At 60.5% G+C, this 57,671-nt stretch carries 37 protein-coding genes and 2 riboswitches (1 of these 39 running past the window's edge); of the genes, 22 read left to right on the forward strand and 15 right to left on the reverse strand.

Annotated elements, in window-relative coordinates; translation table 11 throughout:
* Positions 1-135 precede the first annotated feature (135 nt).
* The 4 genes from CER19_RS20395 to cobW are packed head-to-tail and all read right to left on the reverse strand — an operon-like array spanning position 136 to position 6,621.
* Positions 136-738 (reverse strand): VWA domain-containing protein, encoded by a 603-nt coding sequence (locus tag CER19_RS20395; RefSeq protein ID WP_116667745.1) that lies wholly within the window; start codon positions 736-738, stop codon positions 136-138.
* A gap of 53 nt (positions 739-791) precedes the next feature.
* Complete coding sequence (locus CER19_RS20400) at positions 792-1,796, reverse strand: ATP-binding protein (RefSeq protein ID WP_116667746.1); 1,005 nt, start codon at positions 1,794-1,796, stop codon at positions 792-794.
* A complete protein-coding gene (cobN, locus tag CER19_RS20405) occupies positions 1,796-5,557 on the reverse strand; it encodes a cobaltochelatase subunit CobN (protein ID WP_116667747.1) in 3,762 nt (1,253 codons plus the stop codon). Before cobN ends, CER19_RS20400 begins: the two co-directional genes overlap by 1 nt.
* 2 nt (positions 5,558-5,559) lie before the next feature.
* Positions 5,560-6,621 (reverse strand): cobalamin biosynthesis protein CobW, encoded by a 1,062-nt coding sequence (cobW, locus tag CER19_RS20410; protein ID WP_047710668.1) that lies wholly within the window; start codon positions 6,619-6,621, stop codon positions 5,560-5,562.
* Between the two features lie 92 nt (positions 6,622-6,713).
* Positions 6,714-6,914: riboswitch (cobalamin riboswitch) on the reverse strand.
* Between the two features lie 42 nt (positions 6,915-6,956).
* Positions 6,957-7,170: riboswitch (cobalamin riboswitch) on the forward strand.
* A gap of 95 nt (positions 7,171-7,265) precedes the next feature.
* Between cobW and CER19_RS20415 the strand changes: the two genes are divergently transcribed.
* The 4 genes from CER19_RS20415 to cobM all read left to right on the forward strand — a co-directional run bounded on the left by CER19_RS20415 (position 7,266) and on the right by cobM (position 9,376).
* A complete protein-coding gene (locus CER19_RS20415; RefSeq protein WP_003190735.1) occupies positions 7,266-7,454 on the forward strand; it encodes a CbtB-domain containing protein in 189 nt (62 codons plus the stop codon).
* 11 nt (positions 7,455-7,465) lie between these two features.
* Positions 7,466-8,170 carry a CbtA family protein gene (locus CER19_RS20420; protein WP_116667748.1) on the forward strand — a complete coding sequence of 235 codons (705 nt, stop codon included), beginning with the start codon at positions 7,466-7,468 and terminating at the stop codon, positions 8,168-8,170.
* On the forward strand, positions 8,167-8,559 hold the full coding sequence (locus CER19_RS20425) for a cobalamin biosynthesis protein (RefSeq protein ID WP_116667749.1): 393 nt from the start codon (positions 8,167-8,169) through the stop codon (positions 8,557-8,559). The genes CER19_RS20420 and CER19_RS20425 overlap by 4 nt, the downstream gene beginning before the upstream one ends.
* Positions 8,560-8,629: 70 nt before the next feature.
* Complete coding sequence (gene cobM, locus CER19_RS20430; protein WP_116667750.1) at positions 8,630-9,376, forward strand: precorrin-4 C(11)-methyltransferase; 747 nt, start codon at positions 8,630-8,632, stop codon at positions 9,374-9,376.
* 275 nt (positions 9,377-9,651) lie between these two features.
* Here the strand turns inward: cobM and nfuA are convergent, their stop codons facing one another.
* Positions 9,652-10,236, reverse strand: coding sequence for a Fe-S biogenesis protein NfuA (gene nfuA, locus CER19_RS20440; RefSeq protein WP_003190728.1), 585 nt, complete (start codon positions 10,234-10,236; stop codon positions 9,652-9,654).
* Between the two features lie 214 nt (positions 10,237-10,450).
* Here nfuA and CER19_RS20445 point away from each other — a divergent pair, with 214 nt between their 5' ends.
* Positions 10,451-14,803: an SET domain-containing protein gene (locus CER19_RS20445; RefSeq protein WP_116667752.1), complete on the forward strand. Its 4,353-nt coding sequence runs from the start codon at positions 10,451-10,453 to the stop codon at positions 14,801-14,803.
* A 17-nt stretch (positions 14,804-14,820) separates the two neighbouring features.
* Here CER19_RS20445 and CER19_RS20450 read toward each other — a convergent pair whose 3' ends face one another.
* Both CER19_RS20450 and CER19_RS20455 read right to left on the reverse strand, forming a co-directional pair.
* Positions 14,821-15,846 (reverse strand): acyltransferase, encoded by a 1,026-nt coding sequence (locus tag CER19_RS20450; protein WP_116667780.1) that lies wholly within the window; start codon positions 15,844-15,846, stop codon positions 14,821-14,823.
* A gap of 82 nt (positions 15,847-15,928) precedes the next feature.
* Positions 15,929-18,220, reverse strand: a complete 2,292-nt coding sequence (locus tag CER19_RS20455) for a fatty acid cis/trans isomerase (protein WP_116667753.1) — start codon at positions 18,218-18,220, stop codon at positions 15,929-15,931.
* Between the two features lie 166 nt (positions 18,221-18,386).
* Between CER19_RS20455 and metH the strand changes: the two genes are divergently transcribed.
* Positions 18,387-22,097, forward strand: coding sequence for a methionine synthase (gene metH / locus CER19_RS20465; protein ID WP_116667755.1), 3,711 nt, complete (start codon positions 18,387-18,389; stop codon positions 22,095-22,097).
* A gap of 41 nt (positions 22,098-22,138) precedes the next feature.
* On the opposite strand, the gene CER19_RS20470 is transcribed toward metH, so the two are convergent.
* The gene (locus tag CER19_RS20470; RefSeq protein ID WP_116667756.1) at positions 22,139-29,395 is read right to left on the reverse strand and encodes an NEL-type E3 ubiquitin ligase domain-containing protein; all 7,257 of its coding nucleotides are present in this window, start codon (positions 29,393-29,395) and stop codon (positions 22,139-22,141) included.
* 219 nt (positions 29,396-29,614) lie between these two features.
* On the opposite strand from CER19_RS20470, the gene CER19_RS20475 reads away from it, so the two are divergent.
* The 6 genes from CER19_RS20475 to poxB all read left to right on the forward strand — a co-directional run bounded on the left by CER19_RS20475 (position 29,615) and on the right by poxB (position 40,633).
* Positions 29,615-34,441 carry a dermonecrotic toxin domain-containing protein gene (locus CER19_RS20475; protein WP_116667757.1) on the forward strand — a complete coding sequence of 1,609 codons (4,827 nt, stop codon included), beginning with the start codon at positions 29,615-29,617 and terminating at the stop codon, positions 34,439-34,441.
* A gap of 76 nt (positions 34,442-34,517) precedes the next feature.
* On the forward strand, positions 34,518-34,736 hold the full coding sequence (locus tag CER19_RS20480) for a DUF2970 domain-containing protein (RefSeq protein WP_116667758.1): 219 nt from the start codon (positions 34,518-34,520) through the stop codon (positions 34,734-34,736).
* Between the two features lie 496 nt (positions 34,737-35,232).
* A complete protein-coding gene (locus CER19_RS20485; RefSeq protein ID WP_116667759.1) occupies positions 35,233-36,891 on the forward strand; it encodes a nitrite/sulfite reductase in 1,659 nt (552 codons plus the stop codon).
* On the forward strand, positions 36,875-37,369 hold the full coding sequence (locus CER19_RS20490; protein WP_003190711.1) for a DUF934 domain-containing protein: 495 nt from the start codon (positions 36,875-36,877) through the stop codon (positions 37,367-37,369). Before CER19_RS20485 ends, CER19_RS20490 begins: the two co-directional genes overlap by 17 nt.
* A 228-nt stretch (positions 37,370-37,597) precedes the next feature.
* On the forward strand, positions 37,598-38,830 hold the full coding sequence (locus tag CER19_RS20495; RefSeq protein WP_116667760.1) for an NADH:flavin oxidoreductase/NADH oxidase family protein: 1,233 nt from the start codon (positions 37,598-37,600) through the stop codon (positions 38,828-38,830).
* Between the two features lie 78 nt (positions 38,831-38,908).
* Positions 38,909-40,633 (forward strand): ubiquinone-dependent pyruvate dehydrogenase, encoded by a 1,725-nt coding sequence (poxB, locus tag CER19_RS20500; RefSeq protein ID WP_116667761.1) that lies wholly within the window; start codon positions 38,909-38,911, stop codon positions 40,631-40,633.
* Positions 40,634-40,756: 123 nt separating this feature from the next.
* Here poxB and CER19_RS20505 read toward each other — a convergent pair whose 3' ends face one another.
* Positions 40,757-41,314, reverse strand: coding sequence for an NADPH-dependent FMN reductase (locus tag CER19_RS20505; RefSeq protein ID WP_003190705.1), 558 nt, complete (start codon positions 41,312-41,314; stop codon positions 40,757-40,759).
* 227 nt (positions 41,315-41,541) lie between these two features.
* On the opposite strand from CER19_RS20505, the gene CER19_RS20510 reads away from it, so the two are divergent.
* Positions 41,542-41,778, forward strand: a complete 237-nt coding sequence (locus tag CER19_RS20510; RefSeq protein WP_032875971.1) for a hypothetical protein — start codon at positions 41,542-41,544, stop codon at positions 41,776-41,778.
* 49 nt (positions 41,779-41,827) lie between these two features.
* Here the strand turns inward: CER19_RS20510 and CER19_RS20515 are convergent, their stop codons facing one another.
* On the reverse strand, positions 41,828-42,166 hold the full coding sequence (locus CER19_RS20515; RefSeq protein ID WP_116667762.1) for a hypothetical protein: 339 nt from the start codon (positions 42,164-42,166) through the stop codon (positions 41,828-41,830).
* A 183-nt stretch (positions 42,167-42,349) separates the two neighbouring features.
* Here CER19_RS20515 and CER19_RS20520 point away from each other — a divergent pair, with 183 nt between their 5' ends.
* Positions 42,350-43,258 carry a LysR substrate-binding domain-containing protein gene (locus tag CER19_RS20520; protein ID WP_116667763.1) on the forward strand — a complete coding sequence of 303 codons (909 nt, stop codon included), beginning with the start codon at positions 42,350-42,352 and terminating at the stop codon, positions 43,256-43,258.
* 99 nt (positions 43,259-43,357) lie between these two features.
* On the opposite strand, the gene CER19_RS20525 is transcribed toward CER19_RS20520, so the two are convergent.
* The 3 genes from CER19_RS20525 to dnaQ form a co-directional block, all read right to left on the reverse strand.
* Positions 43,358-43,927 carry a GNAT family N-acetyltransferase gene (locus CER19_RS20525; RefSeq protein WP_116667781.1) on the reverse strand — a complete coding sequence of 190 codons (570 nt, stop codon included), beginning with the start codon at positions 43,925-43,927 and terminating at the stop codon, positions 43,358-43,360.
* 20 nt (positions 43,928-43,947) lie between these two features.
* Positions 43,948-46,203, reverse strand: a complete 2,256-nt coding sequence (locus CER19_RS20530; RefSeq protein ID WP_116667764.1) for an Orn/Lys/Arg decarboxylase N-terminal domain-containing protein — start codon at positions 46,201-46,203, stop codon at positions 43,948-43,950.
* 234 nt (positions 46,204-46,437) lie between these two features.
* The gene (dnaQ, locus tag CER19_RS20540) at positions 46,438-47,178 is read right to left on the reverse strand and encodes a DNA polymerase III subunit epsilon (protein ID WP_164692278.1); all 741 of its coding nucleotides are present in this window, start codon (positions 47,176-47,178) and stop codon (positions 46,438-46,440) included.
* A 204-nt stretch (positions 47,179-47,382) separates the two neighbouring features.
* Here dnaQ and CER19_RS20545 point away from each other — a divergent pair, with 204 nt between their 5' ends.
* Positions 47,383-47,688: a DUF2388 domain-containing protein gene (locus CER19_RS20545; RefSeq protein ID WP_116667766.1), complete on the forward strand. Its 306-nt coding sequence runs from the start codon at positions 47,383-47,385 to the stop codon at positions 47,686-47,688.
* A gap of 135 nt (positions 47,689-47,823) precedes the next feature.
* Here the strand turns inward: CER19_RS20545 and rnhA are convergent, their stop codons facing one another.
* Positions 47,824-48,276, reverse strand: a complete 453-nt coding sequence (gene rnhA, locus CER19_RS20555) for a ribonuclease HI (RefSeq protein ID WP_003173571.1) — start codon at positions 48,274-48,276, stop codon at positions 47,824-47,826.
* 31 nt (positions 48,277-48,307) lie between these two features.
* Positions 48,308-49,066, reverse strand: coding sequence for a class I SAM-dependent methyltransferase (locus tag CER19_RS20560; protein WP_116667767.1), 759 nt, complete (start codon positions 49,064-49,066; stop codon positions 48,308-48,310).
* A gap of 65 nt (positions 49,067-49,131) precedes the next feature.
* On the opposite strand from CER19_RS20560, the gene gloB reads away from it, so the two are divergent.
* From gloB to CER19_RS20595, 7 genes are all read left to right on the forward strand, one after another.
* Entirely contained in the window at positions 49,132-49,899 is a 768-nt protein-coding gene (gloB, locus tag CER19_RS20565) for a hydroxyacylglutathione hydrolase (RefSeq protein ID WP_116667768.1), read from the forward strand.
* A 98-nt stretch (positions 49,900-49,997) separates the two neighbouring features.
* Complete coding sequence (locus tag CER19_RS20570; protein ID WP_003190692.1) at positions 49,998-51,398, forward strand: transglycosylase SLT domain-containing protein; 1,401 nt, start codon at positions 49,998-50,000, stop codon at positions 51,396-51,398.
* Between the two features lie 210 nt (positions 51,399-51,608).
* Positions 51,609-53,438 (forward strand): extracellular solute-binding protein, encoded by a 1,830-nt coding sequence (locus CER19_RS20575; protein ID WP_116667769.1) that lies wholly within the window; start codon positions 51,609-51,611, stop codon positions 53,436-53,438.
* Positions 53,435-55,267 (forward strand): extracellular solute-binding protein, encoded by a 1,833-nt coding sequence (locus tag CER19_RS20580; RefSeq protein ID WP_116667770.1) that lies wholly within the window; start codon positions 53,435-53,437, stop codon positions 55,265-55,267. Before CER19_RS20575 ends, CER19_RS20580 begins: the two co-directional genes overlap by 4 nt.
* Entirely contained in the window at positions 55,268-56,341 is a 1,074-nt protein-coding gene (locus CER19_RS20585; protein WP_056784415.1) for a microcin C ABC transporter permease YejB, read from the forward strand. It begins immediately after the preceding gene.
* 1 nt (position 56,342) lies between these two features.
* Positions 56,343-57,362 (forward strand): ABC transporter permease, encoded by a 1,020-nt coding sequence (locus CER19_RS20590; protein ID WP_003190688.1) that lies wholly within the window; start codon positions 56,343-56,345, stop codon positions 57,360-57,362.
* A 1-nt stretch (position 57,363) separates the two neighbouring features.
* Positions 57,364-57,671, forward strand: the beginning of a protein-coding gene (locus CER19_RS20595) for an ABC transporter ATP-binding protein (RefSeq protein ID WP_116667771.1). It continues 1,294 nt past the right edge of the window; only the first 308 of its 1,602 coding nucleotides appear in the window; it begins with the start codon at positions 57,364-57,366; its stop codon lies beyond the right edge, outside the window.

Here is a 57,671-nt window from a genome sequence, read left to right on the forward strand (position 1 = left end):
GAAGTACCGGGGATAGGCTGATGAGTGTGCGGTGTAATTGAGGGCCTCATCGCAGGCAAGCCAGCCGCCACCTGGAATCGGCGGCGCGGCCAAAATGTGGGAGCTGGCTTGCCTGCGAAAGCGATAGCCCAGGCGCTACAGCTTATCGATATGCTGATACGCCAACTGCAATCCGACCGCCAATTCCTCAGCCCGCCCCAACCTGATCGGCCCGCGCTCGATGTCAATCAACATGCCTGGGCACTCCAAGCGCGGCAGCGCGCCCATCGCCTTGAGCCGCCCATCGGTCACCACCAGCAACTTCTGTTGCTCGGCGGGATAACGCTTACGCCGTGCCGCCAACCAATGCCCCGCCTCCGTCAGCGCAGCCAGCAACGGCGTCCCCCCGCCCGCTCCCAACGGCTCCAACCAGTCGCCCAAACCTTTAGCTGCCTTCAGGCCTTGCACCTGCCATTTCGGCGATTGCCCGCTGGCCGTCAACAACGCCATGCGCGCCCGTTGGCGATAAGCATCGTCAAACAGCTGGGCCAGCAGCCCCTTGGCATCAGTCAGTGCCTGGTGGCGCCGAGTGGATGCCGAGGCATCGACAATCACCAACCACAGTTCAGGAGCCGACCGGCTACGCAGGTGGAACAGCAGGTCCGCACGGCATTGCGGCCGCCCACCCAGCAACGTGCCCGGCCAGTTGATCGCCCCGCGCTGTGCGCTGCGGGCCTTGCCCTGCCGGCCGGTGTTCAACCGCCCCGCCTGGGGCCGGGCATCCGCCCCCGCGTCAGATCGGGGGCGGATGCCTAGGGCTTTTTTGGCCAGGTGGGTACATCGCGGCGTGCGCCCGTGGGCAAGGCGGGTGCGGGCATATCGCCCCACTGGCCTTGGCCGGGCGAGGTGTCAGAGGGTGACGATGACGGCCCGTCATTCGGCTGGGGCGGCGCACCTGCCGGGGTCTGCTGCTGACGTCGATGGCGCAAGGCGAACTCCGCCACCGCGTCGATATCGTCCTGCTCGATAGCTACGGCGCCACGCCACGCCGCATGGGCACGGGCGCCTCGCAACCAGACCAGGTCAGCACGCAAGCCGTCGACCCCGGCAGCAAAGCAGCGCTCGGTGATGCGGGCCAACGTCTGGTCATCCAGGGCGATGCTGTCGAGCCGTGCCCGCGCCTGGGTGCAGCGTTCGCGCAAGGCGGCTTGCGCTGGCGCCCACTGCGCGCAGAACGCCGCCGGGTCAGTGTCGAAATCCAGCCGACGACGGATGATCTGCCCGCGCTCGGCGGGCAGAGTCTGCCCACTCAAGGCCACGTTGAAGCCGAAGCGGTCGAGCAACTGCGGGCGCAGCTCGCCCTCCTCCGGGTTCATGGTGCCGATCAGCACAAAGCGCGCCGCATGGCGATGGGAAATCCCATCGCGTTCGATCAGGTTGGTGCCGCTGGCGGCTACGTCCAGCAGCAGGTCTACCAAGTGGTCCGCCAACAGGTTGACTTCATCCACGTACAACACGCCGCCGTCGGCCTTGGCCAACACGCCGGGGGAGAATTGCGCCCGGCCTTCGCCCAGCGCGGCGTCCAGGTCCAAGGTACCGACCAGTCGCTCTTCGGTCGCGCCCAGGGGCAAGGTGACAAACTGCCCGCTGGCCAACAGGTCTGCCAGCCCACGGGCCAGGGTGGACTTGGCCATGCCCCGTGGCCCTTCGATCAGCACGCCGCCGATCTTCGGGTCGATGGCGGCCAGGCACAGTGCCAGTTTCAAGTCATCGGCGCCGACCACGGCGGACAGCGGAAAATGGGGGGTTTCAGTCATCAGCTGTCTTCTTCTATGTCCAGCAACAGGTTTTCCAAGGCTTCGCGGTACGCCCCCGGTGCCTGCCACAAGCCACGTTGCTGGGCTTCGAGCATGCGCTCGGTCATGTCGCGCAGGGCATCGGGGTTGTGCTGTTGCACAAAGGCACGGGTGTCAGGGTCCAGCAGGTAGGCATCGGCGAGCAAGGCGTATTGGTGATCGTCAATCAGCGCAGTGGTGGCGTCGAAGGCGAACAGGTTGTCCACGGTCGCAGCCATTTCAAACGCGCCTTTATAGCCATGGCGCTTCACGCCTTCGATCCACTTGGGGTTGGCCGCGCGGGAACGGATCACCCGGTTGAGCTCTTCCTTCAAGGTGCGAATTTTCGGCAAATCCGGCTGGCTGTGGTCGCCATGGTAGCTGGCGGCCTTTTCGCCGCTCAGGGTTTCCACGGCGGCCAGCATGCCGCCCTGGAATTGGTAGTAGTCGTTGGAGTCGAGCAAGTCGTGCTCGCGATTGTCCTGGTTCTGCAACACCGCCTGCACCTGACTCAACCGCTGGGCAAATTGCTCGCGGGCCGCAGTGCCTTCGTCAGCGCCACCGTAGGCATAACCACCCCAGTTCAGGTAGACCTCGGCCAAGTCCTCGCGGCTCTGCCATAGGCGCCCGTCAATCGCGCCCTGCACGCCTGCGCCATAGGCACCCGGCTTGGCACCAAAAATGCGCCAGCCGGCCTGCTTGGCCGCAGCACCTTCATCCAGGCCCGACTCAAGCAATGCTTGGCGTTCACTGCGCACTTTGGCGGCCAGCGGGTTCATGTCGTCGGGTTCATCCAGGGCCGCCACCGCCTGTACCGCCGCATCGAACAGGCGGATCAGGTTGGCAAACGCATCGCGGAAGAACCCGGACACGCGCAAGGTCACGTCCACACGCGGGCGGTCCAGCAAGCTGATCGGCAATATTTCAAAATCGTCCACCCGCTGACTGCCGGTGGCCCACACCGGGCGCACGCCCATCAGTGCCATGGCCTGGGCGATATCGTCCCCGCCGGTGCGCATGGTGGCAGTGCCCCACACCGACAGGCCGAGCTGACGCAGGTGGTCGCCGTGGTCTTGCAGGTGCCGCTCAAGAATCAGGTTGGCCGACTGGAAACCGAGGCGCCAGGCCGTGGTGGTCGGCAGGTTGCGTACGTCCACGGTAAAGAAGTTACGCCCCGTGGGCAGCACATCCAGCCGCCCGCGACTCGGCGCACCGCTGGGCCCCGCCGGGACAAAACGCCCACTCAAGGCATCGAGCAAGCCACGCATCTCTGCGGGGCCGCAGGCATCCAGGCGTGGCGCGACGACAATGCGCAGGCTTTCGATCACCGACTTCACCTCCTGCCAGCCGGGCTCTTCCAACTGTTCGATGGGGCCTTCCAATGCCTGCTCGATCAAGCGCGCCGCGTACAACTCCAGACGTTCGCGGGTATCCCCGGCCGTACGCCACAGCTGATCGTCAATCTTCTGCAACACCAACGGGCGCCGCCCCGTCCAGGGCTCGGCCAATGCGCAATCGAGCGGATCAAACCCCAGGTCGAATGCCTTGGCCAACACTCGCAGCAGGCTCGACTGCGGGCCCCGGCCATCGCCGCGGGGAATGCGCAATAGCGCCAGCAAGGTGTCGATACGCAAGCGGCCCTCGGGCGACTCGCCAAAGATATGCAGGCCATCGCGGATCTGCGATTCCTTCAAGTCGCACAGGTAGGTATCCAGGCGCGGCAGCCACACCGCCGCGTCCGCCTCACTGCCCAGTTCAAGCTCCTGGTCGATACGGGTTTCGCGCACCAGCTTGAGGATGTCTTTTTGCAGCTCCAGCGCACGGCGCGGGTCGAGCAATTGCGCCTCGTAATATTCGTCGGCCAACAATTCAAGGTCACGCAGCGGGCCGTAGGTTTCGGCGCGGGTCAGCGGTGGCATCAGGTGGTCGATGATCACCGCCTGGGTGCGCCGCTTGGCCTGGGCGCCCTCACCCGGGTCGTTGACGATAAACGGGTAGATATTCGGCAGCGGCCCCAGCAATGCATCCGGCCAGCAGTGCTCCGACAGGCCCACGCCTTTGCCGGGTAGCCACTCCAAGTTGCCATGCTTGCCCACATGGATCACGCCGTGGGCGCCGTAGGTATGGCGCAGCCAGAAATAGAACGCCAGGTAGCCATGGGGCGGTACCAGGTCCGGGTCGTGGTACACGGCGCTGGCATCCACCTGGTAACCCCGGGCCGGCTGGATGCCGACGAAGGTCAGGCCCAGGCGCAGGCCGGCGATCATCATGCGGCCATCGCGGCACATCGGATCGTTTTGCGGCGCGCCCCAACGCTCCAGCACGGCCTGGCGATTGGACGCCGGCAAACGATCAAACATCGCCTGGTATTCCACAAGGCTCAGGCTTTGATGGCAGGGGCGCAGGTCGAGGCTGTCGGGGTCGTTGGTGACGCCGCCGAGCAGTTCATGGATCAGCGCGGTGCCGCTGTCGGGCAGCCGCTCCGCCACCGGGTAGCCTTCAGTTTGCAAGGCGCGCAGGATATTCAGCGCCGCCGCCGGGGTGTCCAGGCCCACGCCGTTGCCGATACGACCGTCGCGGGTCGGGTAGTTGGCCAGGATCAACGCAATCCGTTTCTGGGCATTCGGCACCCGCGCCAACTCGACCCAACGGCGTGCCAGCTCAGCGACAAAATCCATGCGTTCGGGCGCTGCGCGGTAGCACACCACGTCCGATTGGCTGCGCTCGCTGCGCCAGGCCAGGTCCTGGAAACTGATGGGCCGGCTGATGATGCGCCCGTCCAGCTCCGGCAAGGCAATATGCATCGCCAGGTCGCGGGGCCCCAGGCCTTGTTCGCTGGCCTGCCAGCCGGGTTGGTTGTCCTGGGCGCAGATCGCCTGGATCACCGGGATATTGCGGCGAAACGGGCGCAAATGCGGCGCTTCCGGGCTCGATTGGGCAAAGCCGGTGGTGTTCAGAATTACCGCGGCTTGCACGTCATCCAGCAGGTCCTCGACCACCGTGAGGCAGCCGGGCTCTTTCAAACTGGCCACCGCGATAGGCAACGGGTTGAGGCCCGCCGCCTGTAAGCGCTGGCAGAACACATCGATAAAACCGGTATTGGCCGCCTGCAAATGCGAGCGGTAGAACAGCACCGCGGCCACAGGCCAATCGGCATGCCAATCGGCCTGCCAGTCATTGAGACGAGCATTGGCGTTGTGCGGGTGATAGATCGCCGTGCGCGGCAATGTTTGCGGCTCGGCCCAGGGATAGTCACGGCCCAGGTGGGCACTGGCCAGGCAGTGGTAAAAATCCAGGGCATTGCCCAGGCCACCTTGGCGCAGGAAGTGCCACAGGCGCTCGCGGTGTTCGGCAGCAACGGTGCTCAGGCCGCTGAGCTCCGGGTCCGGGCGGTCGTCACCCGGCACCAGGATCAGGGTGACGCCGCGCTCGGCCAACTCCACCAGGCGCTCGATGCCGTAGCGCCAATACCCGATGCCGCCGTGCAATGACAGCAGGATGACCTTGGCGTGGCGCAACACCTCATCGACGTACAAGTCGACCGAGGCATGGTTCTGCACCTGCATCGGGTTGGCCAGGCGCAGGCTGGGGTAATCCTCGGGCAATTGCTGGGCGGCTTCGGCGAGCAGCGCCAGGCTGGAATCACCGCTGCACAGGATCACCAGTTCAGCGGGGGTCTGGCCAAGATCGGCAATATTGTCGTCCGCGACGAAACCACCGGGTTGGGTCCTGAGCAGGTGCATGGTTAAACGCTGAGGGCGGCGCGCAATTGCGCTTCGAGGCCGGCGGCGTCCAGTTCCTGGCCGATCAGCACCAGGCGCGTGGTGCGTGCTTCGTCAGCGCCCCAGGCACGGTCGAAGTGCTTGTCAAAGCGCGTGCCCACGCCCTGGATCAGCAGGCGCATCGGTTTGTTGGGGATCGCCGCGAAACCTTTCACACGCAGGATGCCGTGCTGCACCACCAATTGGGTCAGGGCGTCGAGCAGCAGTGCTTCATCGGCTTGGGGTAAGTCGATGGAGATGGAGTCGAAGGCATCGTGGTCGTGGTCGTCTTCACCTTCGTGGTGATGGTCGTGATGGCTGTGACGCCCGTCGATATGTTCCTCGGAACCGGCGCCCAGCCCGATCAGCACGTCCAGGGGCAGGCGACCGCTGCTGGCTTCGATGATCTTCACCGCGGGCGGCAGTTCTTCGGCGACTTCCAGGCGCACGCGGGCCAGGTCTTCGGCGCTGATCAGGTCGGTTTTGTTGAGGATCACCAGGTCGGCGCTGGCCAGTTGGTCGGCGAACAGCTCATGCAACGGTGACTCGTGGTCCAGGTTCGGGTCAAGCTTGCGCTGGGCGTCGACCTGGTCCGGGAAGGCGGCAAAGGTGCCGGCGGCCACGGCTGGGCTGTCGACCACGGTGATCACCGCATCAACGGTGCAGGCGCTGCGGATTTCCGGCCACTGGAAGGCTTGCACCAACGGCTTGGGCAGGGCCAGGCCCGAGGTTTCGATGAGGATATGGTCCAGGTCACCGCGACGGGCGACCAGTTCGCGCATCACCGGGAAGAACTCTTCCTGCACGGTGCAGCACAGGCAACCGTTGGCCAGCTCGTAGACGCGGCCATTGGCTTCTTCTTCGGTGCAACCGATAGAACACTGCTTGAGGATTTCACCGTCGATGCCCAGCTCGCCGAACTCGTTGACGATCACCGCAATGCGACGGCCCTGGGCGTTGTCGAGCATATGGCGCAACAGCGTGGTTTTGCCCGAGCCAAGGAAGCCGGTAACGATGGTGACGGGAAGTTTGGCCAGTGTTTTCATCGGATGCCCTTTGGGGCGGGCATACGGGACGACAGGCCCTGCGACAGCGCGCAGCAGCGGATTTCGTCACCGGATCACCCCGCCCGGTTGAAGTGGAAAATCAGTGGCGAGGCAGGTCTCCTGGCTTGGGGTGTGCAGGTCTTGCGACCAACGCTGACTGCGCCTTCCCGCCCTATCGGCAGTGGCGTGGCAGTCAACTGAACCCTTCACAGTTGCGGGGGCAGCCGCGGCTTGAACCGCGTTCCCTTCTTAGCTTCGGCCTGGGCCGAAGAACCTCGAGGGTGCAAGGCTACAGGGGCTTGCGGCATTTGACTACCGTCCCCGGCCCATGCTCTCCTACACCTCTTGTTTCGGGTGCCCTTCACAGGGTGAAACGGGAAACCGGTGCGTCATAGACCTATGACCAGTCCGGTGCTGCCCCCGCAACGGTAAGCGAGCGAAGCGTCATGGCCACTGTGCTTTTGCATGGGAAGGCGATGCTTTCAGGAGGACTCTATCCAGAGTCGCCCCTCGCAAGCCCGGAGACCGGCCCGAAAAATTCAGATAACAAACCCGCGGTGGGCGGGCGCTGTTCGAACCCTGCGTGCCTGGCGCGTGGGGTTTTCATGCGCTCGTTTCACCCTGACACCTGAAAGGGACGTGCCATGTCGATCATCAGCAGCACTTCGCACACCGCCACTAGCACCGCCACCCTCAGCCAACGCCTGACCGCCGCCATCGGTGCGTCGATCCTCGGCGCGTGCCTGGTGTATTTCGCCGGGTTCTCGCACATCGAGGCGGTGCACAACGCCGCCCACGATACCCGCCACAGCGCCGCGTTCCCGTGCCATTGAGAGCTGCCGACATGATCAAGCGTATTGCGCAAACCGCAGGGTTCACTGGGCTTTTGGCTGCCTTGCTGCTGACCCTGCTGCAAAGTTTCTGGGTGGCACCGCTGATTCTGCAGGCAGAAAGCTTTGAAAAAGCCCCGCCAGCCGCTGAAGTGGTGCACGAGCACGCCGCAGGCGTTGCTGCCCACAGCCACGATGCCCAAGCCTGGGAGCCGGAAGATGGCTGGCAGCGTGTGTTGTCTACCACTGGAGGCAACCTGGTGGTGGCCGTAGGCTTTGCACTGATGCTCGCCGGCCTCTACACGCTGCGCGCGCCGACCCGCACCGCCCAAGGCCTGCTCTGGGGCCTGGCCGGCTACGCGACCTTTGTACTGGCACCCACCCTGGGCCTGCCACCGGAACTGCCGGGCACTGCGGCGGCTGACCTGACACTGCGCCAGACCTGGTGGATCGGCACCGCAGCCTCCACCGCCGCCGGCCTGGCGCTGATCGTGTTCGGCCGCAACTGGCTGTTGAAAGGCCTTGGGCTGGCGATTCTTGCCGTGCCCCACTTCATCGGCGCGCCGCAACCTGAGGTACATTCGATGCTGGCCCCGGAGGCGCTCGAAGCGCAGTTCAAGATCGCCTCGCAATTGACCAACGTCGCTTTCTGGCTGGCCCTGGGCCTGATCAGTGCCTGGTTGTTCCGCCGCAACCGCGACGACCAATACTCGGCATGATCGTGGTTGTCGGCTTGGGCTGCCAGCGTGGCTGTGAGGCTCACAGCCTGCTGGCGTTGCTGGACAGCGCCCTGGCCGAGGCCGGCATTGATCCCTCACGCGTGACCGCGTTGGCGAGCATTGACCGCAAACGCAATGAACCGGGGCTGCTGGCGCTGGCCCAGCGGTTGAACCGGCCTTTGCAGTGCTTCAGCGCCGAGCAACTGGCGGGCTATGAACATCGGCTGAGCCATCGCTCAGCGCTGGCTTTTGCCCACACCGGCTGTTACGGCGTGGCAGAAAGCGCCGCCCTGGCCCTGGCCGAGCACCTGTCCAATGGCCCCGCGCGCCTGCTGATCACCCGCCAGAAAAGCGTACAGGCCACCCTTGCATTGGCCTGCGCGGGTTAAAATCCCGATAATTGCCGCTTTCGATCATGAGCAATCTTCATGCTCATGCGTTTTTCAACAGGACTTCTCCATGACCGTCTACTTTATTGGCGCCGGCCCCGGCGACCCGGAATTGATCACCGTCAAGGGCCAGCGGCTGATCCGCCATTGCCCGGTGATTATCTACGCCGGCTCGCTGGTGCCCGCCGCCGTACTGGAAGGTCATCAGGCGCTCCAGGTGGTCAACAGCGCCGAGCTGCACTTGGAACAGATCATCGAGCTGATCACGACGGCCCATGCTAAAGGCCAGGATGTGGCGCGGGTGCACTCCGGCGATCCCAGCCTGTATGGGGCGATTGGTGAACAAATCCGCCATTTGCGTGAGCTGGGCATCCCCTTCCAGATCATTCCAGGGGTCACGGCGGTGGCGGCGTGCGCAGCCTTACTGGAAACCGAACTGACCCTGCCGGATATCGCCCAAAGCGTGATCCTGACCCGTTACGCCGATAAAACCAGCATGCCCCCCGGCGAAGACTTCGACAGCCTGGCGCGGCATGGCACCACCATGGCGATTCATCTGGGGGTCAATCATCTGGAAAAAATCGTCGCGCAACTGCTGCCGCATTACGGCGCGGACTGCCCGATTGCCGTGGTACACCGTGCCACCTGGCCGGATCAGGATTGGGTGGTCGGTACGCTGAGCGACATTGCCGAGAAAGTCGTGGCGAAGGGGTTTCGGCGGACAGCGTTGATTGTGGTGGGCCGGGTGTTGTCCAGTGACAGTTTCAGCGAGTCGTCGCTGTACCGCGCAGGGCATGCGCACCTCTACCGCCCCTGAAGCAATGCGCACAACAATGTGGGAGCTGGCTTGCCTCAAGGCTTTTTGTAGGAGCGAGCTTGCTCGCGAAAAACTTCCAGGCGCCGCGTTCATTCAGCAAGCGCGCGTTATCGTTGACGTTCTTCGCGAGCAAGCTCGCTACTACAGCGTTAAGACAAGGCAACTCCCACACTTGATCTGATTTGTTAGGTATATTTCGCAAGGCTATGAATTTCAAGCATAAAAAACGGCGCTCACGGGGCGCCGTTTTTTTATGTTCGCAGTGAACACCTTACTCAGTAGTAGGCGTTTTCTTTCTGCGTGTGGTCAGTGACGTCACGTACACCCTTGAGCTCAGGAATACGTTCCAGCAGCGTGCGCTCAATACCCTCGCGCAAGGTCACGTCCGCCTGGCCACAACCCTGGCAACCGCCGCCGAACTTCAACACGGCGATACCGTCATCCACTACGTCGATCAGGCTCACCTGGCCGCCGTGGCTGGCCAGCCCCGGGTTGATCTCGGTTTGCAGGTAGTAGTTGATGCGCTCATTGACCGGGCTGTCGGCGTTGACGTTCGGCACCTTGGCGTTGGGGGCCTTGATGGTCAACTGGCCGCCCATACGGTCGGTGGCGTAGTCGACCACGGCGTCGTCCAGGAAGGCTTCGCTGAAGGCATCGATATACGCGGTGAAGCTTTTGAGCCCCAGGGCGGTATCTTCAGGCTTCTCTTCGCCGGGCTTGCAGTAGGCAATGCACGTCTCGGCGTATTGGGTGCCAGGCTGGGTGATAAAGACGCGGATGCCGATACCTGGGGTGTTCTGCTTGGACAGCAGGTCAGCCAGGTAATCGTGGGCGGCGTCGGTAATGGTTATGGCAGTCATGGAAACTCCTCACAGGCTTGCCCGCAGTTTACGCCAAATTATTACGCAGGTACAAAGCCCGAGTATTTTTGTCGGGAAAGACCTGAGCCTGCTGACCGAAGGCGCCGCTACACCGCCCCCCTTTGTGCAAAAACCTGTGCCTACCTATATAGCCCCCGCGCAAAGCCCGGCTCAATAGAGTGAATCCTCTTCGACTACGGATTGTGAGGATTGAATGAATAACGCGTTGCAGGGTTTCTATTTCAAGAGCTTGCCAGAACAGCAAGCGCATCTGGACCATCTGATTGATTTCGTGACCGCACAAAGCTCACTGACGGCATCCGCCGCCGAGGTTTACTACTCCCCGCCGCACAACAGCGAACTGCATCGCGAGTGCAAGGAAGCCTTTCGGGTCCTTGGGAAACTGGAAGCCGATGAAAACTTTCAGCAGTTCCTGCGGGAAAAGCCCGAACCTGATGACTCCATTCTGGGCCGGGACTTTCTTTATGACTTGCTCTCCACCCTGTTCAGCAGCGCGCGCTCACCGATACCCGACCCTGCCGAAACGTTCAGCATCGCCGATCACTCGGTGATCCTGCGCCATATGCCCACCTATTGGTACATCGACGCCGACGTGTTGCTGGATATCAACCGGCGTGTGGGTAACGGCCTCAAAAGAGACGGTTCGGTGCGGTTCGATCTGGTACTCAAGTATTACTCGATCATCCCCGCACGCCCCAAAACCCGCGAGCAGTGGAAAGCGGTTCTCGCTGGCTTGCAGGAACACCACACCCTGAAAAAACTCGGACACGAAGGCAATCTCAGCGACTTGCAGCATTTGATGGATGCGCCTGCCGACCAGAAGATCAAGGAGGTTATCCGCCAGATCGAAACACACACCCGTCAATCGCTGTTCCGTCATGTATTGCCCGAAACATTTACCGCCTCACAGCAGGACATGCTCGCCACCACCCCCACCGTCTTGCTTGAGCAATTGCTCAATAGCCCCGATAACCTGGCGCTGGGCGAGCGGATCGCCAAGGCCTTGGACTGGTATGGCAGCCAAAAGGAGGAAATCTGCCCGGGCCCGGTACGGGTGAAATTACTGTGGCGCGCATTGTGGCTGACGATCATTCCCAGCACCGACTCGCTGATTGACAACGAATTGAAGCTATTCATTGCGTCTGGCGCGTCTTATTCGTCGATCCGCCAATCCTTGATCAGCCGCTATGAACATAGCTTGTCGATCAGCGCTGACGCGGCACAATTGGCGGTGTGCGTCCTCAAGGCCAATGTTGCCAGCGAGGTCTGGGTGGCCGATATTCCCGATGACCTGCCCTACGCTGTCACCAATACCTGGGTCAACTTCAGAAGCGGCTTTCTCCTGGCCGAAGCGTGTGCACCCGGCTCATCGCGGCACATGAGCTTTGAGCAGTTGCTTAACCTGGCGGCGGAACATTTTCGCGTCAGTGAGGGCGACGTCAAACAGCAGGCGCTGGTCGCTGCCGCCAGGCTGGCCCCTACTGTCCAATGGGCACAAGCCAACGGCCTGATTGCCAGCCGAGCGTCGGGCCACTCCCGGGATGAGCTCACCCAGGCCGTCAACGCACTGGAGCAGCATGAATATGAGATGTTCAACGCGGTTCATAACCTCAAACTCAACCTGCCCAGCCGTTGGCGCTTTGCCTCGGACACGGAGTACGACAAAGCCTTTCGCGAAGCCCTTGAGGTGCCGAGAAACGCCTACAAGACCTTAATCCAATCACTGCTTGCGCACCTGGGCAGTGCGACCCTGGACGTGGATCAGGACGAGATCACCGTGTATTCATTAAGAGAAGCCCTGAACAAGGTGCCCATCGAATATGAAACCAAAGCCAAGACCGATGCCGTTCGTTACCGGACAGGTTTTATCCTGCGCATCGTCAAGCCCCGCTCGCCCCTCCATCCCATCTACGTCGAGGTCTTCCCCTTCGCCGGCCTACTGCGTCGACGCAAAGACCTGCAGAGCCTACCGCTAAACGGCAAAGTGGTAGAACTACGCGACGCCATGAGCTGGGACAAGTACAGGCTGGCCACCGAAGTGCCGTTTGATCGCGAGGCTTACCGCGAGAACAAAGCGCCCAGGCCAGGCAAAAAAGCTGAGTTGATCGTTGAACAAGTCGGCGAGACACTGCCTGGCATCGACGCTGGGCCGCGTATCCAATCGTTCGCGCCCAACACGCTGTATGCGCCGCGCAGTGAAACCCTGGCGAGCATGATTGCCCGTGAGCTGTTTTTCTGCGATGAACAAGCCCTCCTGGAAAAAACCCGTAAAAACACGCGGAACGTGGACATCCCCGCTGAGGTACTCGAAGACTTGGCGTTCTGGGGCAAGATTTTTATCCCGCTTTGGGGCGGTATCGACGACATCGCTTCCGGCGCCCCCCAACGCATCAAATCAGGCGTCGCCAGCCTGTTCATTGACATCGTAGCTTTCGCGTTGCCGGTGGGGCGGTATGTGGCCGGTTCTACCCGCCTGCTTGTCCAGGCAGGCAAGACCGGGCTGCGCCTGGCGCTGCCTAAACTCGCGAAACTGACCGGCAAACTGGTGATTGCCACACTCCAGGAACTCAACCCCCTGGCCGCCCTGCCCAGCCTGCTCAGGCTCGCACGCTTTGGTTTGCTCAAGCTGGGCCACAAACTGATGCGCCAGGCAAAACGGGGTATTGCCCAACTGCGCGATGGGACGATCGCCGCAAGGCACATGCGCTCGGTTGACCCTGACAGCTGGAAACCGCTGCAGGCAGGCGATCAACTGTTTACCGTGGACGGCTTGGCCAATGTTCCGATGCGCAACGTCGGTAGCCTCGACGCGCCGGATTATCGCTTGATCGATACCGCCTCCAATACAGCCTTCGGGCCGCGCTTTAGAGAGCCGATCACGGTCATCAGCAACAGCAGCCCGTTGATCCGTCAGTACGCGGTTGACCCTGAGCTGATCAGAGGCCTCAAGCCCGACGCGCGCGGTCTCTTCTCCCGAGCGGACTACAACCAGAAGTTCATCTGTAATGTCGACGATAAGGGCAAAATCGCGGTGTACCAGGTGCGCGATAACTCCTATGGGTTCATTCAGGAGGCCGCCGCGGGCGCCGACAACAGCTTTTCGATCGTACTGGTCAATCCAAAGACCAACCGGGATTTGTCGATCACGCTGTCGTCGGTTGAGCCCGGTCATTGGTATTCAGACCCGATCAAGCTCACGGGCGGCGCGCCGGATGCCCCAAGCGTGGTAACGCCCTCAGTGCTGTTGAAATGGACCGAGGTCAGTGAAGACGCCCTGAAAAAAACCATGGACAACTTCGTCAGCACTTACAACCTGGACCCCAGCGCCTTTCGGCAATTTGTCAGTAGCCGCAACACCCTGACGCCCAGGGGCCAACTGATGCTGGACCGTGCGGGAACCGCCCGCACCAGCGTTACCTACGATCACATCGAGCGCTGGAGCAAGACGTCCCAGCGCGAGCGCAACAGCCTCACCCTTGAAGGCTTCGCCGCCGACCATAACCTGGATCCGGTGGCCTTTGCCGACCACGTAAACCCTGATGGCACCTATAAAGCGGCAGGCAAAGTACTCGCCAAATACGCCAGGGGTGAGCAGTTCAACGCTCTGAAATCCAAACACCTGCAAGAGTGGAACAAGCACTACAACGCCACCAATTCAAGGGTGTCCATGCACGCATTTGTCGAGCAGAACAACCTCAACCCGGTTATCTGGAGCAACTACGTCAATGACAATGGCAGCATGACCCGCGCCGGTAGAGAAAGGTGGCTGTTCGGACAAAGAAGCCCGCTGGACGAGCCCGTGGCCAGGAAACGGCCCGCCCCGCCCACTGCAGGCAGCTCAAAACGTCCGCGGCTGGAGGACGACGCCACACCCACGCGGCACCGATCCACCTCGATCACGGCGTCTTTTGATCATAAAATCAACAATAATGCGCCGATTCTGCAAGACCCCAACGACGTCAGACGCAGCTTGACCCTTGAACTTGAAGGTCCGTTGCAAAACATTGAGATCAGCGACGCCAACCAGTTTTTTGACGAGTTCACCGGCCTGCAGCATGTCGAAGTCAAGGAGGCTGCGACCAAAAGCATTCGTGAATGGATCGCCAAGGAGGGCAGCCACCATCGCCGGCTTGATCGCCTGCTGGAGGTCAAGAAATTGGCGGACGGCCCGGAACGAGGCCTTTCGGTGGTGGCCAGAACCGATATAAAACGCTTCGATGTTCTTGGGCCTTACACCGGCAAGCTGCATCTGGATCAAGCCTCGATCAATACCGAGATACTGGAAAAAGGTGAAACGGCCGTCGGCACGTATTTATTCCAAACCCACACTCATGGCGCGACTATCAGCGGCCACGGTAACAGCAATACGCTGAGCCTGATCAATGCGGTCAAGGTGCCCAACCTGCCCGACGTTGGCATCGAAAATGTCGGCGCCCTGTATGTAGGCAAATACATGGTGTTTCTAGTTGCTTGGCGGGATATCCCTGCCGGGACCGAGTTGCTGATGGACTATGGGAAAGCCTACTGGAAGTACATGAGGCCTTGAGACCAACAGCGCCAGTCCTAATGCTGTTGCTTGGAAAAGGGTACCGATTCATCAAGGCCAAACCAGTGCTTGAGCCTGCGATGGGTGCCCTTCTCCAACCAGTGGTAGCTGGCCAATGAACCCAGCGCGATGAAAACGACGCACACCGGCACAAGCGTGTAGGGGTCTATCCCCCCGTGCTCAATGGCCCAGCGTCCAACGCACAGCACCAGTACGTGAAGCAGATACACCGAGTAAGAGCAGTCCCCCAGCAGCTTTATCAAGCGCGAACCATGGAAGTAAGGCTCCAGCGCCACGCAACTGATCACCAACACGGCGCTGGGCAGGCCCCATTCCAATACTCGGGGTACATCCGCGCCATGGTAAATCGCCGCCAATGCCGCGACGACACCCAGCAACGCCAGCCACGGCCTGGCCCGGCACAGACCGCGGCGGTAGAGCATGCCGATCGCCACGCCCATGAGAAACTCCAGGACAATGTCATTACGGTAAAACCCATCGGCCAAGTCAAAGGCGGGGCCAATGACATAGCACAGCAGATACAGCAGCGCCGCCACCACCCACAGCCGATAGGCTTCACGCACCAGCAGCGCAACAGCGAACAGGCAGTAGAACAGCATCTCGAAATTCAGCGTCCAGCCCACATCCAGCAGTGGATACACGCCGTAGCCCGCCGGGTTTTGCGCGGGGATAAAGAGCATCGACAGGAGCACATGACCCCGTTCTAGCTGAACGTCTGGAAACATCCAGGGCATGGCCGTGACCAGCACAGCCAAAAGCAGGGTATAGAACCAGTACGCCGGAGCAATCCTGGCCACGCGCATCAGCATGAAGCGCCAAGGCGTGAGCGCTTTGTCGGCGCTCGCGAGGAAAATCACCAAGCCGCTGATGACGAAGAATACGTCCACCCCGGCGGCGCCCTTTTCGACCAACAGGTCCTCCAAGGCGTTGTGGGCCTCGAAGTTAAAAAACAGCTGCATGACGTGGTGACCCACCACAAGCCATGCCGCCAGCGCGCGTAGCAACTGCACTGAAATCAACATCGGCATACCTTTTCCAGTCCGTAGGTAGATATCCGACTGCTTCAGCCCCCGCGTGGAGAAATGACCGGATCAATGCACTTAGTTATAAGTTCTCGTAGCGGTTCATGTCCAATACGCCCTCTTCCACCGGCGTGGTTTCATGGATGTATTGCGACAAGTCGTGGAAATACTGCCAGAACAACGGGTGACTGCGGCGCACACCCCAGCGGTCGACGATTTTCTCGAAACTTTTGGCGTCCTTGGCCTGCTCCATCTGCGCGACAAACTCAGGCACCTGCCGGGCCGGGATATTGAACATGAAGTTCGGGTAGCTGCTGAGCACGCCGGGGTAAATGGTCACCGTGTCCAGGCCCGGCTGATAGCGATACGCCTCACCCAGCAGGAACGCCACGTTACTGTGGGCACGGTTGCGCAGCAGGCTGTAGACCTCGCGCTTGCCGCTGGCGGTTTCGATGCGCAGCATCGTGGCTTCGGGCAACTGCTCGATCACCTTGAGCCCCGCGGCCGGGCGCGAGGTCAGGCGGCTCAACGCTTGTTCGGCATCCTGCAAGGCCGGGTCGATGCCGCCGCGGGAGCAGAACGCGCCGCTGCAGCGGTTGATCGGGTCGGGGCTGGCGCTCAAATGGCCGTAGCGGGTCAGCAACTGGTTGGCGAAGTCACGCTTGGGGTCTTTCTCGCTCAGGTGCAAACCACTGGCCTTATCATCGTCAATCGCCTCGTAGTCCAGCCACAGCTTGAGCTTGCCGCTGTTCTGGTACCAGTCGTCCATGAAGTCTTCGCGGGTGTCGGCGGGCATCAGGCGCAGGAAGTTCTGCTCGGCGCCATTGCGGATCAGGTCGAAATACAGGCGGGTCTGGGCCTGGTGCGAGACGTTGCCGAACACATCGAAATTCACCGCCAACTGGTAATAGGTGCGTTCCAGCAGCGGGTAGTCGAACAGCCACATCGTCTGCGGGACCTCGCCAATCAGGCCCTTGGTCACCGAGGCGCTGTCGAAATGACGGAAAATGCTCAACAACGCATTGTCATTGCCCGCCCACAACGTCGGCCAGCTCGGCGCGGGCAAGTCTGCATAGTTGTCACGGCGCAAGGCTTCGTACTGGTTGCGCTTGTCGCGATAGGCCAGCCACAGGCTCAGCACACTGCCCACGTCGTCATTCTGCCCGGGCATGGCCAGCAACGGCGTGGCCTGGCCGCGATAACGCGCATCGGTGATGTACAGGTCGTGGTCGGGGTCCTGGAACAGCGTCCAGAAGTTATCGCGGATCACATCCGTGGCGATCTGCCCACGGCACACCGGCCCGCGAATGAAGGTACGCACGAAGTACTCAGCGTTATCGAGCATGAATTGGTAGCGCGCTTTAGCCGGGATCGCCTCGAATGTCGCGAACGGGTTGGCGCGGCTGCCGGGGCCATAGCCTGGCAAGGCCGTGACTTGCCAGTTGCCGGCATAGAACAACGCCTTGATCCGCGCCATCTTCGCCGCGCTGAAGGGGTAAGTGATGTGAGTTTTATGCACGATCACACCCTGCACCGGCCACAGGCGGTAGTACACCTGAGTGCCTGGGTCGTCGTTGGGGCGACGGGTGGCGATCAGGTCAATCGGCTGGCCACTAGGCGTACGCGAACGCACCCACTGGAAGTAATGCCCCGGCTCGCCGTTCTCGAAATAGATATGCGCCAGGAACAAATGCTCGAACAGCCAGCGCGCCACCAGGCTTTCACGGGCGCCCGGCTGGTTGAACAGGTTTTCCCACTGTTGCACTTGCAACGCTTCCCTGGCGCTCGGCGCCAGGCCCTGCTCGTCAATCGGCGCGCCGGAGGCCAGCCAGCGTTGCAAAGTCTGGTATTGCTGGTCGGTCAGGCCGGTAACCGCCAGCGGCATGCCTTCCTTGGGGTGAGCGCCGGCATAGGCACTGAACTCGCCGGGCATTGCGCACATATTTTCGCGGTTGAGCCCCAGTACAATGTTGTCGGGCAGCTTGGCATTGGGCGCCAGCGGTGCGTTGTGCCCCAGCTCCAGCATGCGCGCCATCAGCGCAGCCTGGCTGCCCTGGGCGTCCAGCACCGAATAGAAGCCCTTCTGCTGCCACGCCTGCTTACCGAATGCGTCATAAAACAAACGGGTGGTTGGCGTGGCCTGGCTGCGCTCACCGTCATACACCGGCATCTTGCTTGCGCCCCGCGCTGCGCCCTCGGCGCTGCCTAGGTTGAGCTGGCACGCGGAGTCATAGCAGGCATGGCAGGCCACGCACTTTTGCGTAAAGATCGGTTGGATGTCGCGGGTGTAGGAAATCGCCGAAGCGGGACCTTCCGCCTGAGCGCTGCTGGCTATCAAGGCCAGGACGGCGCTGACGATTAAACGAAGTGACATGTATCCGGTCCCGATTCAAGGCGTGCGGTGTTTGAAGTGGCGTGATTCTACCGGGCCATGCACCCCTGCAACATGAGCGATATTCATGCAAAAGCTCAACATGCTACAACAGCCCGCAGGTTTGTTATGATTCACGCCCTCCGAAATGCCTGACCAGAGTAGTCCCATGTCCGACCGAAGCGTTCGTCTGCAAGCCCTTCACCACGCCCTCAAGGAACGTATCCTGATCCTGGACGGTGGCATGGGCACGATGATCCAGAGCTATAAGCTCGAGGAGCAGGACTACCGTGGCAAACGCTTCGCCGATTGGCCGAGCGACGTCAAGGGCAACAACGACCTGCTGGTGCTCACCCGCCCCGACGTGATTGGCGGCATCGAGAAGGCGTACCTGGACGCTGGCGCCGATATTCTGGAAACCAACACCTTCAACGCCACGCGCATCTCCATGGCCGACTACGGCATGGAAGAGCTGGCCTATGAACTGAACGTGGAAGGCGCGCGCCTGGCGCGCAAAGTCGCCGACGCCAAGACCCACGAAAACCCGGCCAAGCCGCGCTTCGTGGCCGGCGTGCTGGGCCCGACCAGCCGCACCTGCTCGCTGTCACCGGACGTGAATAACCCCGGCTACCGCAACGTGACCTTCGATGAACTGGTGGAAAACTACACCGAGGCCACCCAGGGCCTGATCGAAGGCGGCGCCGACCTGATCCTGATCGAAACCATCTTCGACACCCTCAACGCCAAGGCCGCGATCTTTGCCGTGCAGGGCGTGTTCGAAGCCCTGGGTATCGAACTGCCGATCATGATTTCCGGCACCATCACCGACGCGTCCGGCCGTACCCTGTCGGGCCAGACCACTGAAGCGTTCTGGAACTCCGTGGCCCACGCCAAGCCGATCTCGGTCGGTTTGAACTGTGCCCTCGGCGCCAGTGAACTGCGCCCCTACCTGGAAGAGTTGTCGAACAAGGCCAACACCCATGTGTCGGCGCACCCGAACGCTGGCCTGCCCAATGAGTTCGGCGAGTACGATGAACTGCCGTCAGAAACCGCCAAGGTCATCGAAGAGTTCGCCCAAAGTGGCTTCCTGAACATCGTCGGCGGTTGCTGCGGCACTACGCCGGGGCATATCGAAGCCATCGCCAAGGCCGTGGCCGGGTATGCGCCGCGCCCGATCCCGGACATTCCCAAGGCCTGCCGCCTGTCGGGCCTCGAGCCGTTCACCATCGATCGCAGCTCGTTGTTCGTCAACGTCGGCGAGCGCACCAACATCACCGGCTCGGCGAAGTTCGCCCGCCTGATCCGCGAAGACAACTACACCGAAGCCCTTGAAGTTGCCCTGCAGCAGGTGGAAGCCGGCGCCCAGGTGATCGACATCAACATGGACGAGGGCATGCTGGATTCGAAGAAGGCCATGGTGACCTTCCTCAACCTGATCGCCGGCGAACCGGACATCTCCCGCGTACCCATCATGATCGACTCCTCCAAGTGGGAGGTGATCGAAGCGGGCCTCAAGTGCATCCAGGGCAAGGGCATCGTCAACTCCATCAGCATGAAAGAAGGCGTGGAGCAGTTCATTCATCACGCCAAGCTGTGCAAGCGCTACGGCGCGGCTGTGGTGGTGATGGCGTTCGACGAAGCCGGCCAGGCCGATACCGAAGCGCGCAAGAAAGAAATCTGTAAACGCTCCTACGACATCCTGGTCGATGAAGTCGGCTTCCCGCCGGAAGACATCATCTTCGACCCGAACATCTTCGCGGTCGCCACCGGTATCGAAGAGCACAACAACTACGCCGTCGACTTTATCAATGCCTGTGCCTATATCCGCGACGAACTGCCCTACGCGCTGACCTCCGGTGGCGTGTCCAACGTGTCGTTCTCGTTCCGCGGCAACAACCCGGTGCGCGAGGCGATCCACTCGGTGTTCCTGCTGTATGCGATCCGCAGCGGACTGACCATGGGTATCGTCAACGCCGGCCAGCTGGAGATTTACGACCAGATCCCGGCCGAACTGCGCGATGCGGTGGAAGACGTGGTACTCAACCGCACGCCGGAAGGCACCGACGCCCTGCTCGCCATTGCCGACAAGTACAAGGGCGACGGCAGCGTCAAGGAAGCCGAGACCGAGGAATGGCGTGGCTGGGAGGTCAACAAGCGCCTGGAGCATGCGCTGGTCAAGGGCATCACCACGCACATTGTCGAAGACACCGAGGAATCGCGCCTATCGTTTGCGCGCCCGATCGAAGTGATCGAAGGCCCACTGATGTCGGGTATGAACATCGTCGGCGACCTGTTTGGCGCCGGTAAGATGTTCCTGCCCCAGGTGGTGAAATCCGCCCGCGTGATGAAGCAGGCGGTGGCGCACTTGATCCCGTTCATCGAGCTGGAAAAAGGCGATAAGCCCGAAGCCAAGGGCAAGATCCTGATGGCCACGGTCAAGGGCGACGTGCATGACATCGGCAAGAACATTGTCGGCGTGGTGCTGGGTTGCAACGGCTATGACATCGTCGACCTGGGCGTGATGGTACCGGCGGAGAAGATCCTGCAGGGGGCCAAGGAGCAGAAGTGCGACATCATCGGCCTGTCCGGGCTGATCACGCCGTCCCTGGACGAAATGGTGCACGTGGCCCGCGAGATGCAGCGCCAGGACTTCCACCTGCCCTTGATGATCGGCGGCGCCACCACCTCCAAGGCGCACACGGCGGTGAAGATCGAGCCCAAGTACAGCAACGACGCAGTGATCTACGTCACCGACGCCTCGCGCGCGGTGGGCGTGGCGACGCAGTTGCTGTCCAAGGAATTGAAGGCCGGTTTTGTCGAGAAGACCCGCCTGGAATACATCGACGTGCGCGAACGCACCTCCAACCGCAGCGCGCGCACCGAGCGCCTGAGCTACCCGGCCGCCATCGCCAAGAAGCCGCAGTTCGACTGGGCTACTTACACGCCGGTGGTCCCGACCTTTACCGGTGCCAAGGTGCTGGACAATATCGACCTCAAGGTGCTGGCCGAATACATCGACTGGACGCCGTTCTTCATCTCCTGGGATTTGGCCGGCAAGTTCCCGCGCATCCTCACCGACGAAGTAGTGGGTGAAGCCGCCACTGCGCTGTATGCCGATGCCCAGGAAATGCTCAGGAAACTGATCGACGAAAAACTCATCAGCGCCCGCGCAGTGTTCGGTTTCTGGCCGACCAACCAGGTGCAGGACGACGACTTGGAAGTCTACGGTGACGACGGCCAGCCGATTGCCAAGCTGCATCACCTGCGCCAGCAGATCATCAAGACCGACGGCAAGCCCAACTTCTCCCTGGCTGACTTCGTGGCGCCAAAAGACAGCGGCGTGACCGACTACATCGGTGGTTTTATCACCACCGCCGGCATCGGCGCCGAAGAAGTCGCCAAGGCGTATCAAGATGCCGGCGACGACTACAACTCGATCATGGTCAAGGCCCTCGCCGACCGCCTCGCCGAAGCCTGCGCCGAATGGCTGCACCAGCAAGTGCGCAAAGAACACTGGGGTTACGCCAAGGACGAGCAACTGGACAACGAGGCGTTGATCAAAGAGCAATACAGCGGCATCCGCCCCGCCCCCGGCTACCCGGCGTGCCCGGACCACACCGAAAAGGCCCAGCTGTTTCAACTGCTGGACCCCGAAGCCCGCGAAATGCATGCCGGGCGTAGCGGTGTGTTCCTCACCGAACACTATGCGATGTTCCCGGCTGCGGCGGTCAGCGGCTGGTACTTTGCCCACCCGCAAGCGCAGTACTTCGCCGTGGGCAAGGTCGACAAGGACCAGGTCGCCAGCTACACCGCTCGCAAAAGCCAGGACCTGAGCGTAACCGAACGTTGGCTGGCGCCGAACCTGGGGTACGACAACTGAGATATCCCACCCCCAGGGTTCGGCGTCAGTTCATGGCCGGCTTATGGACGTGATGACGGACCAGGCTGGGGGGAGGACGGGCCAGGCACCGCAGGGCCAATGCTTGCCAACCGCTGGATCTCTGCCCGGGACAGCTCCATCAGTATCTGAGTGCGGGCGGCCCCCCGCTCAACCTCCATCCGACCCATTGCGTCGTTATAGCGCTCCATGCTCGGGGCATCATCAAGAGCACGATTACGATGCTCCTCCTCCAGCGCGTCATACCGTTGATCGAGGTCGCTCTCAAGTGCCGCGAATTGCTCGCTATAGCGTTCCTGCAGGTAGCGTCTCCAATAATCACGGAGCGTCAGGGTCTCGACAAAATCATCGGTACTTTCCGCTGCAATAATTCGCGCCCGGGTCTGCCCCAAAAGCTCCCCGCTGATCGGTCGGTCAAATGCCATGTAGGTGGGTTGCCCAGGCAACTCCAGGCCATCAGGCCATCCGCGAGTCAAACCAATTCGATAGCTCAGACGTACCTCCGCCCTGTCCTCGCCAACCGCTGCAGCCTCTGCCAATTGATCGGTAAGGCTCAATCGAAACAGTCGCCGCGACAAGTCCAGCAACAGCCGACCTCTAAGGTTGATGTTTTGCAACGGAACGTCGCGCAAGACACGATACTCGAGCACCCGGACTTCCATCTCGCTGAACGTCAGGATTCGACCATCGATACAGGTTCCGTGGGTTTCGGCCTCGATAAACAGTGTGCTGCGCAGTTCCGCATTTTCTACTGCGCTTTCGATAACGTCCCATACTCGTTGGGTGAGGCTCCCTCGATTGAGACTGAACTCCGTGGTATCACGCAATCTCGACATCAGGTGGAAAAACCGGTCATTGCCAGGTGCCTGCGCCAGTTGATTCCAAAGGGCTGTTCTCTGCGCCACCAGCTGCGTGCTGGTATTGGCCAACCAGGGTTGCAACGACTCCGATGCGACATCAAGCCGCGTGTCGGCAATCTCCTCCGCCGCCTCATAGACCGCGCCCCTGTCACTGTCATCGCCGTCGGAGTCAGAATCAGAATCACCGTCCGAACCTGAGCCGGCACTGGAGTCAGAATCGGATTCCAGTCGCCGCAACCTGCGATCCAGCTCGGTTCGCGAAAACCCCATCACCTCTGTACGCTCGCGTGCGTCGGCATAATCGCGCATCTGGCGCAGATTTTCGGGCAACAGCTCATGGTTATCGGACAGGTCAGTGCCTGAAACCAGGCTGTCATGACTACCATCGAGCAGTTCATCAGGGAAGCGCGTCAACTCGTTGCCACTCAGGTTCAGCGTGGTCAAATGCTGAGCGTCCAATGCCCCGGCCGGCCAATGCGAAATGCGGTTGTAGCTCAGGTCCAGGGTCTGTAGGCCACTGAATGCCTGGGTGTCGAATGCTTCCAGGTTGTTGTGGCTCAAGTCCAGCCCGCGTAAACGCTCACCGCCCACTCGGTCAACGAGTGAGGAAGCATCCGTGAACGTGTTGGCCGCCAGCTCCAGGCGTTCAAGGTGGCCCAGGTGCTGAACCGCGTCGGGCAGTGCCGCCAGTTCATTGCCGCTGAGCACCAAACGACGCAACTGGGCGAAACCACTCAGAAACCCGTTGGAGCCTTGAGCCGATAGTTTGACCCCCGTCAGGTTGAGGGAATGCACGTGGGGAAAAGGCACGGCGAGTTCAGGCAGATCGCCGGTTTGCAAGCCCTGCAGGCTCAGTTCCTCAACCACAGCGCCCGTACGCCCCGCCGGCACGCCTTGCTGCCAGGACGAGCGGATGAACCCTGCGGCCGGCCCACGACTTTGCGCGCTGATGACGCCTGCAGAAGTGCGCACCTCCCGGATAAAAAGCCAACCATTCAACTGCCGCGTCAGTGCCTCGTCGTCTTGATGCCATTGGCTGAGCTGCGTATCGATTTGCCCGTCATCCATGCCTGTATTACGCAGTTGTTCAACCCTATGCGCAGCTTGCTCCTCGGTCAGGGTCGCGTCCAAGCGTTGCAGGCGTGCGGCATACCCCACAGTGCCTTCGAGGCCAGCAGCGTCCTCGAGCAGCAGCAACAAGTGCGTGCTGATCGAGGCCGCCGTCTCCGTCTGCGGAAATATCGGTGGTACAGGCTCCAGGGCAAAGCGAGTCAATGCGCCATCCGGCAATCCCTTGATCGCCTCGACCCGGCGCCGCGCGGCCTCCAACGCCGCTGCGCCCTCGGGGCTGAACGGGTTGCCCGTAAGCTCGGTGTACATCAGCGTATCCGGGTGAGCCAGAGCGGCGGGCGTCAACGTCGTCAACTGATTGTCACGCAAATCCAGGCACGACAACTGCGTCAAGCCCTCGGCGCCCGTTGGCCATGCCTGCAGTTTCGTCTGCCGCAGGTTCAGCGCCGTCAGTTGCGTCATCGCGCTGACATCCAGTGTGCCCAGCAGATTGAACTGAAGATCCAGCACCTGCAGTTTTTTCAGCCCATTGAATTGAGCCTGCACCGCGGGTGTCACCACGATTTGGTTGCTGGACAAGTCCAGTCGCGTCAGTTCCGGCAGGCCGCCGGCTGCAATCGGCACTTCGGTGAGGCGGTTGTCACGTAGTTCAAGCGTTTGCACGCCATCGAACGCCTGAATAAAACCACGCACTTGATCGGCCGGCACGCCCTCCAACCAGCCCAGTTTCAACGTTTTCACATGGGAAAACGTGCCGGCCGGCAACACCGGCAACTCGCGGATTTTTTCATCACCGAAGGGCTCAAACAGCGATGGCCCCAGGTCCGGAAGTTCGAACGCGCTCACATCGGTCGCAATGCCATAGCGCTGGGACACGGCGCCCCGCCAGCTTTTCTCAAGGGCACGCAAGATACTGGTGTTTTGAGCCGTCCTCCAGCGATCCACCACGAACCGATTCCTGAACCCTGGGATGGCGGACGGTTGATAGAACTGCTTGAAAATTCCTGCGTGCTCCAAGCGCAGCAACTCAACCGCGCCCATCCTCGTTTGAGGGGTGTTCCACTTTCTCATGACCGCGTCAGTCATAAGCGTGCCACTACCGCCCCCTCCCATCAGCAGGTCCAACTCGCCGCGACTGTAACCCCGAACCATCTCATCCAGGTTCGCCAGGTGCGGCCCGAAAGGACCGGAGTAATTCTTGACATGCTCGTAGGCAGGCTTGAAAGCTTCATAGCTGAACTTCGACCAGTCCAGCGATAACCCGGCCCATAACCGCTCATGCCCGGTGTAGAGCTCAACGGGCAGCTCATAGATTGAAGTTTTGCTCAGGTCCAGTCGTTCAAGCCGCGCGAGCTTCTGAGCATACGCGGGCCATTTCATGGACACGTGGGGCGCTACGATTTTCAGTTTTTTCAACTGTTGCAGCGGCGTTAAATCCAGGGTATCGAGCAGTTCGCCCTGGTGGCCGAAGTAGCCGAGTTCAAGCTGTTCAAGCCGGGTCAACGCAGCCAGCCTTGACGGCAGTTCCGCAGCCGGTCGACGCGCATTCAGGGTTATCGACAGCTGTTTGAGCCCACTCATTTCGCTCAGCGCCTCGGGCACGTTTGCCAGTGAGAGGGGCATAGCCGGCGCTGTGACAGGGTGAGGCGAGGAATGGATCGAAAGCTTTTCAGTAGTGGGGAAATGCCGTAGAAACCCATCGATATTGCCGTCATGCAGGGCAGGCCCGGATACTGACAACTCACGCACGTGTGAAAAATTCGCTGGCAGCAGCGGCAAGGCCTCAAAAAGAGTCAAGGCCAGTGCATCGGCACCGGCTTCTGTCCCGACCAAGGGAGAACGCCTCCAACTGCGTTTGAGCGCTTCGCCTGCCAGGAAATTGTATTGACGGTGGGTAACTGCAGAGCGATTGACCCAGTGATCAATTGTCGAGTGCAGACGTGTGCGCTCCTTAGCAAGCTCTTTCAACAGGTTGCTAATCTCCTGGGGGCTTTTACCAGCCCGGTAATGCGCAAGGAGGAATTCACCGACCTGCGCTTCGGTCAAGTCCGGATAGACTGTGCGCACAATGCCCGCGAGTACCGGAGGAACACTGCGACCCCGCCCACTGGCGTAATAGCCCAGCAATAGCTCGTTTACCCGTACCGGCGGTTTGAAGCTGCGCGCGGGCTTATCCAGCCACCCTGGCGCTTCGGCACGATAGGTGTCCGCCTGCTCGATGATTTTCTGTTGCAGTTGCGTGTGCTGGCTGACCTGCGGCACGCCAAGGCTGCGGCGCGCGTCATCCGGCATGGCATGCATCAGCGAGGCGTAATAGTTGTCGCCTTCGGTGGGTACGCTATTGAGTTCCTCGCCCCGCTCATTGAACGCCTGATAACTGGGCCCTTGTTTAACCAGGTATTTTTTCTCGCTCGCGGTTTCTGCGCCGATGCTGTCGAGCAGCGCTCCCCTGATGCTGCCATCGCGCACTTCAAGGCGCAGCGTATCCGGCCAGCCCGGCAGCACTTGCAGGGTGTGCAGCGCCAGTCGGCGACTATCCGCCGAGGCCATCACCTCGCTGCGCAACCCCGCGTAGGCACGCGCCAGGCGCCCTTGCCGAGCATACCAACGGGCCTCCTCCAGCATATTCAGGGGCACACGCTGAGTCGTGGCCAGCCGTTCAAGCTCACCGGTGCCGGCATGTTCCAGCACCCCCAAGGCTGCCGACTCGCTGAGCCCCGGACAGGCGCGCTGCAGTAGCTGGACACGCCTGTCCACGGGTTCGGTCCCAGCGTAGATGCTGTCAAAAATTGCAGGCTTGCGCTGGCGGGCATACCCGGCAAGCTGCTGATTGAACTCCAGCTTCCTGGCATCGAAAAACCGCGCCGCCTGGGCGCCGAGTAACTGAGTGATCTCGGACTCATCCAGAGACAGCAGAATACGCGCAGGCACCTCACCGCCGAGGACATCGTGCCGGCTCAGTTGGATGGGCGGCTTAATAACAGCGCCCTTGACCGGACGCTGAACACCATACTTGACCGACTTGCCGGACAGCGCGATGTCCTCGAACACCTCCAGCACCCGGCCCTGCGGCCATTTCGGCATTTCCACGATCAACGGCAGCGCATACAAATACAGGTCATCAATCGGGCGTGTGCCCTCAAGCTGCTCTATTACCCGTGTCGCGTTCGCATCCGCCTTGAACAGACGCAAACTATCCAGCAGCTCGGGAGGTGCCACGGTATGATCCACGTGCATCTTGCGCAACGCGTTGTCGCTGACACCGCTGACATCGGCGATCTTGAGCAACTCCGGATCGGTGAACGCTTCGGTTTCATGCCCCATGCGACGCAACAGCGTCAGGCGGTCCCACTCCAACGGGCGCTCCAACGTATGCTGCCAGGCACCGCGACCGTTATGCTCGAGAATCGGTTGGTAAGCCTGGGCATCGGTTGGGTGCTTGATCCGCCATTTGTTGAGCGACTCGTCGAAATACTGTTCGTAGACCTTATTGCCCTGACGGATGTACGTCTTGCCGTCCTTCACATATTGCCCAAGGGTATTCGGACTTAGCTCGCTACCCACTATCACCGGGCTTTCATACCGGCTCAGGCTCGGCCTCCACAACCGCTCCTGGCCATCAGGGCGCGTGACCTCGCTCAGCGCTTCAATCACAGGCTCTGCCTTGGCCGCCCGCCACTTGCTGACCCCGGCGCCAACCCCCGCCATCACTCCGATCAGCGCCAGGTTCTGCGCCACGTCGACCAGGTGCGCCTTGGCCGCCCGTCGGTCACCCTCGGCCCATTCAATCGAGCCTTCAAGGGTTTCATAGAGCAGTTGCCCGGCCATCACCACCATCATGACTTCGCCCAGCACCGGGACAAACATCGATACCACGTTCAACCCCAGCAGGCCGATCTCCAACAAAAACCCAAGCTTGGCCTCCCGCGCCCTGGCATCCACATCAGCCGTTGGCATGGCATGGGCGCGGGCGTCGGCGATCACCCGCTCGCGGTGTTGTTCATAGAGATAATTCCAGGGGTCGATGTTTTCCGCCCAAATGCCTTTTCCACGACGCAGTAGCGCCGAGGGGGCGAGGTAGGGATCGTTTTTGGGTACACGTTTGGGGGGAGCCTCAGGAGGCATCTCCTTGATGCCGACAGCCACCGACGTAAGCGGGTTAACGTCATTGATGACTCTGCCCCACGGCGATCGCCAGAAATCCGTGGTTGAGCCGCCGGCTTCGTCGCTGAATTGGCTGAAGTAATAGGCTCTTTTGTCGAAAGGCACGAACCGACTGAAAAACACCTGGTAAGGCGTCGGCGTGGCATCACCGGGCTTGGAGGCATCCGGGGCGGTGAACAGGCGTTTGAACTCCGCTTCCATTTGCGACCAGCGATAACGCTTGAGCGGATGCTCCGGGTCCTGGGGGATGTAAACAATCAGCTCATCGGTGTAGCGGTATTTCTCGCTGATCACGAAGACCATCGTGCCCGTCATTCTCAGCTTCATCAGGCCCAGGGTTCTGAACCAGACTTGTTTGTCGCCCATCCAGGGATGAATGACCCCATCGATCACCGACAGGATCATCCGGTGATCTGCCGGCTCAATGTCCCCCGTCAAGAGCGCCTGTTCGGCGGCAGCCTTCAGGGCGGCCTTCTGGCTGGCAATAAAGTGCTCGCGAAGCGTGACGTGCGACGCCGCCTCCTCCGGGTAAAAAAAAGACTGCAAGTACGCCTGGTACTTGGCGCCGATATCCAGGCTGCGGCACAGGGTCAGAAACTGGCTGACCTTCAGGTTGACCGCCACCGAATGGTAGGTACCGGAGGTGCTGGTCGCCTCCACAAACCCCGAGGTTTTGTGGTATGCGCCTTCCTCGCACTCGTACTCTTCGAAGTTGTGCAGGGCGGCGTCAAGCATGGACAACTTCAAGACCTCGAAGGACGACACTTCTATTTCAAGCACCCCGAGCTCCAGTGGCCGCCGCAGACACAGCAGGGTTTTGTCGACGTCGACTTCCACCTGATGCACATCCTTCAAAACCTTGAGCAACAAGGACCGGGCGAAGGTTTCGACGTCCTGGAAGGTGGACATCGTTTTATCCAGTTGGGTCTGCGCGGTGAAGCTGGCGAGAAAACTGCTCGTCACCCGATTACGTTGCTCAGCCGTAGCGTTCTGGAACCAGGCAGGCAGTTGCGTGCTTGCGTCCTTGAGTGCCTGCTTGCGCTCAGGCGTGGCGTCGATCAGCCATTGAGGGCTGGCTTTCTCCAGGAAGTCGCCGTGCACGCTCTGCGTGGCTGCGCGTTTTACGTCCTTGGTTTTTCCGCTCGTGTGCAGCACGGGCGAAGAAGGTTGGGTTGAATCAACCATCGTGTCACTCCTTTGAAATGGAATGACAGCACATCACGTCCCTTGCCGCTCCAGGCGGTGCATATAGCGAGTCAGGAGGGTTGCGTGCCACAACGCCCATCCGAGATATCCCAATACCGCTGACGCCAGGACGAACTTCGATTTCCTAGAAGGACCGATCACCGGCCCGCTGACCCGGCAGCCAAAAAATACCGGGTTTAACAGGAAAAGGATTTTGTCATGCCTGTCCCGACTCTCCCCGCTTCACCCATGGACTTGAGCCAGTTACCGGCCAAGGCCGTCCATGAGCATTTCGCCACCCGTCCGGCGCTGTTCTCAGTCGTGTATAGGGCACTGAGCGAGCGCATCCTGGAGCGCTACCCGTCCCTTGATCTGAACTTGCTCAGCGTAAAACTGGCCAGCCCGGATGCCACGGGTCACTACACATTCAAGCTGTTGATATCCGTCGCCATTGAACATGTACTGAACCCGCAGCTACTTGATCTGCACTCACACCGCGAGTTGCCGTACTTCCTCACTCAAAAAGACGCCAAGACCCTGAAGCCTGCGACTGCGCCGCTGATAGACATGCAGGTCATCGCAAAAATCATCGACGAAGTGCGCTTATCGCTCTCGCTGTATTTTCAGCACGACCTGGCGGACTACTGGAGCGCGATCGATAGCCATGGCAACAGTCGCTGGCAATGGCTGGGTGAGTTTCTCAACGGCCAAATGACCGCCGCAGCCGCAGGTCAATCCAGCCTGAGCGAAACCCAACGGGACATGCTCAGGGTTGTCGCCGCCTGGCCGGTGATGCTTGAGCGTCTACCTCATTCGTCGCCTGCGACCTATGTCTACTTCATTGAAAACACCTTCACCCGCGCCGGCAAAGACGTGCAGTTGCTGACACCGGACCTGCTGCTGGTACGCGATAAACAGGTGCTGCTGTACAACGTGGCGGGGGTTGTCGAAGCGTTTACCTCTATCGATGAGTTCGGCGACGCGTGGGGCGTCAAAATGCAGCGCCAGTTCCAGTTCGACAGTATGACCTGCAGGCGCAACGAACCCGACGGCAATGTGTTCGAACAGCAAGCCGGTCTGATCCTCAATCAGCAACTGGAAGACCTCGCGACGTTGACGTTTGAGGGCCACGACGAACGAACCCTTGAGCGGCGCCTGGAAAAAATCACCGACCCGGCGGTTTTTTTCACCAAGATTGCGATGGCCGCCACCCCGCTTCTGCAAAAGGTCAGCAACCAACTGCCTGACTGGCTCAGGCAGGCCACCAGCGCCGACCGCTTTGCCTATCACCGTCACCTGCAGGACATGGCGCGGGTGCTGCGACAAAACGAAGGCCGTTCGTTCAACGAAGGCATTGAAAATATCCAGCAATTCAGCCACGACGCGTTGCGCAAGCAGATGCAGACCGACCATGGGGATTTCGATCCCGACGCGGTGCTGCTCGACTTCGCCGTGGCCGCCGGCTACCCAGGCGGCTCCGGGATTATCGAGCATGTGCAAATGTCGCTGACGGAACTGGCCTTGAAAAATCTGGCAGGTAAACCCAAAGGCACGCTGACGCTCACATCCAAAAGTACTGCGTCACTGCCGACCTGGCTGGACGCAGACTACCTGCTGGGCAGCAACGGCCTGATCCAGCGTGTCGACATCGGCACCACGTACCCGCAAAAAATCAAGGACCTGTTGCTGTCCGACACCGCCGACGCCCGGCGACGCGAGGCGTTGTTTACCCGTGAACTCAAGGTTCATCTGCCGATGCAGGCGCTGGAACACAAGGTCAGGCAACTGAACGGCGTCACCATCACCGGCTACCGGTATGTGAAAGCCTTGATGGGTGAAATGCCCTCGGACCGCATCGTCGACGGCCAGGAAATCGTCCTGCGGCCACTGGCCCTGTGCCGTAAAACCGGGGCCAAGCCCGATGAAGTCAACAATGCCTTCATCATCGAACCTCGCGACGCAAGCGTTGGCCCGCATCTGTTGTATCTACCGCTGTATGCCGATGCCCTGCATGAATACCCGACACGCCAAGCCCTGCTGGACGCGCTGGCCGAACCTGGCGACTTGCAGAGCAACGTACTGACCTGGCTGACCGACAAGGCCCGGCCGATCTACGACAACGGCGGCTTCAAAGAACCGCACATCATCCGTTTCCTTCCCGGTGATGAGTTCAGCCGCCCTGAAACACCCGCACCCGCAACACTGGCCGTCGATGAAGGCGCCGGCGAGTGGTTGCAGTCGCAAATCAACGGCCAACTGCTCAACCACCTGTTCGGCAGCACCGCGCGGGCGCTAGTGGACCTGGCGGACCGGGAGTCGGTGTCCAACAGCGAAAGCCGCTGGGCCATCATGATGGAAGGTGCGTGGCTGCTGTTCAATACGCTGCTGCTGCCGCTGGTACAAGGGCCGGCCATGTTGGCGGGCTGGTTTCTGGTACTGGTCAGCAGCCTGGAACAGGATTTGGCAGGCCTGGACAGCGATGACCCCACCACCCGCGAACTGGCGCTGATCGATCTGTTGCTCAATACCGCGATGGTCTTGCTGCATGCCGCCACACCGTCCACCCGGTCCCGACAGCCGCTGTCGGAACCGACAGGAGAGGATAACGCCCTGCAGTTGCAAGCCTGGCGCCGCCCTGCTGGCTTGCCTCATTCGCAAACTGCCGCCGTGGTTCGCCATGGCTACGTGGCCCTGCCCGGTGAGCCTCCGGCGACAGGCCGCACAACATTGGATTTCAGCCGTTCGTTTGCCAGCCCCCAGGCCAGCGCGAAGTTGTTCAAGGCGCTGCAAGACGTCAAGGTACCTTGGCCTGATCCCTTGCCAACCCCGCTGCCAACCGGTGTTCTCAAGGGGCTTTACTGGATCAATGGCAAATGGCACGCCAGCGTTGGCGGGCTGCTGTTCCAGGTGAACGTGGTGCCGGGTTTTGGCGATGTCTATCTGGTTCACCCGCAACACCCCCTGCATCCGGGCTTCAGGCTGGTCAGCGATGGCCAGGGGCATTGGCGGCTGGACCGACAAGCCAGGTTGGAGGGCGGTATGCGCAAAGGCCGGATGGGTGAATGGCAGAAAAAACACAAAGAACGGTTGGACGTATTGAATGCAGAACTGCAAGCACTCAATGCAGAAGCGATCTCATTGATGTTCTCTTTTCTGCCGTTCGAAACAGCCTTGAATACTGCACGCACTACGCTGGTTGAACAGAAAGTAAAGCTGCGCGAGGACTGGATAAGACTAGGCACCTCCAAGCCGCACCCGGTACTGCACGCCAGCGTTGCGGCACGCCATGAGCAAAGGCGAATCGCGACGGCGCAAGCCAAGGTCCAGTGGGATATCGCGTTCGACAATTACAAGAAGAATGCGCAAGCCACGCTTTCAATAATGCCAAGGGTCGAAGCCAAGTCTGACGAACTGATAGCCGCCGACAGGACGGATCCTAAACACAAAACAGGACGAGATCTCGCAACGCAAACGATCTATCTGCACTGGGCATCGGTCAACGATACCGTGGTACAGAAGTTTTCAGACACCCTTGAAACCGAACGCGGAGAAAGCACTGAAGAACTCGGTGACCGTGTCAATAGAGAATTACCCCAACACATCACCGATGCCTACGAAACGTTCATCCATACCAGGACCCAACAAATAGAGACGCTCAAACAAATGATTGAGTCCATGGGCAAACTTGAAAGCATCCTCCAGCAGGCCGACCCTGCCCTGCGCCAACGCCTACTGGAAGGCCGACCGGCCAGTCAAAACCTCTCCACAGTCGCGATAAAACAGAATGCACTGATACTGCTTCTCGATTTGGTACTCGACCGCAGTCATGGCTCCCGGATACCGGCGGAATTTCCTTTCGTCAAGGAGCTCATTGATGAAGAAACCACAATCAGCGTACTCACACACGCGGAAATACGCACGACCGCCGGCTACACGGCACGGGAGCAAATGGATGTACTCACTGACATTCTTGAACGGTATGAACGACTGGAGAACGCCGTCAACTCGTTAACTGAAATGGGTTCCGGTTTCATACGAGAGGCATATCGAGTGCCGTTCAAGGAGCACCTGGATGAGGCCCGCACAAGCCTTGAAGCGCAACTGACCAACCTGATCCTCGTTGAAGAAGGGTTTGCGCCTCAGCCGGTTCCCGATAAACCCACTCGACAGAAACCCGCTAACCGAAGGGTCATCAAAACCGTCGACGAGAAGAGCCTGATCGGCGACTTGCGCCCAAGCCAGGCGGATGCACCGGGCAACTATGCCGACATCAAGGACACGCTGACCGGAGCGGTTGTCGCGACCTATCAGGAAAACACCAGTAGCGGACGTTGGCAGGTGGTTAAGCCAGCCAGTGTGGCTCGACCGCTGACCGCGATAAAAGCGCAGGCGCAAACCATCAGAGCCGAACGGGCAGGTATCGACGCGAACATTCGTTTCCAACAGCGAAAACTGCTGGACCCCAGACGACTGGAAGGTCTCAATCCCTATGACTGGGATGTGATGCTGAGCCAGCATGCGGAAAAATTTAAAACACTTGCCGACGAACTCGCACTCAACCATGCCGATGATAAAGAGTTCACCGCCTTGCATGACGATTACCTGAAGGAGGCGAACGCCGCAATTGAGCAGGCGCGCAAGGTATGCAGCGAGGGATATCTGCTGCAACGCCCGAAAATCTCCAAGGTGGAGTATTTGTGGCGGCACGGTTTTATCGACATCAAATTAGTCAAGTCACGCAAGCAATTGGCCGCCACCGACTACCTCACCGAATATGTAATCTATGACAAGAGTAAAACAGGACCCGGAGCAGCGAACCCAGATGACGGCTTGTGGTATGCGCACTTCCACTACAACACCGTCGATGCGCCCGCATCACCTGCTGCTTTCGCCCATCTGAAGACTAAGGCTGAACGTGGACTCACCGGCAAAGACCGCTTCGATCAGGTCGCCGATAAACGAGCGGTGATCAACCTGGAGAAAGCCCAGATCAAACCGCCTCTGGATAAACTGTTTCTTGATCAGGACCACGCCAAACCTGAGTGAGTGATGGGAGGCATTGAAAGTGGATCGGCCGACAAATTGTCTATGCTCTGTAGGAAACCTTCCTGACGAGGGCTCTATGGACGATCCAATCGACAACAAGCCGCCGACCTTCTGGCAAATGCTCCACAGCGTCATGGCGGCGGCCTTTGGCGTACAGAGCGGCAAGAACCGTGCCCGTGACTTTACCCACGGCAAGCCCAGCCACTTTGTGATCCTGGGCCTGCTGTTCACTGCGGTGTTTGCCTTGACCTTGTTCGGCATCGTCAAGTTGGTGCTGCACCTGGCCGGGGTTTAACGCAGCAACAGTTGCAGGCTGAACGGGTAGCGGTAGGACGCAGGTTTGCCCACGGCCGACAGCGCACGCGCAAATTGTCCGAGCCTTGAATATCGAACGCTACGACAGTGGCAATTCGACAGGCAATCGCGGCTCAATCAACGGCCTTGTTACTGGTGGCTGACCCAGAACACGGCGGTCCCGACCACAAGAATAATCAGAAACAAAATGGCCCAGGCATCAACGGTGCTGTCAGGTTTACGGACTTTGGTGGAATTACTCATCGCATCGCCTCTTGTCGGTTTTATAGGTGACTGCATTAAGACTCGTCCACAGTAAAGACCAGTCTTGCCCCTATGACAAATGTGGGTATGGCGATAACTGTTCTCATTAGTCAGTTTGGTTATTTGCATATACCCAAACATCACTTTTGCGCATATACGCAAACTGGTATCGTGCGCCGGCTCCGTTGGGAGTGCGCGGCCGTGCGCGCAGATTTGCCGAGAACAGGACCTATATGTACGTATACGACGAATACGATCAGCGCATCATCGAGGACCGCGTCAAGCAGTTCCGTGATCAGACACGACGCTACTTAGCAGGTGAACTGAGCGAAGAAGAGTTCCGCCCTCTGCGCCTGCAAAATGGCCTTTATGTTCAGCGCTTTGCGCCGATGTTGAGGGTGGCCGTGCCCTATGGCCAACTGACGTCGCGCCAGACGCGAATGATGGCCAAGATCGCCCGCGCCTTCGACAAAGGCTATGCCCACATCAGCACCCGCCAGAACGTGCAGTTCAACTGGCCGGCCCTGGAAGATGTGCCGGACATCCTGGCTGAACTGGCTACCGTGCAGATGCACGCCATTCAGACCAGCGGTAACTGCCTGCGCAACGTGACCACCGACCAATTTGCCGGCGTCGCTGCCGATGAGTTGATCGACCCACGGCCGTGGTGTGAAATCGTGCGCCAGTGGACCACCTTCCACCCCGAATTCGCCTACCTGCCGCGCAAGTTCAAGATCGCCATCAATGGCTCGACTTCCGACCGTGCGGCCATCGAAGTGCACGACATCGGCCTGGAGCCGGTGTACAACGCCGCCGGCGAGCTGGGCTTTCGCGTATTGGTCGGCGGTGGCCTGGGCCGTACCCCGGTGGTCGGCGCCTTTATCAACGAGTTCCTGCCATGGCAGGACCTGCTGAGCTACCTCGACGCCATCCTGCGGGTCTACAACCGCTACGGTCGTCGCGACAACAAGTACAAGGCCCGGATCAAGATCCTGGTCAAGGCGCTGACCCCTGAGGTGTTTGCCCAGAAAGTCGATGCCGAAATGGAACACCTGCGCGGCGGCCAAACCACCCTGACCGAAGCCGAAGTACACCGCGTCGCCAAGCACTTCGTCGACCCTGAGTACCAGGCCCTGACCAATCAGGACGCCGAGCTGGCCGCACTCGACCAGCAGCACCCAGGATTCGCCCGCTGGCGCACGCGCAACACCCTGGCGCACAAAAAGCCGGGCTATGTGGCCGTGACCTTGTCGCTCAAGCCTACCGGCGTAGCGCCAGGCGACATCACCGACAAGCAACTGGACGCGGTCGCCGACCTGGCCGAGCGCTACAGTTTTGGGCAACTGCGCACCTCCCACGAGCAGAACATCATTCTCGCGGACGTTGAACAGAGCCAATTGTTCACCCTGTGGGGCGAACTGCGCGAAGGCGGGTTTGCTACGCCGAACATCGGCCTGCTGACCGATATCATCTGCTGCCCGGGCGGCGACTTCTGCTCCCTGGCCAACGCCAAGTCGATCCCGATTGCCGAGTCGATCCAGCGCCGTTTCGACGACCTGGACTACCTGTTCGATATCGGCGAGCTGGACCTGAACATTTCCGGTTGCATGAACGCCTGTGGTCACCACCACGTCGGCCACATCGGCATCCTGGGCGTGGACAAGAAAGGCGAAGAATTTTACCAAGTGTCCCTGGGTGGCAGCGCCAGCCGCGATGCGAGCCTGGGCAAGATCCTCGGCCCATCCTTCGCCCAGGAAGCCATGCCGGAGGTGATCGGCAAGCTGATCGACGTGTACATCGAACAGCGTACCGAAGATGAGCGTTTCATCGACACCTACCAGCGCATCGGCATCGACCTGTTCAAGGAGCGCGTCTATGCAGCGAATCATTAAGAACAACGCAGTCGTCGACGAAACCTGGCACCTGCTGCCCAAGGACGCGAGCTTCGACGGCATCTCCAACTGCGACGACCTGATCGTGCCGCTGGCCCTGTGGCGCGAGCACGGCCACGCCCTCAAGGCCCGCGACGGCGGTTTGGGCGTGTGGCTGGACGCCGATGAAGAAGCCGAAGAAATCGGTGATGACGTGCAGCACTTCCAGGTCATCGCCCTGAACTTCCCGGCCTTCACCGACGGGCGCAACTACTCCAACGCGCGCCTGTTGCGTGACCGTTATGGCTACAAGGGTGAATTGCGTGCGATTGGCGACGTGCTGCGTGACCAGTTGTTCTACCTGCACCGCTGTGGGTTCGATGCCTTCGCCTTGCGCGCGGACAAAGACCCTTACGAAGCGCTGGAAAGTCTCAAGGATTTCTCGGTGACCTACCAAGCCGCCACCGATGAACCCCTGCCGCTGTTCCGCCGCCGCTAAGCCCCTGTCCCTGTCCCTGTAGGAGCGAGCTTGCTCGCGAAAAACCTGAACGATAACGCTGACATCCTGAATGAACGCGTTGTCCTCGAGTTTTTCGCGAGCAAGAACTAGGCGTCCCCCTCGCTCCTACAGTTCCATCGCCCGTCAATCCTGTGTGATCGACTCCCGCTTGACATTAAAGTTAACTTTAAGCTTAGCCTGAGGCCTCCCCTGCTCAGGAGTTAACCCATGTCACCGTTCGAATCGCTGCAATTGCCTAACGGCCAAGTCATCGCCAACCGCATCGCCAAGGCCGCGATGGAAGAGAACATGGCGGACCTGCATCAGGCACCGTCCAAAGCATTGAAGCAGCTGTACAAGACCTGGGCCGACGGTGAGCCCGGCCTGCTGCTGACCGGTAACGTGATGATCGACCGCCGCGCCATGACCGGCCCTGGCGGTGTCGCGCTGGAAAACGAGCAGCACCTGGCCAGTTTTCGTGAGTGGGCCGAGGTAGCCCGGGACAAAGGTGTGCACTTCTGGGTACAGCTCAGCCATCCAGGCCGCCAGACCATGGCCAACCTCGGTCAACAAGCGTTGGCACCCTCGGCTATTGCGCTGGATGTGGGCAGTTTTTCCAAGATGTTCGCCAAACCCAAGGCCATGACCGAAGACGACATCCAGGACGTCATCAAGCGCTTCGCCACCAGCGCCCGCCTGGCCGAGCAAGCCGGGTTCACCGGGGTGCAGATCCACGGCGCCCATGGCTATCTGTTGAGCCAATTTCTCTCGCCCTTGAGCAACCATCGCACCGATCGTTGGGGCGGCCCCTTGGAAAACCGCGCACGCCTGCTGCTGGAGGTCATCCGTGCCGTGCGGGCCAGCGTCAGCCCTTCATTTTGTGTGTCGGTAAAGCTCAATTCCGCAGACTTCCAGCGCGGCGGCTTCGATGAGACCGATGCGCGCGCTGTAGTGGAGATGCTCAATACACTGCCGATCGATTTGCTTGAGTTGTCCGGCGGCAGCTATGAAGCGCCGGCCATGCAAGGTGAGGCGCGGGACGGTCGCACCTTGGCCCGTGAAGCCTACTTTTTGGATTTCGCCACACAAATGGCGAGCATCGCCACCCTGCCACTGATGGTGACCGGAGGTATTCGCCGCTTGCCGGTGGTCCAGCAAGTATTGGACAGCGGCATCGCCATGGCTGGCATCGCCACCGCCCTGACCCTGGAGCCGCAACTGATCAAACAATGGCGTGAAGGTCGCGACCTCAACCCACAACTGCGGCCCATGGAGTGGAAGCGCAAACCGCTGGCCGCCCTCGCCACCCTCGCCGTGGTGCGCGACCAGATGCGCCGCCTGAGCCGCGGCCGTCTGCCCAACCCCAACGTTGCGCCCTGGCTGGCGTTGGCCTGTGACCAGTGGTTTATCGCGCGGCGTACGCGGCAATACCGCGCAAGCATGACGCAATCTTCACATTAAAGGCGGAGCATTCGCCGTGATTGAACTGTCCCCTACTGATCAGCAGTTTTTCAACCTCACTGACGATTGGAGTTCCTCATGGCGAAAATCAACCTGGCCCAGCAGTTGGCGACCACCCTGGAACAAGCGGGTATCAAGCGTATCTGGGGGCTGACCGGCGACAGCCTCAATGGCCTGACCGACGCCCTGCGCAGCATGGACAGCATCGAGTGGATGCATGTGCGCCACGAAGAGGTTGCCGCCTTCGCTGCCGGTGCCGAAGCGGCGGCCACCGGTGAATTGACGGTGTGCGCCGGCAGTTGCGGGCCGGGTAACCTGCATTTGATCAATGGTTTGTTCGACTGCCATCGCAACCATGTGCCGGTGCTGGCGATTGCCGCGCAAATTCCGTCCTCGGAGGTTGGCCTGAATTACTTTCAGGAAACCCATCCCCAGGAACTGTTCAAGGAATGCAGCCACTTTATCGAGCTGGTGAGCAACCCCGAGCAGATGCCTCAGGTGCTGCACCGTGCCATGCGTTCGGCGATCCTCAACCGAGGCGTGGCGGTGGTGGTGATTCCGGGAGATGTATCGCTGCTGGAGGTGGAAGATAAGCTCAAGCCGTGGCCGACCTTGCACGCACCGCGCACCCTGCCGGTTGAGCAGGACTTGCAGCGCCTCACCGACATACTCCAGAGCAGCGAGAAAGTCACCCTGCTGTGTGGCAGCGGCTGTGCCGGTGCCCACGATCAAGTGGTGGCGCTGGCCGACGCCCTCGGCGCGCCGGTGGTGCACGCACTGCGGGGCAAGGAGCATGTGGAGTGGGATAACCCGTTCGACGTCGGCATGACTGGCCTGATCGGTTTCAGCTCCGGCTACCACGCCATGCTCGATTGCGACACCTTGGTCATGCTCGGCACCGACTTCCCCTATCGCCAGTTCTACCCGACCGACGCCAAGATCATCCAGGTGGACCGCAACCCCCAAGCCCTGGGGCGCCGTGCGACCTTGGACCTGGGCATCGCCGCCGACGTCAGTGAAACCATCGACGCGCTGTTGCCGCGCCTGACCCGCAAGACCGATCGCAGCTTCCTCGACACCTCCCTGAAGCACTACGAAAAAGCCCGCCAAGGCCTGGATGACCTGGCGCAACCGTCCAAGGCCGGCCGGCCGATCCATCCCCAGTATGTGGCGCGCTTGCTCAGCGAGCTGGCCGATGATGATGCGATCTTTACCGCGGATGTCGGCTCACCCACCGTGTGGGCGGCGCGTTATCTGAAGATGAACGGCAAGCGCCGGCTGATCGGCTCGTTCAACCATGGCTCGATGGCCAACGCCATGCCTCAGGCTATCGGCGCCCAGGCGGCATTCCCTGGACGGCAGGTGATCTCGATGTCTGGGGACGGTGGTTTCACCATGTTGATGGGAGATTTCATTTCCCTGGCGCAACTGCAATTGCCGGTCAAACTCGTAGTGTTCAACAATTCGTCCCTGGGCTTTGTCGCCATGGAGATGAAGGCTGCGGGTTACCTGGACACCGGCACCGAGCTGAAAAACCCGGACTTCGCGGCCATGTCCAATGCCATGGGTATTTTGGGCATACGTGTGGAGCAATCCGAAGACCTGGAGCCGGCACTGCGCCGTGCCCTGGCCCACGATGGCCCGGTGTTGGTGGATGTGGTGACCGCCACTCAGGAACTGGTGATGCCGCCGAGCATCAAGCTGGAACAGGCCAAGGGGTTCAGCCTGTACATGCTCAAGGCGGTGATGAGCGGTCGCGGCGATGAGGTTATCGAACTGGCACGCACCAACTGGTTGCGATAACCCCCTAGTGTAGGAGCGAGCTTGCTCGCGAAGATCGCTAACGGTAACGCTGACATCCTGAATGAACGCGTTGTCCTCGAGTTTTTCGCGAGCACGCTCGCTCCTACAGGTGCCGGGCTAATTTCAGCCCTTCTGTTTTTCCACCCACTTGCCGTAGGCATCGATGAACGCCTGCAGGAACGGTTTGGTCTTGTCCGACACCTTCCCGGCCTCATCGAACACACTGCCTGCCCCGCCCAGGTAGGCTTCCGGCTGCTGCATGCACCACACATCCAGGAACACCAGGGACTGGCGCAAATGGTGGTTGGCGCCAAAGCCGCCAATGGCACCCGGCGACACGCTGATGATGGCCCCCGGCTTGCCACTCCAGGCGCTTTGCCCATATGGGCGCGAGCCCACGTCGATGGCATTTTTTAACGCCGCCGGCACGGAGCGGTTGTATTCGGGGGTGACGAACAACACCGCGTCGGATGAACTCACTTGTTTGCGGAAAGTACTGTAGGCTGCGGGCGGTGTTGCACCGTCGATGTCCTCGTTGTAGAGCGGCAAGTCGCCGATTTCAACAATGTTCAACTTGAGATTGGCAGGGGCCAGTTCGGCCAGGGCCAGGGCGACCTTGCGGTTGATCGACTCTTTTCTCAAGCTGCCCACCAGGACGGCAATCGTGTAGACCTTGCTCATTGAGGTTTCCCGACTTCTGAATAAAGGAGCTTGTAGTTATAGAGGCTTCGCGGCGCGTTCACCAGAGGGTTGTGCGGATTCCCTCGACGTTTTCCTTGCAAGCACTTGCGTAGGAAGCATCTGAAAATATCAGCGAATAGTATTTTTTTCTTATAGGTAAACTACCCCGCTCCCTGACGGTCTACAGAACCGCAAATCGAGTGTTTATCTCCAGAGGTTCTAAACAGATGGCTGCAGTACTTGTTGGACAGTTTCATGCCAGAGACGCGGAAGGCCGCGTGTATTCGGTGCATGAGTTCCAGGAATCCAACCCGGCGCAAGGCGACCTGGCGGGATCGACGCCCACCACGACCTACAAGCTGGCCATTGGCGACCGCGTAGAAAAGCTGGAAGGTGACGAATTCAAACTGATCCAGTCGGGCACCATTCTCGTGCGCGAGTCCAAGACCACCCTCGCCTCCTGAGCGCTTGCCTTGTTCACCTGCTCAGTCCTGGCGACTGGGCTGGGGACGCTCATGGGCGGCGGATCTGCGTCACCTCTATGCCCTGCTCGCCTTGCTTGAGCGTCACCAGCACCTGGCCGTGCTCCCCTTGTACGCTATACATCGAGCGCTTGTAACCTGCCGCATTGTACGCGGGGTAAGCCTCGACCTCCCTGACCAGGGTGATCCCCACTACTGCGCCCACCTGCTCGCCCACCTGTTGCTGGGAACGGATAAAGGTTTCCAGTGCGAGGTTGTCCGGCGTCGGTTCATCCTGATGATTGAAGAAGTAAGCCGCCAGGCCTCCCACGGTCACCAGGACCAGGAGTTGCTTGACCGTTACCCCGAAGAACGTCGAGGGTTGAGGCATATGAGACCAGACCTGTTTTTTATTTTAAGTACCGGGAAACCGGCAGGGGTCGTTGCTGATCAGACCCGCCATTCTAATGGGGCCCTGGCTGAGCACCATAGGCCGGGACGACCCCGGCAGTCTTTTTTGCGCACGAGGGCCTGCGCCATTGAAACCCCTGCGCACTGCACATAGACTCCGGCCATGCGTTTACGTCATATCGAAGTGATTCAGGCCATCTTGCAGACCGGCCATCTCGGCACCGCCGCCGAGTGGTTGCAACTTCCCGTGGGCGAAGTAGACGCCACCCTCAAGGACGCTGAGCAGCAACTGGGCTTCATGCTGTTCGCCAGCGTACGCGGGCGCTTGCAAGCCACGCGGGAAACCCTGGAATTGCAGGCACAAATCACTGCTCTGTATGAAGCCCTGGAGCCGTTGCAACGCCTTGCCAGCCGCTTGAAACACCATCATGCGCCGCCCCTGCGCGCGCTCTGCACGCCGCCGTTGGCCAACCAACTGTTGCCGCAGAGCATTGCTGCGCTGCGTCGACGTTTCCAGGACATGCCGTGCAACCTGTCGAGCCAGCCAGTTGGCGAGATCATCAACAGCCTGCTGTTGCATGAAGCCGATGTGGGCCTGAGCCTGCATGACCCCGAGCACCCCCATATTCAGAGCACGGTGCTGGCCCAAGGCAAATTGCAGCTGCTGGCCCCCCACGGCTGGCTCAAGCCCAAGCAAAAGTACATTGCGCTGCAGGAGTTGGCCGGCCAGTCGTTGATCGGCCTTGAAGGCCATGACCCGCTCAGCCGCTTGCTGGATGCCAAGTTGCACGCCCTGCGGCCGCTGCCCGTGGTGCAGACGCGGGTGCAAACCTACCCGATGATGCGCGGCCTGGTGGAGGCCGGAGAAGGCCTGGCGATTGTCGACCCGTTCACTGCCTTGGGTGCACGCGAGGCCGGGCTTGATGCGTGCCCGGTGTCACCACCGATAGTGGTCAACCTGTATGCACTGACCTTGAAAGACGCTGCGCCCTCACCGGCATTGAATGCGCTGCTGGAGATCGTCATCCAGAAGGCCGAAAGCCTGCTTGGCAACGACACCAAGCCCCTGTAGGAGCGAGCTTGAACGCGAAGAACGTGAACGATCACACGTTCATCCTGATGTAACGCGGCGCTTTGGCGTTTTTCGCGAGCAAGCTCGCTCCTACAGGGGTCAGATCGCTTCCACTTCCGTTTTGAACAACCGGTACCAGAAAATCGCGACCTCACGGGTTTGCGGGTCAATCCCGCGATAACGCAGTTGATCGATGCCGCCCATTACATAGCCACAACGCTCATACAGGCGACAGGCGCCGAGGTTGTTGTTCTGGGTCTCAAGCATCATGCCCGGCAGGTTCTTCTTGCGAGCCCAGAACTGCGCCACGTCCAACAGCGACTTGGCCACGCCATGTCGGCGCGCCGGTAACGCCACGGCCAACTCGTCAACATGGGCGAAACCGTTCCAGTTGGTGCTGACCACGATATGCCCCACTGCGCGGTCATCCAGGTACGCCATGAAGATCGAGCTGTCGGCGGCATCACGAAAACTGGCGAATTCTTCCGGATCGATGCCATAGCACTTGCGGTACGGCAGCACGCGCTCCACCGGCCATTGGTCGACGCGCTGGCCCATTTGCGGCACCCCATACGCGCTGACTTCAAAGCTGAAATCGTTGCCCCACACATAGGCGTCAAAACCTTCGTCGGCGACTCGCACACTGAGCCCTGGATACTTCGGGTTCATCACAGCTTGCATAAACTTCCTTAACCCTTGATGCAATCGACGGTGTAACGACGGCCACTGCCGTCATCTTCGTGTTGCAGCCCATGCACATCCGCGACAAAACCGGGGAAACTGCTATCGAACGTGCGGGCAAATGCCAGGTAATCGATGATTGAACGGGTCGACTCGGTGAAGCGTTCGCCGGGCATGATCAGTGGTATGCCCGGCGGGTAAGGCACCAGCATCACGGCGGCGATGCGTCCCGCCAAGGCATCGATGCAGACCGCCTCTACCTCGCCCCTGACCAACTGGTCGTAGGCATCGGCGGGTTTCATCGCGATTTGCGGTAATACCGTATACATACGCTTGAGGTGCTTGGCCGTGGCATTGCTACGGTAACAGCTGTGCAACTGGTCGCAAAGGTCGCGCAGCCCCAGGCCTTGATAACGCGCCGGGCCTTGGGCATACACCGATGGCAAGCAACTGGCCAGGCTGACATTAGCATCGTAGCTACGCTTGAACTCCAGCAACTCGGTGAGCAAGGTGCTCCATTTGCCTTTGGTAATGCCCATGGAGAACAGCACGAGGAACGAATACAGCCCAGTCTTCTCCACTACCAGACCGCGCTCCCAGAGGAACTTGCTGACCACTGCGGCGGGAATCCCGCACTCGCTCAAGGCCCCTCCGGCGTTGAGGCCAGGCATCACCAGCGTGACTTTGATCGGGTCCAGCAATACGTAGTCTTCGACCACGTCGCCAAAGCCATGCCATTCATCCCCAGGGTGCAACAACCAATCCGCCGTGGCGACCCGGTCGATGCCCGCGACCGAAGGTGGCTGCCAGATCGAAAACCACCAGTCTTCGGCCGCGATATGCTGGCGCAAGTTGGCCAGGGCACGACGAAAACTCAAGGCCTCGTCGAACATTTCCTGGAGCAGCGAGCGCCCGGCCGGGCCTTCCATCATCGCCGAGGCCACATCCAGCGAAGCGATGATGCTGTATTGCGGCGAGGTGGAGATATGCATCATGAAGGCTTCATTGAAGCGGTCACGGTCCAGTTGGCGTGCGCCGCCGTCCTGCACGTGAATCATCGACGCCTGGCTGAAGGCCGCCAACAACTTATGCGTACTGTGGGTGGTGAACACCAAGGGGCTGTCCGGCGTGCGCGAGGTGCCCATGCCATAACGCCCAGCGAAGAACTCGTGAAAGGCAGCATAGGCATACCAGGCCTCATCAAAGTGCAGCACCTCGACGCTGTTGCCCAGTTGCTGCTTGATCAATTGCGCGTTGTAGCACAGACCGTCGTAGGTGGAGTTGGTCACCACCGCCAGCTTCACTTTCGGTAGCCGCCCCCGGGTCAAGGGGCTGGCGTCGATCTTGGCGCGGATCGACTCGGGGCTGAATTCGCTCAGGGGGATAGGGCCGATGATACCCAGCTCGTTGCGCTCCGGGCACAGGTACAGCGGGATCGCGCCGGTCATGATGATCGAATGCAAGACCGACTTGTGGCAATTGCGGTCCACCAGCACCAGGTCATCGCGCCCCACCATCGAATGCCAGACGATCTTGTTGGCGGTAGACGTGCCGTTGATCACGAAGAACGTATGGTCGGCGCCAAAGTTATGCGCGGCGCGGGCCTCGGCTTCGGCCAAGGGCCCGGTGTGATCGAGCAGCGAGCCCAGCTCGGGCACGGACACCGACAAATCCGAACGCAGGGTGTTCTCGCCGAAGAACTGGTGAAACGCCTGCCCCACCGGGCTTTTGCGATAGGCCACGCCACCGCCATGGCCGGGGGTGTGCCAGGAATAGTTGGAGTCGGCGGTGTGTTGCACCAGCGCCTTGAAGAACGGCGGCAACAGGCCATCCAGGTAGGTGCGTGCGGCGCGGGCGACTTGGCGCGCCAGAAACGGCACGGTGTCTTCGAACAGATAAAGAATGCCGCGCAGTTGGTTGAGCTCGCTCATGGCATCGGCGGGCGCGTTTTCCAGGGTGACTTGCTCGCCCAACGCAAAGATCGGCAGGTTGGGTGCACGCAGCCGCGCCAGGCGAATCAGCTCCACCATGTTTTGCAACAGATGGGTGTTTTCCCCGGCGCCTTCGGCGGCGATCAACATGCAGGCCAGGCCGTGATGGGTGGAGGCCACCAGCCGCCCTTCGGCATAGTCCACCGCAGAAAAAATACTGAAGCCCTCCTGTTCCAACTCCCTGGCGATGCCTCGAACCCGGTCACCGGCAACGGTGTCGGCCTTGATGTCACGGTGCACGATCAGAACGGGGAACTTCAGGTCTTTGTACATGAGCACTCTTACTCCGGAGGCTTTGCACAAGGGTAGAAGCTGGAAGCAGATGTGGCGAATGAAGATTTCACAGGCGATAGAGATAGACTGTGGCGCCCGGTTTGCCTCAATGCACTCTGTAGGAGCGAGCTTGCTCGCGAAAATCTCACAGGCGCCGCGTTTACTCAGGAAACACGCGTTATCGTTGACGTTTTTCGCGAGCAAGCTCGCTCCTACAGAGAGCCCACATCGTGGCTACTGTTGGGTCAACTGAGTCCACAACGCCGGCGCACCGGCCGCCTTGGCAATCGCCTCCAGCCGCGCCGCATGCTCGGCCAGGTCTTGCTCGCTGGCACGGATGATCGGCGTCGGTTTGCGATCAGCTGGCAAGCGGCGGATTTCCGAAGGGCGGTTGCCCGAGCCTTCCGCCGAACCGCTGCCATCGGACGCGTTACCGGCCAGGGACAGGCTGGTCTGCCCGCCGGTCATGGTCAGGTAAACGTCGGCCAGGATCTCGGAGTCGAGCAAGGCGCCGTGGAGTTCACGGCCGGAGTTGTCGACGCCATAACGCTTGCACAAGGCGTCGAGGCTGTTGCGTTGGCCCGGATGACGCTCGCGGGCCATCATCAGGGTATCGAGGATCGTACAGTGCTGGGAGATGTCCGCACGGTCGGTCTGCCCCATCAGGGCAAATTCGTTGTTGATGAAGCCGATGTCGAACGCCGCGTTATGAATGATCAACTGGGCGCCATTGATGAACTCGAAGAACTCATCGGCCACTTCGGCAAACCGTGGCTTGCCCTTGAGGAATTCATCGGTGATGCCGTGGACGCCAATCGCCCCTTCGTCACTGTCACGGTCCGGTTGCAGGTAGACGTGGAAGTGGCGGCCGGTCAGGCGGCGCCCCATCAGTTCGACACAGCCGATTTCGATGATCCGGTGACCATCGGTCACCGGCATGCCGGTGGTTTCGGTATCGAGTACAACAGATCGGATGGCCATCAGGGTTCAGCTCTCAACGGTTTGGTACATTTCAAGGGGCGGGATATTAGCACGCTCCCGAACCGATGCGCCCCATGGCAAAAAACCGCGGCGGGACGCCCGACAGTTTTTTACAAGGTTTAGCAAACCTGCTGCAGTTTGCTACCGCGCCCGTTGTTAGCCTGCACGCCTCTTTCTTGATGCGGAATACCCGGATTCATGTGCACGCTAAAATGGCTGTTTATCCCCTGCCTGCTCTGCGCCGCCAGTGTGCAGGCCACCAGTTTCGTCATGACGACTGACGCGCTGGTGAGCCTGTCGATGAGTGCCACGGGCGGCACCAGCAGCAGCTTCAAGGACGACAAGATTGTGCTGGCGGCCAAGGCCGATGCCGCATCGTTTGTCGCAAGCGAGGGTGCAATACGCGGTGCCCAGTTGGAGTCAGCCTTGCGGCATATTCGCCAGACGAGAGTGGACCTGCGATGCACGGACGAACAACTCGCCCGTGCGATCCTGGCTCTGTAAGCGACAACAATCACGCAATCTTTGTGATCAGGCCAAAGTCTGCCTGCCTGAAGCTCAATGCCGTGCTAGTAGATTCGCCACGCGCGATGGCGGCAGTGAAGCAGCGGCTCGAACGGCCGCTGCGGTGTCGCTGATTCAGCTCTGCTTGTAGCCGCGCACTTCATCCACGCCACGGTTGGCCAACTGGTCGGCACGTTCGTTGCCAGGGTGGCCAATGTGCCCACGCACCCATTTCCAGGTGATGTCGTGACGGTTGCACTGCTCATCGAGCAACTGCCACAGGTCGGCATTCTTGACCGGCTCCTTGGCCGCCGTCTTCCAGCCGCGTTTTTTCCAGTTGACCATCCACTCATTGATGCCCTTCATCACATACTGCGAGTCGGTCACCAGGAGTACGTTGCAGCGCCGCTTGAGTTCTTCGAGGCCGCGAATCGCGCCCATCAGTTCCATGCGGTTATTGGTGGTATTGGCTTCGCCGCCCCACAGTTCCTTCTCCACGCCCTTGCACACCAGCAAGGCGCCCCAGCCGCCCGGGCCGGGGTTGCCCTTGCAGGCGCCATCGGTGAAGAGTTCTACGCTATCGGTCATCGGTTATTCGGCCTGAAATCAAAAAGAGGTTTTACGGTTCGCGTTGTTCGCGGTTGACCTTGGCCAACGGCATCGGCACGAGCTTGCCGATCGGCTCGCGGCGTACTTGTTGCACCGGTCGCAGCCCGACCACGATCTTGCGTGCAACCAGCAAATAGAAGCCGCCACCCGACAGCTGCCAGGCCCCTGCGCGGCGTTCCCAACCAGCCAGGCGGCCCTGCCACTTGGCAGTCGCAAGCGGCGGACGATAGCACCCGAAGCGGCGTTTCTCCAGCGCGAAGCCCAGCAGGTTGAGCCAGTCGCCCACCCGTGATGGCGCGATGCAACGCGCCTGGCGCAGCCCGTCATGGGCGAACACACGGCGCAGGCCCCAAGTGCTCCAGGGGTTGATGCCGACAATCAGCAAATGGCCACCAGGGCGCACGCTGCTCGCCGCTTCGCGCAACAAACCGTGGGGCGACAGGCAGAAGTCCAGGCCGTGCTGCAACACCACCACATCGGCGGCGTGTTCGCTCAAGGGCCAGGCTTGTTCCTCGCAGACGATTTCCACCCCCGGCAACGGCGCGCCCAGGCGCACATTGCGTTGCACCTGCGGCGCCGAGGGCGGCGTGTCGGCCGACGGCCCGTAATGCACCAGGTAGCCACCAAAGAACCGGCCCAGCTCGTCTTCGAGCATGCGCCGCTCTTCTTCCAGCAAAAACTGCCCAATCGGCCCGGACAACCATTCGCGGGCCGCGCTGATCAGGGCCAGCCACTCAGGATCGGCCTGGGCGAACGCTTTATCAGTCATTGCATTCTCCAACTCGCCTAGACGTTCTAAGATGCACCAATGTGTTCAGCTTGGCGAATCGAAGAATGATACAGATCAGTGCCCTACCCGCCTTCACCGACAACTACATCTGGTTGTTACAAGAGCCCACGACCCGGCGCTGCGCCGTGGTCGACCCCGGCGATGCCGCGCCAGTACTGGCCTGGCTCAAGCAGAATGCCGAGTGGACACTCAGCGATATTCTGGTCACTCATCATCACCATGATCATGTAGGCGGTGTCGAGCAACTGAAAAATGCCACCGCCGCCAAGGTCTACGGCCCGGCCAACGAAAAGATCCCGGCGCGGGATGTGGCCTTGCACGATAACGACCGTATCAGTGTGCTGGGCTGGGACTTCGACGTGTACGCCGTGCCAGGCCACACCCTCGGCCACATCGCCTTTTACCATCAAGGCGTGCTGCTGTGTGGCGATACCTTGTTCGCTGCCGGTTGCGGTCGCCTCTTCGAGGGCACGCCGGAACAGATGTACAGCTCCCTGGAACGCCTGGCCGCCCGGCCCGCCGATACGCAGGTGTACTGCACCCACGAATACACGCAAAGTAACTTAAAATTTGCCCAAGCCGTGGAACCGCACAACGCCGACATCGCTGAACGGGTGGAAAATGTCGCCCAACTTCGAGCCCGTGGCGAGATGACGCTGCCATCCAACCTGGCTCTGGAAAAACGTACTAACCCTTTTCTGCGCACCGCTGAAACATCCGTTAAACAAAAAGCGGACGAACGGAACGGCCGCGACAACCGCTCTGGGGCCGAGGTGTTTGCTAGCTTGAGGGCTTGGAAAGATAAGTTCTAACCAGATGCAATCTGATACGTAATTTCTGAATGGTTGACCGGAACCAAAGCGCTTTCTAGAATCGCCCGACATTTTTGCCCGGAACTTACTTCCAGCCAATGTCGTCATCTATTCGTAAATCCATTTCTTCAGACGCATTGACCCGCCTGGCTCAAGCCGTGGCGGTGGCCGTTTCCGCAACTCTGGCGGGCTGCCAATCGACTCATTACGCTGCACAATCCACCGTGCAACCCAAACCGAATCTTGCTGCCAAGATCAAGCAAAAACCTATTTGGCTATCAGAGAAGCCCAGCCCCGAAGTGCCCCAGGACGTCTGGGAACGCATGCGTCGGGGCTTTCAATTGCAAGACGGTGTCGGCGTCAACCCACGCATCGAGCAACAGCGCCTGTGGTTCGCCAGCAACCCCTCCTTTCTGGAGAATGCCGGCGAACGCGGCAGCCTCTACATTCATTACATCGTCGAACGCCTTGAAGAACGCAACATGCCCCTGGAGCTGGCGCTGCTGCCAGTGATTGAAAGTGCCTACAACCCAATGGCCTATTCGCGCAGCGATGCGGTCGGCCTGTGGCAGTTCATTCCCTCCACCGGGCGCTACTTCAACCTGCGCCAGACCCGCGCCTACGATGGCCGCCGTGACATCACCGCCTCCACCACCGCCGCCCTGGACTACCTGACGCGTCTGCATGACATGTTCAACGGCGACTGGCTGCTGGCCCTGGCGGCCTATAATGCCGGCGAAGGCACGGTCAGCCGCGCAATCGAGCGCAACGAAAAGCTCGGCCTGCCCACCGACTACTGGAACCTGCCCCTGCCTCAGGAAACCAAGGACTACGTGCCCAAGTTCCTGGCCTTGTCCCAGGTAGTACTGGCGCCCGAAGCCTACGGCGTCAACCTGAACCCGATTGCCAACACACCGTACTTCGAGGTCGTTGAAGTCAAGCAAAGCATGGACCTGTCACGGGTTGCCGCGCTGGCCGAGATCGACGAAGACGAACTGTTCCAGCTCAACCCGGCGTTGAAACAACGCACCACCCTGGACGGCCCCCAGCATCTGCTGGTGCCGACCTCCAAGGCCCAACTGCTGACCAGCACCCTTTCGACGATGAAGCCGGAAGAATTGTTGAGCATGCGCCCTAAAAAGCCGGTGTTCGACGAAGTCGAGACCAAGGCGGTTGCCGGGCGTACCCGCAGCTACAAGGTGCGCAGTGGCGACAACCTCACCCTGATTGCCAAGGCCAACAAGGTCGATGTGCATGACCTGCAGCGCTGGAACAAGCTCAACGGCCAGGCCCTCAAGGTCGGCCAGACCCTGGTGATGCAGGACACGCGTAAAGTCGCGGCGAAAAAACCGGTGCAGTACAAGGTCAAGAAAGGTGACTCGCTGTACATGGTGGCCAAGCGCTTCAACGTCGAGATGCAACATCTCAAGCGTTGGAACCCGCGCACCGGCCAGGCGTTGAAGCCTGGCCAAATGCTGGTGGTTTCCGGGCCGCGCTAAGGCCTCAGGCATTCTGGGGAACCCATGTGGGAGCGGGCTTGCTCGCGAATAGGGTGGCACATCAACATCTCTGTTGACTGACACACTGCATTCGCGAGCAAGCCCGCTCCCACATGGGCCTATAGCCAATTTCAAGATGCTTTTTCCAACCGGAACAAGCTGTTACTGTACCGATCATAAAGCCCAAGCCGCCTGGATCGGATCTCTGACTTGAAGCGTCCCCTCCTTCTACTAATAAGTCTGGCCTTGAGCTTTGCGGCGAACGCGGCGACCACCGAGAGCCACGGTTACGCGCAGTTCGGCACACTCAAGTACCCGGCCAAGTTCACCCATTACGATTGGGTAAACCCTGCAGCGCCCAAAGGCGGGACATTGCGGGTGATGGCATTTGGCACCTTCGATACGCTCAACCCCTATACCTTCAAAGGTTCAAGCCCGGTTTCCACCGCCAACTTCCTGCAGTACGGCGTCAACGAGCTCAATGAACCCTTGATGGTGGGCACCGGGCAATACGCGCCGTCCGGCGATGAACCCACCTCCAGTTATGGCCTGATTGCCCAATCGGTGGAATACAGCGAGGACCGCAGTTGGGTGGTGTTCAATCTGCGCCCCGAAGCACGCTTTCACGACGGCAAGCCGATCACCGCCGATGACGTGGCGTTTTCCTATCGCACCCTGCTGACCGAAGGCCACCCGCAGTACCGCACCAACCTGCAGGAAGTGGCCCGGGTCGATATCCTCAACCCCCACCGCATCCGCTTTGTGTTCAAGCGCGCCGGCAACCCCTTGCTGATCCTGCGCCTGGGAGAACTGCCGGTGCTGCCCCAGCACTATTGGAAAAACCGTGACTTCAAGGCCACCACCTTCGAGCCGCCCCTGGGCAGTGGGCCTTATCGCATCACCAAGGTTGCGCCTGGGCGGCAACTGGTGTTTGAACGGGTCAAGGATTACTGGGGCAAAGACCTGCCGGTCAACCAGGGCTTCTATAACTACGACAAGGTCGAAGTGGAGTTCTATCGCGACAGCGACGTGGCCTTTGAAGCCTTCAAGGCCGGTGAATTTGATATTTATATCGAGCATCAGGCCAAGAACTGGGCCACGGGCTACCACTTTCCGGCGGTCAACCGCGGTGATGTGATCAAGGCGCAGATCGCCCATCAGATCCCCACCCAGAGCCAGGGCCTGTTCATGAATACCCGGCGGCCGGCGTTCAGCCAGGTCAAGGTGCGTGAAGCCCTGGGGTTGATGTTCGATTTTGAATGGACCAACCGCACCCTGTTCAGCAGTGCCTACAAGCGTTCGGTGAGCTATTACCCCAACAGTGAATTCTCGGCCGCCGGCCTGCCCCTGGGCCATGAGTGGTTGATGCTCTCGCCCTACCGCGACCAACTGCCGGCCGCGCTGTTTACCCAACCGTTCAGCCTGCCGCACACCGATGGTCGCGGCATCCCCCGCGAAACCCTGCGCCAGGCCCTGGCCCTGCTAGGCGAGGCCGGCTGGAAACTGTCAGGGCAGCGCCTGCTGGATAAGGACGGGCAACCGCTGCGCCTGGAAATCCTGTTGGTCAACCCGAACCTTGAGCGCATCCTGCAACCTTATGTCGAAAATCTGACCCGCATCGGCATCGACGCCCGCTTGCGCACCGTTGACCGCGCACAGTACAAACAGCGCCTCGATCAATTCGATTTCGACATGATTCTGATGACTCTCAACCAGACCTTGAGCCCCGGTCTTGAGCAGTGGCAGTACTTCCACTCCAGCCAGGCCGCAATCAAAGGCAGCAAGAATTACGCCGGCATCGCCAACCCGGTGGTCGACCACCTGCTGGACCAACTGCTGGCGGCACAGACCCGCGAAGAACAACTGGCTGCCGGCCGCGCCCTGGACCGGGTGCTGCTGTGGCAGCACTACAGCATTCCCAACTGGTACCTCAACTATCATCGCCTGGCGTACCGCAACCGGTTCGCCTTTGTCACCACGCCGCCCTATAGCCTGGGCCTGAGCGCGTGGTGGCTGAAAGCTTCGGAGAAAGCCCAATGATGTCCTTGCGTACTACCCTGCTCGCCAGCCTGTTGCTGTGCACCGCGGCCCAAGCCGCGCCACAACATGCGCTGACCCTCTACAACGAGCCCCCCAAGTACCCCGCCGACTTCAAGCATTTTGACTACGTAAACCCCGACGCCCCCAAGGGCGGCACCTTCCGCGAATCGGCCATGGGCGGCTTCGACAGCCTCAACCCCTATATCAGCAAGGGCGTGCCGGCAGACAACCTGCCGCTGATCTACGACACCCTGGCCATGCAGAGCCTGGACGAACCCATTACCGAATATGGCCTGGTGGCCGGCAAGATCGAAAAAGCCCCGGACAACAGCTGGGTGCGCTTCTATCTGCGCCCCGAAGCGCGCTTCCATGACGGCCACCCGATCCGCGCTGAAGACGTGGTGTTCACCTTCCAGACCCTGATCAAGGAAGGCAACCCTCTGTACCGCAACTACTACGCCGACGTCGATGAGGTGGTGGCCGAAGACCCGTTGCGCGTGCTGTTCAAGTTCAAGCGCACCAACAACCGCGAGTTGCCGCTGATCCTGGGGCAATTGCCAGTGCTGCCCAAACACTGGTGGGCGACCCGGGATTTTTCCAAGGGCACCCTGGAAGTTCCCCTGGGCAGCGGGCCTTACCAGGTGGCCGAGGTCAAGCCAGGCCGTATGATTCGCTACGGGCGGGTCAAGGATTATTGGGCCAAGGACCTGCCGGTCAATAAGGGCTTCTACAACTTCGATACCCGCATCACCGATTACTACCGCGACAGCACCGTCTCCCTGGAAGCCTTGAAGGCCGGGCAGTTCGACTACTGGCTGGAGTTCAGCGCCAAGAACTGGGCCAATGCCTACAACATTCCAGCGGTGAAAGAAGGCCGCTTGATCAAGGAAGAAATTCCCAACGGCAACCCCACCGGCATGCAGGGTTTTGTGTTCAACATGCGCAAGCCGATGTTCCAGGACGTGCGGGTGCGCAAGGCCATCAGCCTGTTGCTGGATTTCGAATGGAGCAACAAGCAGCTGTTCAACGGTGCCTACACCCGTACCCGCAGCTATTTCGAAAACTCGGAAATGGCCGCCACCGGCCTACCCGGCCCGGACGAGCTGGCAATTCTCGAGCCGCTGCGCGACAAGATCCCTGGCGAAGTCTTCACCCAGGCATTCGAACCGTCCCACACCGACGGCAGCGGCATGATCCGCACCCAGCAACGCGAGGCCTACCAACTGCTGCAAGAAGCGGGCTGGAAGATTGTTGACGACAAAATGGTCGACAGTACCGGCAAACCGGTGACCATTGAGTTCCTGCTGGCCCAGACCGAGTTCGAGCGCATCCTGCTGCCGTTCAAGCGCAATCTGGCAGACCTGGGCATCGACCTGGTGATTCGTCGGGTGGACGTCTCGCAGTTCGTCAACCGCCTGCGTTCCCGCGACTTCGACATGCTGGTGGGCAGCTTCCCGCAATCCACCTCGCCGGGTAACGAGCAGCGCGAGTTCTGGAAATCCTCCAGCGCCGACAAGCCCGGCAGCCGCAATTACATGGGCCTCAAGGACCCCGCCGTCGACCAGTTGGTGGAAGAGTTGATCGACGCCGGTTCGCGCCAAAGCCTGATCGCCCACGCCAGGGCGCTGGATCGCGTGTTGCAGTTCGGCTACTACGTGATCCCCAACTGGCACATCAAGACCTTCCGCGTCGCGTACTGGGACCACTTGGGCCACCCCAAGGTCTCGCCACGCTACGACGTCGGCACCGCCACCTGGTGGAGCAAACCCGACGTCACACCTGCCGTCCCCCTGGACACACGCGCCGATGCGGCGAGCGGAGGCGATTAAATGCTGGCCTATATTGTTCGCCGCCTGTTGCTGATCATCCCCACGCTGTTCGGGATCCTGCTGATCAACTTCGTCATCATCCAGGCCGCTCCCGGCGGCCCGGTGGAGCAAATGATCGCCAAGCTCGAAGGCTTCGACGGCGCCACCAGCCGCATTGCTGGCGGCGGGGCCGAAGTCGCGGTGGCCGGTTCCAGCTACCGTGGCGCCCAGGGCCTGGACCCGGCGCTGATCAAGGAAATCGAAAAGATGTACGGCTTCGACAAGTCGGCGCCGGAACGCTTGTGGATCATGGTCAAGAACTACGCCCAGCTGGACTTCGGTGACAGCTTTTTCCGGGACGCCAAGGTCATCGACCTGATCAAGGAAAAGATGCCGGTATCCATTTCCCTCGGGTTATGGAGCACCCTGATCATGTACCTGGTGTCTATCCCCCTGGGGATCGCCAAGGCCACGCGCCACGGCAGCCATTTCGATGTGTGGACCAGCTCGGCGATCATCGTCGGCTATGCGATACCGGCGTTCCTGTTTGCGATTTTGCTGATCGTGGTGTTTGCCGGTGGCAGTTATTTCGACTGGTTCCCCTTGCGCGGGCTCACCTCCAACAACTTCGACGAGTTGAGCTGGGGCGGCAAGATCCTCGATTACTTCTGGCACCTGGCGCTGCCCGTCACCGCCCTGGTGATCGGCAACTTCGCGACCATGACCCTGCTGACCAAGAACAGCTTTCTCGACGAGATCAACAAGCAGTACGTGGTCACCGCCAAGGCCAAGGGCCTGACCAATCGCCGTGTGCTGTATGGCCACGTATTCCGCAACGCCATGTTGCTGGTGATCGCCGGTTTCCCTTCGGCCTTCATCGGCATCTTTTTTACCGGCTCGTTGCTGGTGGAGGTGATCTTCTCCCTCGACGGCCTGGGCCTGATGAGCTTTGAGGCAGCGATCAACCGTGACTACCCGGTGGTATTCGGCACGCTGTTTATCTTCACCCTGCTGGGGCTGATCGTGAAACTGATCGGCGACCTCACCTACACCCTGGTCGATCCGCGTATCGACTTTGCCAGCCGGGAGCATTGAGATGAACCTGTCCCCCCTCAATCGCCGCCGGTTCGAGCGGTTCAAGGCCAACAAACGCGGCTGGTGGTCGCTGTGGCTGTTCCTGGTGCTGTTCGTACTGAGCCTGGGCGCCGAATTGATTGCCAACGACAAGCCCCTGGCAGTGCACTTCGACGGCGGCTGGTACTTCCCGGCGCTCAAGCGCTACCCGGAGACCACCTTCGGCGGTGAATTCCCGCTGGAAGCCAACTACAAGAGCCCGTACATCCAGGAACTGCTAAAAGCCAAGGACGCCTGGACCTTGTGGGCGCCGATTCCGTTCAGCTACCAGAGCATCAATTACGACCTGAAAGTCCCGGCCCCGGCGCCGCCGTCCTCGGTCAACCTGCTGGGCACCGATGACCAGGGGCGCGATGTGCTCGCGCGGGTGATCTACGGCTTTCGCGTGTCGGTGCTCTTCGCCCTGACCCTGACCATACTCAGCTCGATCATCGGCGTAATTGCTGGCGCCTTGCAGGGCTTTTATGGCGGTTGGGTCGACCTGGCCGGGCAACGTTTCCTGGAGATCTGGTCCGGCTTGCCGGTGCTCTACCTGCTGATCATCCTGGCCAGCTTCGTGCAACCCAACTTCTGGTGGCTGCTGGGGATCATGCTGCTGTTTTCCTGGATGAGCCTGGTGGATGTGGTGCGCGCCGAGTTCCTGCGCGGGCGTAACCTGGAATACGTGCGCGCGGCGCGGGCGCTGGGCATGCAGAACGGCGCAATCATGTTCCGTCACATCCTGCCTAACGCGATGGTCTCGACCATGACCTTCCTGCCCTTCATTCTCACCGGCGCCATCGGCACCCTCACCGCCCTGGACTTTCTCGGCTTCGGGCTGCCGGCAGGTTCGCCATCGCTGGGTGAGCTGGTGGCCCAGGGAAAATCCAACCTGCAGGCGCCGTGGCTGGGCATGAGTGCCTTCGCGGTGCTGGCGATCATGTTGAGCCTGCTGGTGTTTATCGGCGAGTCCGCTCGCGATGCGTTCGACCCGAGGAAATGAGATGAATCCGGACAATCTGATCGAAATCCGCGACCTCGGTGTCGAGTTCGTCACCGGCGAGCATCATCACCGGGTGGTCAACCACGTGAGCTTCGACATCAAGCGCGGCGAAACCCTGGCGCTGGTGGGCGAAAGCGGTTCGGGCAAATCGGTCACCGCCCATTCGATCCTGCGCCTGCTGCCCTACCCGTTGGCCAGGCATCCGTCTGGCACTATCGAGTATTCAGGGCAAGACCTGCTGACGCTCAAAGAGAAGACCCTGCGGCATATACGCGGCAACCGCATTGCGATGATCTTCCAGGAGCCGAT

Origin of the sequence: Pseudomonas sp. GL93 (genome assembly GCF_003408955.1) — a bacterium.
Lineage (GTDB): Bacteria > Pseudomonadota > Gammaproteobacteria > Pseudomonadales > Pseudomonadaceae > Aquipseudomonas > Aquipseudomonas paracarnis.

Coding starts and splice junctions, on each gene's coding strand:
- CER19_RS20400 (WP_116667746.1), bottom strand. CDS start 1,796: ATGACTGAAACCCCCCATTTTCCGCTGTCCGCCGTGGTCGGCGCCGAT.
- cobN (WP_116667747.1), bottom strand. CDS start 5,557: ATGCACCTGCTCAGGACCCAACCCGGTGGTTTCGTCGCGGACGACAAT.
- cobW (WP_047710668.1), bottom strand. CDS start 6,621: ATGAAAACACTGGCCAAACTTCCCGTCACCATCGTTACCGGCTTCCTT.
- CER19_RS20415 (WP_003190735.1), top strand. CDS start 7,266: ATGTCGATCATCAGCAGCACTTCGCACACCGCCACTAGCACCGCCACC.
- CER19_RS20420 (WP_116667748.1), top strand. CDS start 7,466: ATGATCAAGCGTATTGCGCAAACCGCAGGGTTCACTGGGCTTTTGGCT.
- CER19_RS20425 (WP_116667749.1), top strand. CDS start 8,167: ATGATCGTGGTTGTCGGCTTGGGCTGCCAGCGTGGCTGTGAGGCTCAC.
- cobM (WP_116667750.1), top strand. CDS start 8,630: ATGACCGTCTACTTTATTGGCGCCGGCCCCGGCGACCCGGAATTGATC.
- nfuA (WP_003190728.1), bottom strand. CDS start 10,236: ATGACTGCCATAACCATTACCGACGCCGCCCACGATTACCTGGCTGAC.
- CER19_RS20445 (WP_116667752.1), top strand. CDS start 10,451: ATGAATAACGCGTTGCAGGGTTTCTATTTCAAGAGCTTGCCAGAACAG.
- CER19_RS20450 (WP_116667780.1), bottom strand. CDS start 15,846: ATGTTGATTTCAGTGCAGTTGCTACGCGCGCTGGCGGCATGGCTTGTG.
- CER19_RS20455 (WP_116667753.1), bottom strand. CDS start 18,220: ATGTCACTTCGTTTAATCGTCAGCGCCGTCCTGGCCTTGATAGCCAGC.
- metH (WP_116667755.1), top strand. CDS start 18,387: ATGTCCGACCGAAGCGTTCGTCTGCAAGCCCTTCACCACGCCCTCAAG.
- CER19_RS20470 (WP_116667756.1), bottom strand. CDS start 29,395: ATGGTTGATTCAACCCAACCTTCTTCGCCCGTGCTGCACACGAGCGGA.
- CER19_RS20475 (WP_116667757.1), top strand. CDS start 29,615: ATGCCTGTCCCGACTCTCCCCGCTTCACCCATGGACTTGAGCCAGTTA.
- CER19_RS20480 (WP_116667758.1), top strand. CDS start 34,518: ATGGACGATCCAATCGACAACAAGCCGCCGACCTTCTGGCAAATGCTC.
- CER19_RS20485 (WP_116667759.1), top strand. CDS start 35,233: ATGTACGTATACGACGAATACGATCAGCGCATCATCGAGGACCGCGTC.
- CER19_RS20490 (WP_003190711.1), top strand. CDS start 36,875: ATGCAGCGAATCATTAAGAACAACGCAGTCGTCGACGAAACCTGGCAC.
- CER19_RS20495 (WP_116667760.1), top strand. CDS start 37,598: ATGTCACCGTTCGAATCGCTGCAATTGCCTAACGGCCAAGTCATCGCC.
- poxB (WP_116667761.1), top strand. CDS start 38,909: ATGGCGAAAATCAACCTGGCCCAGCAGTTGGCGACCACCCTGGAACAA.
- CER19_RS20505 (WP_003190705.1), bottom strand. CDS start 41,314: ATGAGCAAGGTCTACACGATTGCCGTCCTGGTGGGCAGCTTGAGAAAA.
- CER19_RS20510 (WP_032875971.1), top strand. CDS start 41,542: ATGGCTGCAGTACTTGTTGGACAGTTTCATGCCAGAGACGCGGAAGGC.
- CER19_RS20515 (WP_116667762.1), bottom strand. CDS start 42,166: ATGCCTCAACCCTCGACGTTCTTCGGGGTAACGGTCAAGCAACTCCTG.
- CER19_RS20520 (WP_116667763.1), top strand. CDS start 42,350: ATGCGTTTACGTCATATCGAAGTGATTCAGGCCATCTTGCAGACCGGC.
- CER19_RS20525 (WP_116667781.1), bottom strand. CDS start 43,927: ATGAACCCGAAGTATCCAGGGCTCAGTGTGCGAGTCGCCGACGAAGGT.
- CER19_RS20530 (WP_116667764.1), bottom strand. CDS start 46,203: ATGTACAAAGACCTGAAGTTCCCCGTTCTGATCGTGCACCGTGACATC.
- CER19_RS20545 (WP_116667766.1), top strand. CDS start 47,383: ATGTGCACGCTAAAATGGCTGTTTATCCCCTGCCTGCTCTGCGCCGCC.
- rnhA (WP_003173571.1), bottom strand. CDS start 48,276: ATGACCGATAGCGTAGAACTCTTCACCGATGGCGCCTGCAAGGGCAAC.
- CER19_RS20560 (WP_116667767.1), bottom strand. CDS start 49,066: ATGACTGATAAAGCGTTCGCCCAGGCCGATCCTGAGTGGCTGGCCCTG.
- gloB (WP_116667768.1), top strand. CDS start 49,132: ATGATACAGATCAGTGCCCTACCCGCCTTCACCGACAACTACATCTGG.
- CER19_RS20570 (WP_003190692.1), top strand. CDS start 49,998: ATGTCGTCATCTATTCGTAAATCCATTTCTTCAGACGCATTGACCCGC.
- CER19_RS20580 (WP_116667770.1), top strand. CDS start 53,435: ATGATGTCCTTGCGTACTACCCTGCTCGCCAGCCTGTTGCTGTGCACC.
- CER19_RS20585 (WP_056784415.1), top strand. CDS start 55,268: ATGCTGGCCTATATTGTTCGCCGCCTGTTGCTGATCATCCCCACGCTG.
- CER19_RS20590 (WP_003190688.1), top strand. CDS start 56,343: ATGAACCTGTCCCCCCTCAATCGCCGCCGGTTCGAGCGGTTCAAGGCC.